The sequence below is a fragment of the Erwinia sp. 2186 genome, from assembly GCF_057812255.1.
This window is the reverse complement of record NZ_CM173824.1, coordinates 2179018-2236297: the sequence shown is the minus strand read 5'-3', so window position 1 is coordinate 2236297 and position 57280 is coordinate 2179018. Positions and strand designations below refer to the sequence as shown.

The following is a 57280-nucleotide window of genomic DNA, read 5'->3' as shown; positions in this document are numbered from 1 at the left end:
GCCGTATGACGGTAAGTCACACCGCCCATCATGGTCATATGGCGTTTATCTAACGCCTTCAGACGCTTGTCTTTGGTGTCATCGGGATCGAAGTTTTGCGGTGAACCGAGGATCGTCAGAGAAAGCTGATCCTGCTGGTCCTTCCACAGGTAATAACCGGCGGTCAGGCTGCGGACATAGAAGCTGTCGCCTTCGTAGTTAACAATAGGGAATGGGTAGTAACGCCCCTCGCCTCCTTTATACGGGCTCTGGCTGTAAATCACCGAGGCACCAAGGGTAAGCGGGTTGGCCGTTGCCGTGAAGGCAGCAAAAGAGCAAGGTAAAAGCACAGCAAGCGCGCTAACTTTGAAATAGTTCACAATTAATTCATTCCATAAATATAACAATCAAGAGGCTAGTTTATCAGTCAACCGGGCTTTGGTTAAAAATTTACACGTTCTGTAGCACGTAGAATCAATTTTAGGGGGTGGGACGCTCATTGAGGGTTTTGGCTTATTTACAAAATTCGGCTAACCCGCATCAGACAAGGTTATCGCTGTCCCGGATTCTGACTTTGTTATTGAAATATCATTGAAAATAACCTGGGGGTCAGGAAATTTCTTAAATGCCAACTACGCTTTATTGAAAGAAGCTAATTTTTACCGGTCAAAGTAACCCTGATTTTTGTGTATCCCGATAAAAAAACGTCAGGTTGGCATAAGGGTTGCTGTACTCATTGATAAGTTCCTTCAGGGGCTAACTTCAATTCGGCTCCTGGTACCTGTGCTAAAAAAGAAAGGACGGGCATCGCTATGAATATATTCGATCACTATCGTCAGCGTTACGAAGCTGCCAAGGACGAAGAGTTCACACTGCAGGAATTTCTTACCGTTTGTCGGCAGGATCGCAGTGCATACGTAAACGCGGCAGAAAGACTGTTAATGGCTATTGGTGAGCCACAAATGGTTGATACTGCTCAGGAGCCACGCCTTTCCCGCCTGTTCTCTAACCGTGTCATTGCACGCTACCCTGCTTTTGAAGAGTTCTACGGTATGGAAGAAGCGATTGAACAGATCGTTTCCTATCTTAAACATGCCGCTCAGGGTTTAGAGGAGAAGAAACAGATCCTCTATCTGCTGGGTCCGGTGGGTGGCGGTAAATCCTCTCTGGCAGAGCGACTGAAATCGCTGATGCAGCGAGTGCCTATTTATGTCCTCAGTGCCGATGGCGAGCGCAGCCCGGTCAATGACCATCCGCTGTGCCTGTTTAATCCGCAGGAGGATGCCAATATTCTTGAGAAAGAGTATGGCGTGCCTCGTCGTTACCTTGGCACCATCATGTCGCCTTGGGCGGCAAAACGCCTGAACGATTTTGGCGGTGATATTTCCCGCTTTAAGGTGGTGAAAGTCTGGCCGTCCATTCTTGAACAGCTGGCGATTGCCAAAACTGAACCTGGTGATGAGAACAACCAGGACATTTCCGCGCTGGTCGGTAAAGTTGATATCCGTAAACTGGAAAACCACGCGCAAAACGATCCTGATGCCTACGGCTACTCTGGTGCACTGTGCCGGGCGAACCAGGGGATCATGGAATTCGTGGAGATGTTTAAAGCCCCGATCAAAGTGCTGCACCCACTGCTGACCGCGACTCAGGAAGGTAACTATAACGGGACTGAGGGGATTTCCGCCCTGCCGTTTAACGGGATTATCCTGGCGCACTCCAACGAATCTGAGTGGGTCACCTTCCGTAATAACAAAAACAACGAAGCGTTCCTTGACCGTGTTTATATCGTCAAGGTGCCTTACTGCCTGCGGGTCTCTGAAGAGATCAAGATCTACACCAAACTGCTGGATCACAGTGAGCTGACCCATGCGCCTTGCGCGCCGGGCACCCTGGAAACCCTAGCTCGCTTCTCGATTCTTTCACGCTTGAAAGAGCCGGAAAACTCCAGCACCTACTCTAAAATGCGGGTGTATGATGGCGAAAGCCTGAAGGATACCGATCCGAAGGCCAAGTCCTATCAGGAGTACCGCGACTACGCCGGTGTGGACGAAGGCATGAACGGTCTGTCGACGCGTTTTGCCTTTAAAATCCTCTCGCGGGTGTTCAACTTCGATCATGCTGAGGTCGCAGCAAACCCGGTACACCTGTTCTATGTTCTGGAACAGCAGATTGAACGTGAGCAGTTCCCACAGGAGCAGTCCGAGAAGCTTCTTGAGCACCTGAAAGGCTATCTGATCCCGAAATACGCTGAGTTTATTGGCAAAGAGATCCAGACGGCTTATCTGGAATCCTATTCTGAATACGGGCAGAACATTTTCGATCGTTATGTCACCTACGCAGATTTCTGGATCCAGGATCAGGAATACCGCGATCCGGATACCGGCCAGCTGTTTGACCGTGAATCACTGAATGCGGAACTGGAAAAAATCGAGAAGCCTGCGGGGATCAGTAATCCTAAAGACTTCCGTAATGAAATCGTCAACTTTGTGCTGCGTGCCCGCGCTCATAACAGCGGCCGCAACCCGAACTGGACCAGTTACGAGAAACTGCGGACGGTGATTGAGAAGAAAATGTTCTCTAACACCGAAGAGCTGTTGCCGGTCATTTCCTTTAACGCTAAAACCTCTACGGATGAGCAGAAAAAGCACGATGATTTCGTTGATCGCATGATGGAAAAAGGGTACACCCGCAAACAGGTTCGCCTGCTGTGCGAATGGTATCTGCGCGTCAGAAAATCATCCTGATAGTTGCCTGAGAAGTTATTTACAAGGGGTCGGTAAAATCCGACCCTGCTTGCAACGATGTTTGGGGGAGTTATGGCCTATTTTATCGATCGGCGTCTCAACGGCAAAAACAAGAGCGCGGTGAATCGCCAGCGTTTCTTGCGCCGCTACAAGTCGCAAATAAAACAGTCGATCTCCGAGGCCATCAATAAGCGTTCGGTAACTGACGTCGAAAGCGGCGAATCCGTTTCTATTCCCATTGATGACATTAATGAACCGAGTTTCCATCAGGGCCGCGGCGGCCAGCGCCATCGCGTCCATCCTGGCAACGACCATTTTGTGCAAAACGATCGCGTCGAGCGCCCTCAGGGTGGCAGCGGCGGTGGTGGCAGTGGTCAGGGCAATGCCAGTCAGGACGGTGAGGGTTCAGATGAGTTTGTCTTCAATATCTCCAAAGATGAATATCTCGACCTGCTATTTGAAGATTTGGCGCTGCCAAACCTGAAGAAAAATCAGCATCGTCAGCTCAACGAGTACAAAGTGCACCGTGCGGGCTATACCGCCAACGGTGTGCCGGCAAATATCAGCGTGGTTAAATCGCTGCAAAACTCGCTGGCTCGTCGTACTGCGATGACCGCCGGTAAGCGCCGCATGCTTGGGGAACTGGAAACTGCCCTCAAGGAGATTGAAAACGCCGAACCCGCGCAGTTGCTGGAAGAAGACCGTTTACGCAAAGAGATTGCTGAGCTTCGCGCGCGGATCAAGCGCGTGCCGTTTATCGACACCTTTGACTTGCGTTACAAAAACTTTGAAAAGCGTCCTGAGCCTTCCAGTCAGGCGGTGATGTTCTGTCTGATGGACGTTTCAGGTTCGATGGATCAGGCCACCAAAGATATGGCCAAGCGCTTCTATATCCTGTTGTATCTGTTCCTGAGCCGCACCTACAAGAATGTCGATGTGGTGTATATACGTCACCATACTCAGGCGAAGGAAGTCGATGAGCAGGAATTCTTCTATTCGCAGGAAACCGGCGGCACTATCGTTTCCAGCGCATTGAAGTTAATGGATGAAGTGGTGAAAGAGCGTTACGACCCGGCGCAATGGAATATTTATGCGGCACAGGCGTCCGATGGCGATAACTGGGCAGATGACTCCCCACTTTGTCATGAGATCCTTGCTAAAAACATCCTGCCGGTGGTGCGTTATTACAGTTACATCGAGATAACCCGACGCGCTCACCAGACCCTGTGGCGGGAGTATGAGCATCTGCAAGCCACGTTCGATAACTTTGCTATTCAGCATATTCGCGAACCGGAAGATATCTACCCGGTATTCCGTGCACTGTTCCACAAACAGGCTGAAGAGAACCACTAATCACGCCGCTTTTTTCCTTAAGCCAGTAAGATTTTTACTGGCTTTACTCCACCATTGCCCCTGTCAACTGTGCTAAAATCCCCTCTTGCTCTACTTTTTTCATTCAATCCTGTAAATAACCCACATTTCATGCGCACTGAACGGCATTTACCCGCCTCGTTTTTGCGTTATTCTCTATCCTTAAGAAAAATGTCCACATTGGTTAAATGAAATGCACCGATGTTTTGACATTCACCGGGTTATTACAACAGACTGTTAAAGAAAGCCTTTACCACCTACAGGAGAGTGCCCCCTTGGAAGCCAGCGCAATTTACAGTTTGTTTATCATCGGTTCCGTGCTGGTTGCTGCGAGTATTTTGCTGAGTTCCTTCTCTTCAAAGCTTGGTATTCCAATTTTGGTGATTTTCCTTGCGCTGGGAATGCTGGCTGGCGTTGATGGCATCGGCGGAATTGTCTTCGATAACTACCCGGCCGCCTATCTGATCAGTAACCTTGCCTTGGCGGTGATCCTGCTTGATGGCGGCATGCGAACGCAGGCCAGCTCATTCAAAGTGGCGCTGGGCCCGGCATTGTCTCTGGCCACGGTCGGCGTATTGATTACCGCAGGTCTGACCGGCATGGCCGCGGCCTGGTTGTTTAATCTAAACATGATTGATGGCTTCCTGGTGGGTGCCATTATTGGCTCGACCGATGCGGCAGCGGTGTTCTCGCTGCTGGGCGGCAAAGGCCTTAACGAACGCGTCAGCGCGACGCTTGAAATCGAATCCGGCAGTAACGACCCGATGGCCGTGTTCCTGACCATTACCCTGATTGAGATGATCCAGCAAGGCCAGACCGGCATTGACTGGATGTTTGTCGTTCATCTTATTCAGCAATTCGGTTTGGGGATTGTACTGGGGCTCGGTGGGGGCTGGGCGTTGCAACAGCTGATCAACCGCATCTCCCTGGCCAGTGGTCTTTATCCGCTGCTGGCGGTCAGTGGGGGCATCCTGGTATTCGCGCTGACCACCGTTCTGGAAGGCAGCGGTATTCTGGCGGTGTATCTGTGTGGCTTCCTGCTGGGTAACCGCCCTATTCGTAACCGTCACGGCATCCTGCAAACCTTTGACGGCATGGCCTGGCTGAGCCAGATTGGCATGTTTTTGGTGCTGGGGCTGCTGGTCAATCCTAAAGACCTGTGGAACATTGCGCTGCCAGCGATGATGCTGTCAGCCTGGCTTATCCTGTTTGCCCGCCCGCTGTCCGTTTACATTGGCCTGTTGCCGTTCCGGGGCTTCAGTACCCGCGAGCGCTTTTTCATCAGCTGGGTGGGACTGCGAGGTGCAGTGCCGATCATCCTGGCGGTGTTCCCAATGATGGCCGGACTGCCGCACGCGTCGCTGTTCTTCAATATCGCATTCTTTGTGGTGCTGGTTTCCCTGATGGTTCAGGGCACCTCTCTGGGCTATGCCGCGCGAAAAGCCCGCGTGGTGATCCCACCTACGGCTTCGCCAATCTCTCGCGTGGGTTTGGATATCCATCCAGAAAATCCCTGGGAGCAGTTTGTCTACCAGTTGGGTGCAGACAAATGGTGCGTAGGTGCCGCATTACGTGACCTGAAGATGCCGAGGGAAACCCGGATTGCGGCGCTGTTCCGCGATAATCTTCTGCTGCATCCCACCGGCAATACCCGCCTGAGAGAAGGCGACGTGTTGTGCATCATCGGTCGCGAGAAAGACCTGCCGGAGTTAGGAAAACTCTTCAGCCAGTCTCCGCCGGTATCGCTCGATCAACGTTTCTTCGGCGACTTTATTCTGCAAGCCGATGCCCGACTGCATGATGTTTCTGAAATTTACGGCATCGATCTGGATGAAGAGACGAATGTACAGCAGACGCTGGGCCATCTGATTGCGGGCATGATCGGTGGCGCACCGGTAGTGGGTGACCAGGTGGAGTGGAAAAACATGATCTGGACCGTGGCAGAGAAAGAAGCTAACGAGATTGTGAAGATTGGTGTGCGGGTAGCCGAAGAGAAAGAATAACCGGGCGATAGTTAAGATAAAGACTAATCCTGGTCCTGAATGCTCGCTCTCCTGACGTTAACGTCTACGCTTAAAGTTCGTGTCTGGACTAAATAGGAGACTATCATGGGACATATCGTCAAGATTGGCCGTTATGAAATCATCGATGCAGAGCTGGATGCGCAGAATGTAGAGACCGTCAGCATTCCCTGTCAGACCAACCCCGACCTGAGCTATCAGTTGGACGGATGGGATGGTGAAACCAGCGTACCGGCGTGGATTGACGGCGAGCCTGTCGATCTGGCCATCGGGCATTATGACAAACAGCAGGATCGCTGGATACTAAAAAAACCGGCCTGATCCTTTCTGCCCTGCTCACCGTGACGAATTTTCGTGGCGGTGAAGCCTTCATTTAAATACCCTCTCTCTGTTATTAAACCGTCATACTGCCTGGCTTTTCCCTCTATTTAACCGCTTCGGTTAACGCGTATTAATCCTAATTTTATTTTGCTCACTTTCCCGCCACTTTTAGGATTTTCCCGTATTAACTAACTCAAACAACTCCTGCATACTCGTCCTACTGCTTCATGGTGAAACAGAGTGATATTCACGCTGCTGTATGTTTCATTACTGTCCCATTTGTTCTTCTCGCTCTGAATGCGGCGAGCTACCAAGAATAATTTATTGATTCTAGTGGAATTAGTATCAATACCTTTACTCCTGAACGCGTGCATTAACCTCGTCAGGTTACTGATTCTTAAAGAAAAGAGAGCAGGCACTATGGCAAGTACTCTTGTACTGAATGACCGTCGCCGTGCGTTTAGCGGCACCCGAAAAAACATTATTGCCAAGATCACGTTAAGTCTTTCAGATTTAATCTCTATTAATCTGGCCCTGTTTTTATCCGCGGCTACTGTGCAAGGTATTTGGGGTGACTTAGATATATTTATCCCGCCTCAGGAAGTGAAAATTCGCTTCATTGCGCAATTCGTTATGTCTGTGGTTTGTACCGCCTGGTTTTGGATGCGGTTACGTCATTACACCTACCGCAAACCATTCTGGTTTGAATTAAAAGAAATAATTAAAACCCTGGTGATTTTCTCTCTGCTTGATTTGGCGCTGATTGCCTTTTCCAAGTGGGACTTCTCCCGCATGCTGTGGAGCTTCACCTGGGCCTACGCGCTGGTATTGGTGCCGCTGCTGCGCTCAAGCGTTAAGCACGCCATCCTCAAGGCGGGCCAGTGGCAGAAGCAAACCATCATCATCGGTTCCGGCAAAAATGCCCGTGAAGCCTATGCTGCGCTGCAAAGTGAAGAGCTGCTGGGCTATGAAGTCACGGCGTTTGTTGCTCCCAACGGCCATACCGGCGCCGAAAGTATGAATGGCGTTCCGGTCATCACTTCGAAAGATATTGTCTGGGATACGGTTGACCTGGAAAACACCCAGTTTATCGTGGCCATGGAATATGAGCAGCAAGGGATGCGTGATAAGTGGCTGAAACTGCTGTCGAAGAAGAAGTGTCGTTCAGTTTCGGTGGTGCCTACCCTGCGCGGTGTGCCGCTGTACGGTACCGATATGTCCTTTATCTTCAGCCATGAAGTGATGATCCTGCGGGTCAGTAACAACCTGGCAAAACGTTCTTCCCGTTTCCTCAAGCGTACCTTTGACGTGGTGGTTGCCTCTATGCTGCTGCTGTTCCTGGCTCCCGCATTCGGTCTGATTTGCTGGATGGTGGGCCGCGATGGCGGTAACAAGATTTACGGTCATGAACGCGTCGGTCAGGATGGTCACAAATTTAAATGCCTGAAGTTCCGTTCAATGGTCACCAACTCGAAGGAAGTACTGGAAGAACTGCTGGCCACCAGCGAAGAAGCACGTATTGAGTGGGATAAAGACTTCAAGCTGAAAAACGATCCGCGCGTGACGAAGATCGGGGCGTTCCTGCGTAAAACCAGTCTTGATGAGCTGCCTCAGCTGTGGAACGTGCTGCGGGGCGAAATGAGTCTGGTGGGTCCGCGTCCGGTCATTGAAGCTGAACTTGAGCGCTATGCCGGTGACGTTGATTACTACCTGATGGCCAAACCGGGCATGACCGGGTTGTGGCAGGTCAGTGGCCGTAATGATATCGACTACGACACCCGCGTGTACTTTGACTCCTGGTACGTTAAGAACTGGGCATTGTGGACCGATATCGCCATCCTGTTCAAAACAGCCGGTGTGGTGCTACGTCGCGATGGTGCTTATTAAAACAGTCAGATAAGTGAGAGTCATGCCCGCCCGTGTTGGCATGACTCTCGCCTTTCCATAAAATTCTTCCAACTCCCCTTTTCTTTTCCAGCCGTTATCTCTACCCTGTGCGGCTTGCTTTTAAACGGATGCCGTCACGCACGATGCAAAAATTCACCCTTCTTCTTCTCAGCCTGGTGCTTCTGGCGCCGCTGGGCATTGACCTCTACCTGCCGACACTGCCCGATATCGCTCTCGGTTTGAATACGCCGGTGACCACGATTCAGACCACCATTCCGCTGTTTCTGCTGGTCATGGGCTTAGGTCAGATTGTGGCGGGACCGCTGGTCGATAACTTCGGCAGAAAGCCGATTGCCATTGCCGGTCTGTTGCTGTATCTGCTGGGCAGTATTCTGGCGGCGACGGCGACCGGTTGGCCGCAATTCCTCACCGCGCGTATCGTTCAGGGCTGTGCCGTATGCTGTACGGCTGTGGTGGCCTTCAGCGGCGTCCGTGACCGTCTGGAAGGTGATGAAGCAGCCAGAGCTTACGGCTTCCTTAACGGGGCGTTAAATATCGTTCCGGCGCTGGCACCGATGCTCGGCGGCTTCCTGGCGGATGCCTATGGCTGGCGGGCGCCTTTCTGGTTCCTGACCGGTTATGCGCTGGTGATTGGCCTGATGATTTGGCGCTTCCTGCCGGAAACGCGTCCTGCGGGCACGCTGGCGGTGAAAGGGATCCCTTTGCGCCAGTACGCACAGATACTGCGTGAACCCCGCTTCCTGGCGTTTACCTTTGCCAATGCCGGTGCGATGGGCATGGTGCTGACCTATGTTTCGCTGGCACCGCAGGTACTGATGACCGAAGGCAAGCTGACCGCCCTGCAATTCTCGATTGCCTTTGGCGCGAACGGTTTCTGGATCATGTTAGTCAGCGTGCTGGTAAATAAAATGATCCGTAAGCTGGGCCGCCCTATCTGCCTGGCCATCGGCAGTCTGGCGATGGCGGCAGGTGCACTGACTATGCTGGGCGGTATGCTGATTTTCCCGGCCGGGATGCAGACCAGCTGGGCACTGTATATGTTCCCGGTGGCGATCTCGGTAGCCGGACTGGCGTTTACCGTCGGCCCCGCCACCAGCTATGCGCTTGAGCCTTATCAACAGCAGGCGGGCGTGGCGTCGGCGCTGGCAGGATTTATTCAGATGGCAGGCGGTTCATCGGCGGGCTTGCTGGCGATGGCACTGCCGCTGAACGAAAAGTTTGCGCTCAGTGCCATGATGATCATTGGTGCGGTGCTGACCTCACTGGCGTGGGTCAGCAGTAAGAAAGTACGCGGTACCCTGACCGCGCTAAAAACTAGCTGATTTTGACCGGCACGCGGGTGGCCAGAGCGCACATCAGCTCGTAACCTACCGTGCCGGCGGCTTCAGCCACTTCATCAATCTTGATGTTACTGCCCCAAAGTTCAACCTGACTCCCAATCCCAGCCTGCAGGCAAGGGGTTAAATCCACGGTAATCATGTCCATTGAGATCGCACCAACGGTATGCGTTCTCACGCCATCGACCCACACCGGCGTTCCGGTTGGCGCATGACGCGGATAGCCATCCGCATAACCGCAGGCCACCACGCCAATACGCTGTTCGCCCTGAGCACGATAGCGTGAACCGTAACCGACTCCGTCACCGGCCTTTAAGTTCTGAATAGCGATGATTTCGCTGTTCAGCGACATCACCGGTTGCAGCCCACTGCTGGCGATGTCCTGCCATTTTCCGCTGGGTGACGCGCCATACAGAATTATACCCGGCCGAACCCAGTCATGATGCGTGTGAGGATGCCATAGCGTCGCGGCCGAGTTCGCCAGTGAACGCGGGCAATCCAGCCCTTCGGCTGCCTGCTCAATACGTCTGAGCGGTTGTTCAATGCCTTCGCTGGTCTCGGCTTCCGCGAAGTGCGCCATCAGCGTCATTTCGCCCACATTTTCCAGACCGCGTAGTTTGTTCCAGGCCTGCTGCACCTGCTCCGGTGCGAAGCCGAGCCGGTTCATGCCGCTATTCACCTTCAGATAGATATCGAGCGGTGCAGAGAGCTTCGCTTTTGCCAGCGCCTGGATCTGCCAGTTGCTGTGCACGCTGGTGGTCAGGCGATACTGGTCGAGGATCGCCAGCTCATCAGCATGGAAAAACCCTTCCAGCAGCAGGATCGGCTTCTTCCAGCCGCGCTCGCGCAGCAGGATCGCTTCTTCAAGGTTCAACAACGCGAAGCCATCCGTAGCGGCAAAACTCTGCCAGACGCGGTCAATACCGTGGCCATAGGCATTCGCTTTCACCACGGACCACACACGGGAATGAGGTGCAGCCTGGCGGGCAACCGCCAGGTTATGCCGCAACGCGCTGGTGTCGACAGTTGCGACAATCGGACGAGACATAACTTCTCCTGGTTCTCAATACGGGAAGATCAGCGGGCCGCGTGGAGCGTGTGGCCCGGTGTCGGGTAAAATCCCGGCAGATAACGCATCACCGACAGATCGTCTGCAGCAATGGCAGGGGTGCGTCCGGAGATGATATCAGAAAGCAGCTGCCCGGAACCGCAGGCCATGGTCCAACCGAGCGTTCCGTGACCAGTGTTGAGGAAAAGATTCTTCAGCGGCGTGCGGCCAACGATTGGCGTGCCGTCCGGCGTCATCGGACGCAGCCCGGTCCAGAACGTCGCCTGCTCAATATGCCCCCCTTCCGGGTAGAGGTCGCCGACCACCATTTCCAGCGTTTCCCGCCGGGCTGGCAACAGCTTAGTGTTGTAGCCAACAATTTCCGCCATCCCGCCGACGCGAATACGATCGTCAAAACGCGTGATGGCCACTTTATAGGTTTCGTCGAGCACGGTAGACACCGGTGACGCCTGTTCATTTTTGATCGGAATGGTCAGCGAATAGCCTTTCAGCGGGTAGACGGGCACCTTGACGATATCGTTTAACAGTGCGGTTGAGTAAGAGCCGAAGGCCACCACATAGGCATCTGCCGTCACCGTTTCAGCACCACATTTGACGCCCGTAATCTGATTGCCTTCCTGCAGCAACGCATCAACCGGGGTATTAAAGCGGAAAGTCACGCCAGCGCTGGCGGCCATTTCCGCCAGACGCTGAGTAAACAGCTGGCAGTCGCCCGTTTCGTCATTCGGCAGGCGCAAACCCCCGGTTAGCTTATGCTGAGTGGTGGCAAGTGCGGGCTCCGCATCCGCCAGCTGCGCCGCTTCCAGCAGTTCATAAGGTACACCGGCCTCTTTCAGCACGGCGATGTCTTTGGTGGCGCTTTCAAACTGCTGACTGGTGCGGAAAAGTTGCAGCGTGCCGCCCTGCCGTCCTTCATAAGCAATACCGGTTTGCTGGCGCAAGGCTTTCAGGCAGTCCCGGCTATATTCGGCAATCCGCACCATGCGGCTTTTGTTTTCCTGATAGTGGTGCATATCGCAGTTACGCAGCATCTGCCACATCCACTCCAGCTGAAAACGACTGCCATCCGGACGGATCGCCAGCGGTGCATGGCGCTGGAACATCCATTTAATGGCTTTTAACGGCACGCCTGGCGCGGCCCAGGGAGCAGCATAACCCGGAGAAATCTGCCCGGCGTTGCCCGCACTGGTTTCCATCGCCACGCCCGGTTGACGGTCAATCACCGTCACTTCATGCCCGGCCTGTGCCAGATACCAGGCGCTTGCCACGCCGACCACACCACTACCCAGAATGACAACTCGCATAACCGCACCACCGCCGTTGAGAAAAGAGGAATTAACTGGATTACTGCGAGTGCTACGGTTTAAAACACTGCAACCACATCAGCAACATCGCACTGACATATTTCACATGTTTTTTACTCTAAAGGGTAATAAAAAGAAGATGAGCGGTTATATTCGGAATTTAATACTGCCAAACAGCGGTTGAAAGCAGCATATCAGTCCAAATCAGGCATTTTTCACTTTTCTCAGCAGAAAGTGATCCGTTCAGATCTTTCGCTTATATACAGCACATAATTCTGTTTTGTGAGCCATTTCTCGCATTTCACCTGACGTTAAAATTATTTTCCCTTGGCGACTCTATTTTCTGTCGAAAATTTCCATTGTATTCATCAGAGCAATCAGAGAGAGTGAACTATCATTGAGGTATTGGCTTTAATTCCAGGCTTGCCTTTGCGGTCGCAGTGCAGCGGCAGGTCGACATGAAAACGGATGTTTTGCCGCTACGTGTTGTAACGTCGAAAACCGGTTTTTAAAAAGGGGTGCGCTATGACGACTATCTTTGACGGTCCCATAAAGGACAGCAAACGACTCAGTGATGGACCAGACTGGACCTTCGATCTGCTTGATGATTACCTGAAAGAGATCGATCGCGTCGCTAAGCTCTACCGGCTTGAAACCTACCCTCATCAGATCGAAGTGATCACATCTGAGCAAATGATGGATGCCTACTCCAGCGTGGGGATGCCTATCAACTATGCGCACTGGTCCTTCGGCAAGAAATTCATTGAAACCGAACAGCGCTACAAACATGGTCAGCAAGGCCTGGCGTATGAAATCGTCATTAACTCCAATCCTTGTATCGCCTATCTGATGGAAGAGAACACCATCACAATGCAGGCGCTGGTGATGGCTCATGCCTGTTATGGGCATAATTCTTTTTTCAGAAACAACTACCTGTTCCGCAGCTGGACCGATGCCAGTTCGATTGTCGATTACCTGATCTTCGCCCGTAACTACATTGCCAAGTGCGAAGAGCGCTACGGTCTTGAGGAAGTCGAAAAACTGCTCGACTCCTGCCACGCGCTGATGAATTACGGTGTCGACCGTTATAAGCGCCCACAAAAAATCTCCCTGCAGGAAGAGACCGCTCGCCAGCAGAGCCGTGAAGAATATCTGCAAAGCCAGGTGAACATGCTGTGGCGTACCTTGCCGCGCCGCGAGAAGGAATCCTCGCAGGCGGAAGCCGCACGCTACCCTTCTGAGCCACAGGAAAACCTGCTCTATTTTATGGAAAAAAATGCGCCGTTGCTGGAATCATGGCAGCGTGAGATTTTGCGTATTGTGCGTAAAGTCAGCCAGTATTTTTATCCGCAGAAACAGACTCAGGTCATGAATGAGGGCTGGGCAACATTCTGGCATTACACCATCCTCAATCACTTGTATGACGAGGGTAAAGTTTCCGAACGCTTTATGCTGGAGTTCCTGCACAGCCACACCAATGTGGTGTTCCAGCCGCCTTACAACAGCCAGTGGTATAACGGCATCAACCCTTATGCGCTGGGCTTTGCCATGTTCCAGGATATCAAACGTATCTGTCAGGAACCGACTGAAGAAGATCGTTACTGGTTCCCGGATATTGCCGGCAGCGACTGGCTGGAAACGATGCACTTTGCCATGCGCGAGTTTAAGGACGAGAGCTTTATCAGCCAGTTCCTGTCGCCGAAAGTGATGCGCGATTTCCGCCTGTTTACGGTAATGGACGATGACCGCAATAATTTCCTCGAGATTGCTGCCATCCATGATGAAGCCGGCTATCGGGCTATTCGCCAGCAGCTTTCAGCGCAGTACAACCTCAGTAACCTTGAACCGAATATTCAGGTCTATGATGTTGACCTGCGTGGCGATCGCTCACTGACGCTGCGCTATGTGCCTAACAGTCGTGCGCCGTTAGACAAGAGCCGCAGAGAAGTGTTGAAGCATGTACACCGTCTGTGGGGCTTTGACATCCATCTTGAGCAGCTTAACGACGATGGCAGCACCGAGTTACTCGATCGCTGTCCGCCGCGCACCTCTACCCTGTAGATTTTGCGTATAAAAAAAGCCGGTTCAACTGAACCGGCTTTTTCTTGCGCTGCTGTTAACGACGCTGCGGGGGCAAATCCGTTGGCATAGTATTCTGCATACCGTGCCAGATCTCGCCGCTCCGGCGACCGTAGTCACGGACGGAATCGACAATTTTATCAAACTGTTCGTTCTGACAAATGGTCAGTAACTGCTGATAAAAATCACGTGCCAGCTGGCGCGCTTCCGGGTTGGAGAAGTAATGCCGTCCTACCCGCGTATACAGCCCTTTCAGGCCATTCAGGATCAAACCATAAATAGGGTTGCCTGAGGCAAACGCCAGACCGCGGAAAATGCTGTAATCGAGGTCGGTATAGGCTTCGGCTTTGTCTTCTACATTCTGCGCGGTCAACAGCACTTCTTTGGCTTTATCCGGATAGGTGCGGATCGCACGGCGGATAAAGATTGAGGAGATGTTGGTGCGAACCGACAGCAGATTATCGATCAGCTGTGGAACGCTATCGTGATCGAGGCGCGCCAGCGTTTCCAGAATGCTCAGGCCGGAGGTCTCCCAGAAGTTATTCACTTTGGTCGGTTTGCCGTGCTGAATGGTTAGCCAGCCATCGCGTGCCAGACGTTGGAGCACTTCACGCAAGGTAGTACGGGTGACACCAATCAATTCAGAAAGCTCACGCTCTGCGGGCAAAATCGAACCCGGCGGGAAGCGACTGTTCCAGATGCTTTCTATAATGTACTCTTCAGCGAAACCCGCAGGGCTCTGCGCCTTAATGACCATAGCGTTTTGTTTCCGTTGCGTTCATGACTGCAAATATTGGGCTCATCATACCAGATGCCCTGGCGATGACATAGACCGCCACTGGCCTAAAACGGCACCCATCCCGCAAATATCCGAAAAAAGAGCCGACGCTTTCACGGGCCATTTTTCGTCCTGAATCGCCCTACTCGCTGCAAGCGCTCAAAAGCAGGTTTATTGCCACTCTGTTTAACTTAAGTCATTTTATGCAATAAAATTTCTTCCCCTGTGGCTGGCACGGTGAGTCATTTAGTTTACACTGCCGTTTGAACGCCCTTCACATGGAATGAATATGTTGCGATATCTGAATAGCTGTTCCCGCGGCCGTGGTGCCTGGTTACTGCTGGCCTTCACCGCTTTTGCCCTGGAAATGGCCGCACTCTACTTTCAGCATGTCATGATGCTGAAACCCTGCGTAATGTGTATTTATGAGCGTTGTGCCCTGTTTGGCGTGATGGGTGCTGGCCTGGTCGGCGCGATTGCGCCAAAAACCCCGCTGCGCTGGGTCGCCATTCTGGTGTGGCTCTACAGCGCCTGGGAAGGCGTCCGCCTTTCATGGGAGCACACCATGATCCAGCTGCACCCGAACCCGTTTGTCACCTGTGATTTTGCCGCCCGTTTCCCAGGCTGGCTGCCACTGGATAAATGGCTGCCATCCGTATTTGTAGCAACCGGTGACTGCACCGAGAAGCTGTGGACGTTCCTGACGCTGGGCATGCCACAGTGGTTAGTTGTGGTCTTTGCCGCGTACCTGATTGTGGGTGTGCTGGTATTGATAGCGCAACCCTTCAAGCCGAAGCGCCGGGATTTGTTCTCGCGCTAAGCGTTAAGCAACCCCACCAAGATCAAGCCCGCCTCTCGCGGGCTTTTTTGTGGCTGAAAATCACATGGTCAGGCAAAATATTTGTCGGATGGTGATTGCGCTACTAAGCTGAAAATACGCAAGAAAAGTCCAAGGAGTGTTATGAAACGAATCGTATTTGTGCTGGCACTGGCTCTCTCTTCTGCTGTCCTTGCAGGCTGTGCCCCAAGGGACAACCTGCATGCTCCGCCACCTGCACCACCGGGTGGTCATCAACTTCCCGGCGCGCCTGGCGGCAGCGACCCATCGGGTCAGCCTCAGGCTTAACGCGGACTTTTCAGGTGGGATCAAAAAAGCCGCCCTGTTTATTCAGCGGCGGCTTTTTTATGCTCAGCGGTGAGGCCGGTTAATAATATGGTCTTCCCAGTCCCGCACTTCACTTTCCCGCACGGCAATATGACGTACCGAAATACGCTCGGCATGCATCGCCGATTTAGAGCCGGTGCGTAAAGGATGCCAGACCGGTAAATTTTTACCTTCCGCCAGCACCCGATAGGCACAGCTCGGCGGCAGCCAGGAGAAAGTCGGCAAATTATCGCGCGTTAACTTGATGCAGTCTTCTTCATATTCGAAGCGACGCTCATAGTTACGGCACTGGCAGGTTTTAATGTTGAGTTGGTTACACGCGACGTTGGTAAAGTAGATTTCGTCGGTGTCAGCATCCTGCAGCTTGTTAAGACAGCACTGGCCACAACCGTCACACAAGGATTCCCATTCCTCATCACTCATTTGTTCCAGCGTTTTCCGCTGCCAGAAAGGGGTATCAGTCATGTTCGGTGTCCCGTTTAAGTAAAAGCCCGCACCTTATAAACAGTTCGGGCTTCAGATGCAAGTCTTACAGCACGCGGGTGGCGACGCCACGACCGCCCAGAGACACTTCCAGCGTGTCACCGGAGGCCATCGGGCCAACGCCTTCAGGCGTGCCGGTCAGAATAACGTCACCGGCGCGCAGGGTAAAGAATTTGCTCATATAGGCAATCAGCGGCAGGATTTTGTGGATCATGTCTTCAGTATTGCCGTGCTGACGCACTTCACCGTTGACCACCAGCTTCAGCTCGATATTCTGCGGATCCGCCCCGAACTCGCTGACCGGAATAAAGCCTGAAATCGGGCAAGAGTTGTCGAAACCCTTGGCTTTCTCCCACGGCTGTCCGGCCTTTTTGCAGCCAGCCTGCACATCACGCAGGGTTAAATCCAGCGCGATACCGTAACCGGCAATCGCTTTAGCCACATGCGCTTCGGTCGCATGCTTCAGCGTTGAGCCAATCAGAACGGCCAGCTCCACTTCGTGGTGTACCGCGCCGAGATCTTTCGGGATCGACAGCGGCTGGCGGATATCGCAAATCGCGGTTTCTGGTTTGATAAACAGCACAGGTTCAGAGGGCGTGGCGCTGCCCATCTCTTTAATGTGTTTGGCATAGTTGCTGCCCACGCACACCACTTTGCTTACCGGATAGTCCAACAAAGCGCCCTGCCAGTTATGATGCTGATACATACTGTTCCCCTGCCTGAGTTGAGAGTGAATGGCCCGGTTTGAGCCATTTGTCCATTCCTGTCTTCACGCTATTGCGAAATAGCGTCAGCCATCATGCCGATGCTGATGGCGAAATAATAAGACCGATTCCAGTGCATGATGGTGCGAAAATTGTCATAAACCATGAATGCACGGCCTGGCGTATCGTCCGGCAGAATAATCCAGGCACGCTGATGGGTATCTGGCAGCGCGCTATCGCTGGTCATTCGCACGCCGAGTTTCTCCCACTCGCCGACGGTTTTGGCCTGTGCATCTTTGATGCCGGCCTGATCGGTCACGAAATCAACCGGCAGCACAATTTCCCTACCCCAGCTTTCGCCTGCTTTCCAGCCCTCTTTCGACAGATAATTGGCGGTGGAAGCAAAGACATCGTCGACGTTGTTCCAGATATCAATTTTGCCATCATCATCGCCATCAGCTCCGTACTGCATAAAGGAACTTGGCATAAACTGGTTCTGTCCCATCGCGCCTGCCCAGGAGCCTTTCATCTCCTCTGGCGCAATGTGCTGCTGCTGAATAATTTTCAGCGCGGCAATCAGCTCTTTGGTGAAGAACGCTTCGCGTCTTCCTTCAAACGCCAGCGTCGAGAGCGATGAAATCACATCCTCTCTGCCCTGAATTTTACCAAAGCTACTCTCCATCGCCCAAAGCGCAACGATATATTGCGGCTGGACGCCGGTCTGCTGGCTGACCGGCATCAGCTGCCCTTGATATAGCTGCAGATTGTCACGGCCCTGTTGGATCTTCTTATCAGTCATCACCCGTGACAGGTAATCGCTTAACGTAACCTTTTTCTCTAACTGGTTACGATCGGAGGTAATCACGTGATCAACAAAATGCACATTGGCAAAAGCAGCATCCACGGTGGCGCGATCGATTCCTTGCTGAAGCGCCTGCGCTTTCAGTTGCTCGACGTAGCCGGGGAATTCAGCCGGGTCGCGGCCGGTAGCGGCCAGCGTGGTTTTGCTGGGCTGTTGCAGAAAGCCGCTCTGGGAGGGTGCGCTGGCGGGCGGTTTAGCGGGAACGGGGGTTTCTGGCGCAGGGGCTGCGCTGTTTTTACTGGCGCATCCGGCCAATAACAGGGAGAAAATAATGCTACTGAGGGATGTAAGCTTCATGCGGGCATCCTTTTTTTGCCGTCGCCGCCACAATTAAATCCAGTGGATTGCCGTTGCGGCGGCGATATATTTTGCAGATAGTTCCTAATTAATCTTTTTTACTCTTTTTCCAGATGCATCTTAAGCAGACTTTCGATCGGAGGAGGCACCTGTAAATAAAATCCCTGCTCTTCAAGCGCGGCCTTCACTTTGGTGAGATCCGCGTTAGCCAGCTTTTTGGTGCCGTCCAGCGGCAGCATCATCGCCAGCTGCGGTTTACCAAAACCTTGCATCAGTTCCGCAGGAACGCGGGAGAAATCGTCTTTTTTTTCGACATAAAGATAAGTCTGGTCACGCTTGGGGCTTCTGTAGATCACACAAAACATATTTTTTACTCGAATTAACCTGGATGGTGACTTGCCTGGATATAGTAGTAACTATAACATGCTTGCAGAACTTCGGAATATTGTCCCAACGCGATTATATGTTCGTTTAACGACATAAATTAGCCGGGACCAGAATTAACAGGACTGAGCCGGGACAGATGTCACAAACGCCAATCGAGTTAAAGGGCAGCAGTTTTACTCTGTCTGTTGTGCACCTTCACCACGCTGACCCAGACGTGGTTCGTCAGGCGCTTCAGGATAAAGTCAATCAGGCTCCGGCCTTTCTGAAAAATGCTCCGGTGGTGTTGAACGTAGCTTCACTGACCAGTGAGGTTAACTGGAGACTGATGCAACAAGCCGTCACCTCTACCGGTCTGCATATCGTTGGTGTCAGCGGCTGCAAAGATGAACCGTTAAAACGCATCATTACTCGCGCCGGTCTGCCGCTGTTATCGGAAGGTAAAGAGCAGAAACAAGCCGTCGAGGTGATTGAACCGGTTAAACCCGCTGAACTCCCGCCTGTTAAAACCCGGGTAATCAATACGCCAGTCCGCTCTGGCCAGCAGATTTATGCCAAGAATTGCGATCTGATCGTGACCAATAGCGTCAGCGCCGGTGCAGAACTGGTCGCCGATGGCAATATCCATATTTATGGCATGATGCGTGGCCGTGCACTGGCTGGTGCCAGCGGTGACCGTGATTGCCAGATTTTTTGTACCAGTTTGTCAGCTGAGTTGGTCTCTATCGCCGGTGAATACTGGATGATGGATCATATTCCGGCTGAATTTTTTGGAAAAGCGTCACGCCTCTGTTTAAGAGACGGCGCCCTGACTATACAGACACTGAACTGAGCCAGGCTCACGAGCCCTTTCTTTTCTTAAGGAAATCATTTTATGGCACGCATTATTGTAGTTACATCGGGTAAAGGGGGCGTTGGCAAGACCACGTCCAGCGCGGCCATCGCTACCGGTTTAGCCCAGAAGGGCAAAAAAACCGTGGTTATCGACTTTGACATCGGCCTGCGTAATCTCGATTTGATTATGGGTTGTGAGCGTCGCGTGGTGTATGACTTTGTGAACGTGATTCAGGGTGATGCCACGCTGAACCAGGCGCTGATCAAAGATAAGCGTACTGAGAACCTGTTCATTCTGCCTGCGTCACAGACACGTGATAAAGATGCATTAACGCGTGATGGCGTTGAAAAAATCCTGAATGACCTCGGTAAGATGGATTTCGACTTTATTGTCTGTGACTCACCGGCAGGGATCGAAACCGGCGCACTGATGGCGCTGTATTTCGCCGATGAAGCTATCATTACCACTAACCCGGAAGTCTCTTCAGTTCGCGATTCAGACCGCATTTTGGGCATTCTTTCGTCCAAATCCCGCCGTGCGGAAAATGGCCAGGATCCGATTAAAGAACACCTGCTGCTGACGCGTTATAACCCGGGTCGTGTGAACCGTGGCGACATGCTGAGCATGGAAGACGTGCTGGAAATTTTACGTATTCCACTGGCAGGTGTGATCCCGGAAGATCAGTCGGTGCTGCGCGCCTCTAACCAGGGTGAGCCGGTGATTCTGGATGCCGAATCCGACGCAGGCAAAGCCTATGCTGATACCGTTGACCGTATTCTCGGTGAAGAACGTCCCTTCCGCTTCATTGAAGAAGAGAAGAAGGGTTTCCTGAAACGCCTGTTTGGGGGATAAACCATGGCCTTACTCGATTTCTTTTTATCCCGTAAAAAGCCGACAGCCAATATAGCCAAGGAACGGCTGCAGATCATTGTGGCAGAGCGCAGGAGGGGCGACAGTGAGCCCCACTATCTGCCACAGCTGAAAAGGGATATTTTGGAAGTTATCTGCAAATACGTGAAGATCGATCCGGAAATGCTGAGCGTTAAGCTGGATCAAAAGGACGATGATATTTCGATTCTGGAGCTCAACGTGACGCTCCCGGAGGCAGAAGAAGCACCGAAATGATCCTCTCCTGCTCCTGATTTTCCCCTGCTCTCAGGCAGGGGAAAACCTCGGTCAGTATGCCTTCAGGATTTCAGCGATCCCGTCGTGAAGCAGTTCGCCCCGCCATCCATCAATCAGCTCGGGTTTTCTGTCCCGTGGTTTTAATTTCCAGTGCCAGCTCAGCAGTTGGTTAATCTGACGACGTGACGCCAACAACTCCTGACTAATACCCTCTTTTTCTGCCACTTCCGCCATCAACGCTTTCAGCTCTTTGAAGACTTTCTTGTAGTCAGAATTATCAATCAGGTTAGCGACCGGTTCCGGCAACTCGCTCTCTTCCAGCGCATTCGCCTGAGCAACCATCGCCACCAGCGCTTTACCGTGGAAACGAATTTCCTGACCGGCAAGCCCAAGGTGATCCAGCTCGCCGAGGGAACCAGGCATATAGCGCGCCACTTTCCACAGGTTCTCTTCGCGCACCACGAAATTCACCGCCATGTCCTTTTCACGTGCCAGCTCCAGCCGCCATGCCGCCATCAGACGCAGTGCAGCAAGCTGACGCGGACGCAGTTGCCAGGCATTGGTAATGTCACGGTAAGCCTCTTGTGGGGCCACCACCATTTGACGGCGTTGACACAGCAGGCTGCATTCGTTCAGTGCGGCATTAATCCTGCCCGACTCTTCGGCTTCCGCCAGCAGCTTATGGGCAATCGGCAGCAGGTAGAACACATCAGCGGCCGCATACTGACACTGCTTCTCGGTCAGCGGACGCGCCAGCCAGTCAGTGCGTGATTCGCTTTTATCCAGCGCGATACCGGTAAAGGATTCAACAATGGTGGCAAATCCGCAGGAAAGTGGACGGCCGGTAAAGGCAGCCAGAATCTGCGTATCAATCATCGGCACCGGCAGCACGCCATATTCATGCAGGAAGACTTCCAGATCTTCACTGCCAGCGTGCAGGAACTTGATCACCTTCTCATCGAGCAGCAGATCGCGGAATGGCGCCCATTCGGTGATCGGCAGCGGATCGATCAGCGCGATATTCTCGCCGTCATACATCTGGATCAGGCCAAGGCCAGGATAATAGGTGCGGGTTCTGACGAATTCGGTATCCAGCGCCAGCGCCGGAAACTGACGGGCGGTCAGGCAAAGTTCAGCCAGCGCCTCGTTGGTGGTTATCATGGTGTAGTTCAAAATGATCCTCTCGCTGTGGCCTTTCCGGCCTCAGTCTAATCACAATAAAAACGCCGGCATGACCGGCGTTTTAGCATTCTCGGAAAGCGCAGCGATAATCAGCTGGCTTTAGCCGCTTTTATCGCTTCATCACGCAGTTCACGGCGCAGAATTTTGCCGACGTTAGTTTTCGGTAACTCATCCCGAAACTCAACGATTTTAGGCACTTTATAGCCCGTCAGGTTCTTTTTGCAGTGTGCGATCAGCTCTTCTTTAGTCAGTGAAGGATCTTTCTTCACGACGCAGATTTTCACCGTCTCTCCTGCCACATCGTTAGGAACACCAATGGCGGCAGCCTCACGCACTTTCGGATGCAGCATCAGAACATCTTCGATTTCGTTAGGATAGACGTTGAAACCAGAAACCAGGATCATGTCTTTTTTGCGATCGACAATGCGAATAAAACCTTCCTGGTCAACGGTAACAATATCACCGCTGCGAAGCCATCCATTTTTTAACACTTCATCAGTTGCATCAGGCCGTTGCCAGTAACCGAGCATCACCTGCGGTCCTTTGATGCACAGTTCGCCAGGCTCGCCTTCAGCGACCTCATTGCCTTCATCATCCACCAGCATGATGTCAGTGGAAGGCACCGGCAAACCAATGCTGCCACTGTGATAGCGAATGTCGTAGGGATTGACGGAAACCAGCGGTGAGCACTCGGTCAGGCCGTAACCTTCCAGCAGATAGTGCCCGGTCAGCTTTTCCCAGCGTTCGGCGACCGCTTTCTGCACCGACATGCCGCCACCGGCTGATAAGCTGAGGCTGGAGAAGTCGAGCTTCTGGAAATCCTCATCGTTCAGCAAGGCGTTAAACAGCGTATTCACGCCGGTAATCGCGGTGAAGCGCACTTTGGACAGCTCTTTCACCAAGCCAGGAATATCACGCGGATTGGTGATCAGCAGGTTTGCGCCGCCCAAATCGATAAACAGCATGCAGTTCACCGTCAGCGCGAAGATATGGTACAGCGGTAAAGCGGTGACCACCGTTTCTTTGCCCTCTTTCAGCAGCGAGCCATAGGTGGCTTTGGTCTGCTCAAGATTCGCCTGCATATTGCGGTGAGTAAGCATCGCGCCTTTGGCAACGCCGGTAGTTCCGCCGGTGTATTGCAGGAACGCCAGATCGTCGTTAATGATGTCCGGGCGCACATACTGCATGCGATAGCCCTCATGCAGCGCGCTGCGGAAGGAGATCGCATCGGGCAGATGGTATTTCGGCACCATCCGCTTGATGTATTTGACAACAAAATTGACCAGCGTGCCTTTCGCCGGCGCAAGTTGATCGCCCAGTCGCGTGAGGATTACGTGCTTCACCTGGGTTTTGGCCACCACTTTTTCCAGCGTGTGGGCAAAGTTCGAGACAATGACGATGGCACTGGCACCGCTGTCATTCAGCTGATGTTCCAGCTCGCGCGGGGTGTAAAGCGGATTGACGTTAACCACAATCATTCCTGCCCGCAGAATGCCAAACAGCGCGATCGGGTATTGCAACAGGTTAGGCATCATCAGGGCCACACGATCGCCCTTTTTCAGGCCCAGCCCCTGTTGCAGATAAGCGGCAAAAGCCCGGCTGCGCTCTTCCAGCTTACGGTAGGTCATCGCCTGCCCCATATTAATGAAGGCGGGCTGGTCTGCGTAACGTTTAACTGCGTGTTCAAACAAATCAATCAGCGATGTATAGCGGTCAGCAGTGATCTCTGCCGGAACATCTGCCGGATAGCGGTTTAACCAAACCTTATTCAAGGAAACACCTCGGAAAGTCGTATTTGTTGTCATCGCAGCCTCAAACAGTCGCATCTTTTAACATTATTTTAACTCAGCGTACCAGTTTGCTCTGTTCTCTGTTTTGAGGTTGCGAAGCCCATCACTAAAATAATCTCATCCTGAGATCGGCAATAAAAAACGACCCGAAGACGTAAGCCGTCGGGTCGTAAGAGAGTCTGCTATCTGTCTATTCCGTCAGGATAGTTTGTACCTGTGCTGGCCCGGTATTGTAGTAACCGAACGGCGGCGGTCCCCAGTATCCACCATGGCGACTACCGCGTGGTGGACCGTACCAAATCCACGGATCGATCGGCTGTGGTGGCGAAACAATTTGCTGGGTCAGATGCCAGCGCTGGTAACCGGTCACATCGACAGTAATAAAGTTATACGACGCCTGGCCGACTTCCCCTTTCTCGGTGCCTTTTATCGGCCCGACCACGGTCACAATCTGATTGTTAAAGTCGATGGGATCGACGAACCCTTTGATATCGGCATAAATACGGCCAATAGACGGCGTCCCTAAGATCGGTCTGGCGGTGTCATCAAGACGCTGAGCGGCAATTTCCAGCCGGGTCATACCATCTTTATTCACCACTTTGACCACTTTCCCGCCGAAGCGAGATTCCTGACCGACATAGATTTGCGGCGCGTTCATCACCCGCACCAAATCCTGCTGTGGGGTGGGAGACGTGCCTTTCACCGAATCTGGCACGCTCATGCAGCCAGAAAGCAGTGCAGAGGCCAGTAACAGACTACCTAACTGCAATAAAACGCGTTTACGCATAAAGTTCTCCAGGATACTGATTACTCTGACTGCTTCCCTGATAAATAGTTGCCCGGATTACTCGCGGCCCGGCAATTTTTTCCATGTCACTTCATTACGCAAATAGGTCGGTTCAGCCTGTTCCACCGCCACCATTCGACCCGCGGCGTAAGCCAGGGCGGCCAGCGGTAACATATCTTCCGCGCAAGGCAGTTCGACGTCCGTAGCGGTAAGCTCCAGCCCGCTGTTTTCGGCCAGCTGCGGCCAGGCTTTCCAACCGGTTCCTACCATCGCCCAACGCCCGGTCAGCGCGGCCATTCTGGCTTGCGCGGCTTCTGGTTTCAGCACGGCTTCGGTTTCTGCACCCTGCCAGTCGCCCTGTGCGTCACGCTGATACTCGGCCCAATACACTTCACCCATGCGGGCATCAATGGCCGCCAACACGCGCGTCGCGCCGTGCAGACGCCAGGCACTTTGTGCCATGGTTTTCAGCGTGGAAACGCCGATCATCGGCAGTTCTGCACCAAACGCCAGGCCCTGCGCGATGCCGATGCCGATACGGACGCCGGTAAAGCTGCCCGGCCCCTGACCAAAGGCCAGCGCGTTTAACTCCGCAAGCCTGGTGTTTTCTTGCTGAAGCAATGCCTGCACCATCGGCAAAATACGCTGGGTGTGCTCACGGGCACACAGCTCAAAATGGGCCGTGACGTTTTCATCATTCAGCAACGCAACTGAACAGGCTTCGGTAGCCGTATCAATCGCTAAAATACGCGGGGACATACACACCTCTGGCGGGATAGATTTTTCGGCGCGCAGCATAGCACAGTGCGCCACAGATTACTGTTGTGCCGACGGTTTAAGAAATTCAACCGCCTGCTGAATATCGCGCGTTCTGGGGGTCGGAGGCAGGCTGTTGAGGAACACTGCGCCATAAGGACGCATCACCAGCCGGTTATCGCAGATCACCAGCACGCCCCGATCGTCCACATCGCGGATCAATCGACCCACACCCTGTTTCAGGGTGATCACCGCGTCAGGAAGCTGCACCTCATCAAAAGGATCGCCGCCGCGCAGCTTGCAGTCTTCCATGCGCGCTTTCAACAGCGGGTCATCCGGCGAGGTAAACGGCAGCTTATCGATGATCACCAGCGACAGCACGTCGCCGCGCACGTCCACGCCTTCCCAGAAGCTGCTGGTCGCCACCAGCAAGGCGTTGCCGGCAGCAACAAACTGCTTCAGCAACTGACCTTTACTGGTTTCCCCCTGCAGTAGCACCGGCAGCGTTAACATCGCACGGAACTGTTCAGCCAGATCGCGCATCATCTGGTGCGACGTGCAGAGGAAGAAGCAGCGGCCATTATTGGCTTCAATTAACGGTAGCAGCATCCGCGCCATCTGCTTTGCCCCACCCGGTTGATTGGGTGACGGCAGATTGCGCGGCACGCAGAGGAGTGCCTGGCTGGCGAAATCAAACGGGCTCTCGAGGATCATCGTTTTCGCACTGCTGACGCCAAGGCGCTCAACAAAATGCGTCATCTTCTCGTTTACCGCCAGCGTGGCGGAGGTAAATATCCAGCTTGCCGGACGTTCGTCCATCACTTCGCGAAAACGATCTGATACTGAGAGCGGCGTCAGCGCCAGAATAAAGTGGCGGGAATTGCATTCGTACCAATAGCTGAAACCCGGTTGCGTGACGTCTTTCAGACGCTTCAGACGTCCCCGGTAAAGGGCCGCGCGGTCAAAGGCGGCGTCCAGCAGCGCAGAACGCCCCAACGACATTTTTGCCACGTCATAACAAAGCTCCAGCGCATCATCCAGCAGCAACAGCGCACGCTGAATGTTGGGATTGTTCATGATATCGCGCAGATTACCGCGGAAGCCGGGGTCGCCCAGCGCCAGGCGGAAATCCTGTGCGCTTTGTGATAATCGGTCGGCGGATTTTTGCAGCTGCTGAACGTCACGCACTTCGGTGCGGTAGGCAATCGTGATGTCTTTCGCCAAATCGATAAGCTGTTTGCTGGAGAGCTGCTGGCCAAAATACTGGCTGGCAATGTCCGGGACCTGGTGGGCTTCATCGAAGATCATCACGTCGGCTTCCGGGATCAGTTCAGCAAAACCACTCTCTTTCACCACCATATCCGCCAGAAAGAGGTGATGGTTAACCACCACCACATCGGCATCCATCGCTTTGCGACGGGCTTTCACCACAAAACAGTCTTTATACACCGGGCAATCGCTGCCCAGACAGTTGTCATTGGTGCTGGTGACCATCGGCCAGATGGTACTGTCTTCCGCGACACCGCCGCAGGTGCTGATATCGCCATCGACCGTTTCACTGGACCAGCCGCGCAGATGGACCAGATCGCTCATCGCCTGCACGGCCAACTCGCCGCCGACCATCGACTGCTGCTCCAGCCGCTCCAGGCAGAGGTAGTTCGATCGCCCCTTTAACAGCGCGACCTGCCCTTTGAATTTCAGCGCTCTTGCGACGGTAGGAAGATCGCGACTGTAGAGCTGATCCTGCAACGCTTTCGATCCGGTGGAGATGATCACTTTTTTACCGGATCGCAGCGCCGGCGCCAGATACGCGTAGGTTTTCCCGGTGCCGGTTCCCGCCTCTACCACCAGTTCATGCTTATTTTCGATAGCTTCACTGACCGCCTGCGCCATCTGTCGCTGCGGTTCACGCGGTTTGAATCCTGGGATTGCCAGCGCCAGCGCGCCATCTGCTGCAAAATCGTCTGCCACACGTCCTCACTACGTTTTAGAAAACACTGTAATTATGTCAGTATCCGCGCCCACGCTCCACCCTTTAGGTGACGGCCAGTCAAATGCTGTGCCTCGCGCCTGGCTGTTGGGCACATAAAAGGAATTAACCTGCTCATTGTATTGACCTTTACGTTCGGCGATTCTATTTTGAATGTCAGTCAGCGCGCTGGTTTTCCTGATAATTTAACCGTGGAGGGGCTATGTCAGACGAAGAAAGAATTAAAAAGCTTGAGGAGACCGTCAACAGGTTGAACGTTGAGACCCTGGTGCTGAGGGAAATTCTTGGGCAGCAAATCGCGCTCAACAATCTTAACTACAAGGGTAAATTTGATGACGTTCTCGAGGCGCTGGCAAAAGAGTATGCCAGCCGAGGGCTGGAGGAAGGCAGCAACCGTGAGATCCACGACACGATCCGCCAGTACATCAAATATCAGGATCCCGCTGTCGATTGATACCGGTTCCGACCAGGCCGCTTCATGCGGCCTGCCAGTTTAACGAGTCCCTACGTTGTTGGAAAAGGCCCTGTTCAAGCAGCCTTATAAAAGCTTATTTAGGGCAACACCTCAGGCACTTAATTGCCCCAGGCCGTCTTTTTATCGCAACATTCAACGCATCATTGCTGGTGTAAAATGTTCCCAGAAAAAGTCTGTCGTTTATAATCCGCGTCATGTCCATGCAACCCGTCTTATGCACAACTCTCCTCGCTCTTGGTCCGTTTAAGGTTTCCAGATAGTAGTAATCGCCCATGATTTTTCCTGATGTTACGGAGTCCGTAAGCCGACAGTAACAGTCAGGGTGTGAATTGTTTTAACCTGCGTCATGAAAGCCATACATTCGGATATGTCTTTAGCGGGATGGGTTACGCTGACGTGGCTTAAGGCCATTTGTCTCAGCATGTTAAGCGGAATGATGATATTTTTAACCAGAATGTTCCAAATATGCCCTGCAGCGATGCGAAGCGTGGCACCAATGATGAGTAAGGTATTAAAATGTCGAAAGAAATCACAAGAGTTGAGCCTGTAGAGCACCGCATGTCCGAAGCGGTGATCCACAATGACACCGTCTATTACACCAGCGTGCCGGAAAATCTGGATGAAGACGCGGAAGCGCAGACCGCCAATGCTCTGGCGGTGATTGACAGTCTTCTGACCCGCGTGGGTTCAGATAAGAGCAAAATTCTTGATGCGACGATTTTCCTGGTGCACAAAGAGGATTTTCAGGCGATGAACCGTGCCTGGGATGCCTGGGTTTCACCCGGTAATGCCCCCGTGCGCTGCACCGTTCAGGCTAACCTGATGAACCCGAAGTATCTGGTCGAAATCAAAATTATTGCGGCTCTGTAAGCCGTTGGCAGGCGGTGTCTAAGGCTTAAACAGCGCCTGTCGTCCTTCCGCTGAAGGAAAAACGCAACGCACATCATGCGCACAGCCGGCGACTATCGCCAGGGTGTGTGGTCGGGCAGGTTTCAATACATCCCGATCGTAGCGGGCGTAATTCTCTCCGCGTTCCAGCCTCGACGCGCCCTGTGCCATCGCCGCACACGACTTATCCAGTATCCGCCAGTAGCGCCCTTTTCCTTTTCCCCGATCGTCACTCCCTTCAAGATAGCGAACCTCTGCGGAACGATAACGGTCTCTCGCCTTGATGGGATTGTCCGGCAGCCAGGCCGGCAGATTGTGCATGCCGTATTTATAATCGCTTACGGCAGGACAGGCGTCCGCATTTAAAGCATCAAAATAGAGCCAGCTTCCTGGATCGGCCACCACATAGCGCAGCGTCACGCCTGCGGGAGGATGGGAAAAGGCGATGTAGTGCTGCACAAACTGGCCACCGGCTGAAAAACCCGCCACGGTGATTTCGCTCAGAGCCGGCCAACGCTGTTTAAGATCGCCGATAGTCTCATCCAATGCGCTAAAGGCCGACAGGTTCCCGGCGTTATCCTTTCCGCCATCTAACCAGGAATGACAATTCCACAGCGCGTCTTCCGGTAAAGCCTCAGGCAGGCCGTCCGAGTGACAATGGCTGGCATCCGTGCTGGATACCTGGAAAAGCGGAGCAACAATGGCGATGTTTTTGGCGTCTGGTGTATTTCTGGCTGCTTGCGCAGCCGCGGTGAGCGTGTTGCCCACGTCACGAGGATGACCGTGCACGACAATCAACGCCCGGGTCACCTGGCCACCGGCAGGCGCGAGCGTGAAGTAATGGAAGTTGCCCGCGTTCTCAGTCAGTGCAAAGGTGTGTTCGCGGGCGCTGGCAGGCCACGCCTGCGGGGCCGCTAATGCTTGCGGGATGACGGGTATCCAGCAAGCCAGCAGCACCATCAGCCGCGAAAGCGTTTTACCGACTGTTCGCAGCAGGCGCATTAATAGTTTTCGTCTTCTTCGTCTTCGTCGCCGTAATCCTGATTGATCTCTTCATCTTCATTGTTGTCTTCATCATCGTCGTCATCGAATGAAGCGGTGATCATTTCGCCGGTGTGGTTTTCACGGATTTCGGCAGCAACCAGTTGGATTGCCTGCCCGCTACTCATGCCTTCAGACATCAGCTGCTGGATGCGTTCAACGGCCTGTTGCTGCTGCTCATAGGACAGCGAAGGTAAACCTGTAATCATATCCACTCCTGGTCGTGCGCGCGGCGTATTCCACGCGCAACAAACAGATGCCAGCAGCAAAAAAATATGCCAGGCTTAACGCCTGTTATTGGTCTGGTTTGCTGAATCATCATGTCACCTGTCTGTTATCCCCTTAAGTATACGCCGGAAGCCCTTGGGAATCTGTTTGGTTTTGTTGCTCATCAACCCTGGGCGATGCTGCTGCATTCAGGTTTTGCCGATCACAGCGATAACCGCTTCGATATTATGGTGGCCGATCCGCTCACCACGCTGATTACGCAAGGGAAAACCACCCGTATCCAGCACGGCGATGGCGTGGAAACCAGTGAAGACGATCCGCTCAGCTTGCTGGATCAGACGCTCAAACAGAGTGGATTGCAGGCCGAAGAACACCCGGATTTTCCTTTTCAGGGCGGTGCGTTAGGGTTATTTGGTTACGATTTAGGCCGCCGTTTTGAGCAACTGCCGCAAGTGGCATTACAGGATTTACAGACGCCGGACATGGCTGTCGGCATTTATGACTGGGCGCTCATCGCCGACCACCATCTGCAGGCACTGACCTTAATTGTGCATGGTGATGGGGAAAACCGCCTCAACTGGCTGAACGCCTTGAGCGCAGGTAAACCCACCACGCCCTTCCGTCTGACCAGCCCGTGGCGTTCCAATCTGACGCGGGAAGAGTACGGTGAGAAATTCCGCCGTGTTCAGCAGTGGTTACACAGCGGTGACTGTTATCAAATCAACCTTGCTCAGCGTTTCCAGGCCAGCTACAGCGGTGATGAGTGGCAGGCGTTCAAACGGTTGAATGAGCAGAACCGTGCGCCTTTCAGCGCTTTCCTGCGCCTGCCTGGCAGCGCCATTCTCAGCCTGTCACCGGAGCGCTTCCTGAAAATGACCGGCGACAGCATTGAAACCCGGCCGATCAAAGGCACGTTGCCGAGGCTCAGCGATCCCGAGGCCGATCGTTTACAGGCGGAGAAGCTGGCAAATTCGCCTAAGGACCGCGCGGAAAACGTGATGATTGTTGACCTGCTGCGCAACGATATTGGTCGCGTTGCCCAGCCTGGCAGCGTTGCCGTGCCGGAACTGTTTGTGGTCGAACCTTTCCCGGCGGTACATCATCTGGTCAGCACCATCACCGCCAGACTGAAACCGGCGTTAAGCGCCTGCGATCTGCTACGCGCCTGTTTCCCCGGCGGCTCAATTACCGGCGCGCCGAAGGTCAGAGCGATGGAAATCATCGATGAGCTGGAACCGCACCGACGGAATGCCTGGTGTGGCAGCATTGGCTATCTCAGCGTGTGCGGCAAGATGGACACCAGTATTACCATTCGCACGCTGACCGCCGAACAGGGAAACCTCTACTGCACGGCTGGCGGCGGGATCGTCGCAGACAGTCAGGAGCAGGCTGAATACCAGGAGACGTTCGATAAGGTAATGCGGATTCTACCCTGTCTGGAGCAAGCGGATGTCTGATGCGCACCTGACGCTCAACGATTTTCTCAGTCGGTTTATGCTGCAACGACCCGATGTGACCTCAAATCAACTGCCCACCCGCCGGGCTGCCGTATTGGTGCCAATCGTCGATCGCCCCCGCCCGACCCTGTTGCTCACCCGACGCTCCGCCACATTGCGTAAGCATGCCGGTCAGGTGGCATTTCCCGGTGGAATGATGGACCCGGAAGATCCTTCTTTAATTGCCACCGCGCTTCGTGAGGCGCAGGAAGAAGTGGCTATTCAACCGGACAGCGTGCGGGTGGTGGGCGTTTTGCCCGCCGTGACCAGCAGCACCGGTTTTCAGGTAACGCCGGTCGTCGGCATACTTTCGCCGTCGCTCGACTGGCATCCTAATGAAGACGAAGTTGAATCCCTGTTTGAGATGCCGTTGCAGGAAGCGTTACGGCTTGGCCGCTATTCACCCCTGGATATCCAGCGCTATGGCACGTCGCATCGCGTCTGGCTCTCCTGGTTTGAAGACTATTTTATCTGGGGGATGACCGCCGGGATCATTCGTCAGTTGAGTCTGCAGGTGGCAAACCACGCCCGAACTGACTAATTTTCCGACACAACGGCTACACAATCCCCCTCAGGCAGTTTTTTTCACCAACCTGGCGCACATTCTTCGCGTCAAATCACTGCACAACGCGCGGGAATCATTTATATTGCACCGCATTAACACCGCAAGATGTGCGTGCAACGGCCAGCCACTATTTTTGCCCTAGCTGTAATTGGGCAAATATCAGCCGCAATACCAACTGGACCCGCTTCTGTCATCACATTTTAGTCTGATAATGATTAGTTAATTTCATGCGATCATTCGTCTCAGGATGATTACTATTAAAGCAGTATTTTACCGAACTTCAGGCTCAGTTAAGGAGCGTAGTGTGATTAGCGTTTTCGACATGTTTAAAATCGGCATTGGTCCTTCCAGTTCCCACACCGTGGGGCCGATGAAAGCCGGTAAACTGTTTGTCGACGATTTAGTTGCTAACGGCATGTTGGATAGCGTGACGCGCGTTGCCGTGGACGTTTATGGCTCTCTCTCCCTGACCGGCAAAGGTCACCATACCGATATCGCCATTATTATGGGGCTCTCCGGCGCCTCGCCGGAAAGCGTCGATATCGATGGCATTCCCGCGTTTATCCGCGATGTCGAACAGCGTCAGCGCCTGTTGCTGGCGAATGGCCGCCATGAAGTCGACTTCCCACGGGAAGGTGGCATGGTATTCCGCAGCGATAATCTGTCGCTGCATGAAAACGGCATGCGGATCACTGCGCTGGCGGGCGACAACGCCATTTTCAGCAAAACCTATTATTCCATCGGCGGCGGTTTTATCGTTGATGAAGAGCACTTCGGCCAGTCAACGCTGGATGAAGTGACCGTGCCCTATGCGTTCAACTCCGCCAAAGAGATGCTGGATCACTGCCATCATACCGGGCTGTCTCTCTCCGGCATGATTATGAAGAACGAGCTGGCGCTGCACAGCCGTGCCGAGATCGAAGCCTATTTCACTGATATCTGGCAGAGCATGCGTGACTGTATCGATCGCGGCCTGAATACCGAGGGCGTGTTACCGGGTCCGCTGCGCGTGCCTCGTCGTGCTTCTGCCCTGCGCCGTCTGCTGGTCTCTTCCGATAAGCTGTCTAAAGACCCGATGAACGTGATCGACTGGGTCAACATGTTTGCGCTGGCGGTAAACGAAGAGAATGCGGCGGGCGGTCGCGTGGTCACCGCACCGACTAACGGTGCCTGTGGCATCGTGCCTGCCGTGCTGGCCTACTACGATCATTTTATTGAGCCGGTCAGCCCGGATATCTTTATCCGCTATTTCCTTGCCTGCGGTGCCGTGGGTATCCTTTATAAAATGAACGCCTCTATTTCCGGCGCGGAAGTCGGTTGCCAGGGCGAAGTCGGTGTCGCCTGCTCAATGGCCGCTGCCGGTCTGGCTGAACTGCTGGGTGCCAGCCCGGAGCAGGTTTGCGTGGCGGCCGAAATTGGCATGGAACATAACCTGGGGCTGACCTGTGATCCGGTGGCAGGCCAGGTTCAGGTTCCCTGCATAGAGCGCAATGCCATTGCTTCGGTTAAAGCGATCAACTCTGCGCGTATGGCGATGCGCCGTACCAGTGAAGCCCGCGTGTCATTAGATAAAGTGATTGAAACCATGTATGAAACGGGCAAGGACATGAATGCCAAATACCGTGAAACGTCTCGCGGTGGTCTGGCAATTAAGGTTCAGTGTGACTGATTCCAATCAGCTGCTGCCCCGCTGATTTTCGGTGCCGCCATTCCGGCGGCACTTTTACGCGTTTCGCTAAAAAAATTTCTTTCCCCCGCTATCCGATATTGCCGGAAACCGCTAGAGTGTTCAGGCGAATAAAGCAGGATAAGTGACTGTTTTACTTAATTCTGCTTTTATCACTTCTAAGACTAAACTTAATTTTTCATTTGCCGATAACAACGATTCGGTCTCTGTGTGCGCGTCTTGATCTAAGGGTGGTTACTGATGCAAATGTCCCAGGAAGTTTTCGGACAGTTTCGCCGTAAGCGATTATTAATCGCTGTGGTGGTTGCCGCGTTGGTGCTCATTCTTACGTTGACCTTCCGTTTTATGGAAGAAAAAGGGCGGAATGAGCAGCATTCGCGTACGTTTGCGGACAATGCAATTCAACGTTTCGATCGACTGTTTTCCCCGCTCGATGTGGCGGCCAACAATACGCTTGGCCTGGTCGGCTTGCCTTGCGAACAGATCCGCTTCCCGCTGATTGAAAAGCTGGCATCGTTACAAACCGTGCGTTCCATTGTGCTGGTGGATAACGACGAGATGTATTGCTCCAGCATCTTTGGCAGAAGCAGTCTCTCCTTTAGTCAGTTCTATCCTGAGTTGGCGGTAAATAACCAGCGGATGATCCTCAGCACCGATGAACATTTGCTGAAGGGATCGCCTATCATGCTGCTTTGGACGCCTCACGATAACAACAACCGTTCCGGGATCCTGCAAATCATCAATATCGAGATGATGAGCACCTATTTGCTTGAGCCAACGCTGCCATGGGTTGAACGCGCGGTGATCAATGTTAGCGGCAAAAGTCTCGAATACGGTAACCCGATGATTGAAGAGGCCTTACCGTCCGACGATGAAGTCAGCTATGAGAAGGCGTCTCTGCGCTACCCGTTCTCAATCACCCTTTTCGGTCCGTCGCCGACTCGCCTGGCGCTGTCGACCTTGCCATCCCAGTTACCTCTGGCGCTGCTGTTAAGCCTGTTGATGGGCTATATCGTCTGGCTGGCAACCGCCAACCGTATGAGCCTTTCCTGGCAAATCAGTTACGGCATTACCGCCCGGGAATTTATGGTCTATTGCCAGCCGCTGATCAATTCAAAGACCGGCGATTGTGATGGTATAGAGCTGCTGCTTCGCTGGCACAATCCACGTCAGGGCTGGATCCCGCCGGATGTGTTTATCCCAATGGCAGAAAGGCAGAATCTTATCGCGCCCCTGACCCGCTTTGTGCTGCGTGAAATCGTGCGCCATTTGCCGCAGATGCCGAACTGCCCCACGTTCCATATCGCGATAAACGTTGCCGCCAGCCATTTCCATAACCGCGAGATTATTGACGATCTGCAAAGCCTGTGGTGGCCAGCCAATCCGGTGCCGCAGCTGGTGGTAGAGCTGACCGAACGTGATTCGCTGCCAGAAATGGATCAACGCGTGGTTTCCCATCTGCATAAGATTGGCGTGAAGCTGGCAATTGACGACTTCGGCACCGGACACAGCTCGCTGTCATACCTGAAAACATTGAGCCCGGATGTGCTGAAGATCGATAAAGTCTTTACCGCGGCGATTGGCACCGATGCCATCAATGCGACGGTAACGGATATGGTGATCTCTCTGGCCCAGCGCCTGAATATCAGCCTGGTGGCTGAAGGCGTGGAAACGGCTGAGCAGGCGGAATATCTGCGGGAGAAAGGCGTGGATGTCTTGCAGGGGTATTTCTATGCGCGTCCGATGCCGTTAGGCGACTTCCCGGAATGGCTGAGCCAACACAAGTTGTCTCTTACAGCCTGAGTGTCAAAGGGGGGGATCCTTCCCCCCTGTTCTCAACGATTACTCGTCTTCATCTTCTTCATGACGTTCCCGCGCCCGAGTCACACGCACCAGATCGATACGGTAATCCGTCGCTTCGATAATCTGGAAGCTGACGGGCGGTAACTCAATCACTTCACCGGCAACCGGCAACTGCCCTTTCTGCGCGATCAGCAGACCGGCCAGCGAGGCATGATCGTCTTCCGGATTGACCAGCACCTGGGTGTTCAGCAGCTGTTGCAGCGAGTGCAAATCCGTTCCGCCCTTCACCAGCCAGCCGTCACCGTCAGCAATAATGTCCGGGGTTTCATCTTCATCCGGGAACTCACCGGCAATGGCTTCCAGCACGTCCAGCGGCGTAATCAACCCCTGCACGACGCCAAATTCACTGGTGACCACCACGAAGCTGCCCTTCGCTCTGCGTAACACGCCCAGCAGATTTATCGGGTCCAGCGTTTCCGGCACGATGATTGGCGGCGTGGCGGCAGCGAAGGTTGCCACGTCAATGCCGTGATCCAATGCCACCAGCAGCTCTTTCGCACGCACCACGCCGATAATTTCATCCAGCTCTCCACGGCAAACCGGGAACAGGCTGTGCGGCGTATCCAGCAGCTGCATGCGCACTTCGTCCAGCGGACGATTGGCATCAACCCAGGAGATTTCACCCCGCGGCGTCATGATGCTGCGCACCGAGCGCGAGGCCAGCGTCAGCACGCCGTTAATCATGTAGCGCTCTTCGTCCTTAAACGCTTCCTGCGGCATGATGGCAGCCACTTCACTGCCTTCCGCACTGACGTTTTCCTGGCCACGACGGCCGCCCATCAGACGAAGGATCGCTTCTGCCGTGCGCTCACGCATCGGCTTTCGCGCCTGATGACGCATAAAGTTAACCCGTGCAATCTGGTTAAACAGCTCAATCAGGATAGAGAAGCCAATCGCTGCGTACAGGTAGCCTTTCGGAATATGGAAACCAAACCCTTCTGCAACCAGGCTCAGACCAATCATCAACAGGAAGCTCAGGCACAGTACTACCACCGTTGGATGCTGGTTGACGAAGTTGGTCAGCGGTTTCGAGGCCAACAGCATCACGCCCATGGCAATCACTACCGCCGTCATCATAATCGCCAGGTTGTTCACCATACCGACAGCGGTAATCACCGCATCAAGCGAGAAGACGGCATCGAGGATCACAATCTGGACCACAACCGCCCAGAAGCTGGCGTAGCCTTTGTTGCCATCCCCTTCATGCTCACGGTTTTCGAGCCGTTCGTGCAATTCCATGGTGGCTTTGAATAACAGGAATATCCCGCCTGCCAACAGGATCAAATCCCTGCCGGCAAAGCTGAAGTCACCTACACTGAACAACGGACGGGTTAACGTCACCATCCAGGAAATCAGTGACAGTAAGCCCAGGCGCATGACCAGCGCCAGCGAGAGTCCGATCAGCCGGGCCTTATCACGCTGCTTCGGCGGCAGTTTTTCCGCCAGAATGGCAATAAAGACCAAGTTATCAATACCCAGGACGATTTCGAGCACGACCAGCGTCAGCAGACCGGCCCAGATCGAGGGGTCTAAAAGAAATTCCATTACAGACTCCGGAAACAGGTACGGGAAAGCGCAGCAGGCGTTCGAACGGACACGATGCGGACATTAACGCAGAGGGGATGAATATTGTCGTCAGAGGACAAGGTAAAACTGGCCGGTTGAACCGGTGAGGTGATTAAGCGACGTCGGTGACAGTCCATAGGGAGGGCTGAGGCCCGTTACTCCTGTGTTAAATAAGGATCACTACTGTAAACAGGCACCTGCACTTCGTCAAAATATTTTATTACATTTACATTCAAAGTCTGCTTTTCGTGCTGCTCTTTTGAGCGATAGCGCTTAAGCGGGCACCCAGCATCTAAATAGCTGAGCACGGTCACATAATTTATTTTTTCGCAGACTAAAATAAATCCCGTCTTAACCATGGGTCAGGTAAAAGCCGCTAACCACTTTAGGGGTTTTGCTCACTCACCAGAATAACAGCACGTTCAATCCACGTTGAGGGTAAAACCTGAAACCGGATACTCGCGCGGCTCATCTGTGTTACCGGGTCGCTGAAAATTGGATAAGGAGGGTAGCAAGTGACTATTGCTATTGTGATCGGCACGCACGGCTGGGCCGCGGAGCAGCTGATAAAAACAGCTGAAATGCTCCTTGGGGAACAGCAAAACGTTGGGTGGATTGATTTCGTACCCGGCGAAAATGCGGAAACCCTGATTGAGAAATATCAGGCGAGACTGACCGATTTAGATACCAGCAAAGGCGTCCTTTTCCTTGTCGATACCTGGGGAGGCAGTCCGTTTAATGCCGCCAGTCGTATCGTCGTGGACAAGGAGAATTATGAAGTCATTGCCGGGGTCAATATCCCGATGCTGGTCGAAGCCTTTATGGCTCGAGATGACGATCCAAGCTTTGATGGGCTGGTCGCCGTCGCTGTTGAGACCGGCCGCGAAGGCGTCCGAGCATTAAAAGCGAAAGAGCCTGAGCCCGTTGTGGCAGCGGTCGCTGCTGCACCGGTAAAAGCCGCACCGGTAGCCCAGAAACCGATGGGGCCAAAGGACTATATGAACATTGGCCTGGCGAGGATCGATGACCGTCTGATCCACGGACAGGTGGCAACCCGCTGGACCAAAGAAACCAACGTAACCCGCATTATCGTGGTCAGTGACGAAGTGGCTGCCGACCATGTGCGTAAAACACTGCTGACTCAGGTTGCTCCGCCTGGCGTGACTGCCCACGTGGTAGATATCGCAAAAATGATCCGCGTGTGGAATAACCCGAAATATGGCGGCGACCGCGTAATGTTGCTGTTTACCAACCCTACCGATGTAGAACGCCTGGTTGAAGCAGGGGTTAAAATCCCGAGCGTCAATATTGGTGGTATGGCATTCCGTCAGGGTAAAACGCAGGTTAACAATGCCGTTTCCGTTGACGATAAGGATATTGCGGCATTCAAGAAGCTGAATGAACGTGGCATTGAACTGGAAGTGCGTAAAGTATCCAGTGACCAGCGCCTGAAGATGATGGACCTGATAGCCAAAGTGGCTCAGTAAGTTTCACTTATTATTGCCTGATCTGTCAGGTTTAACTCAGTTCACGAATGTCAGAGGAGAAGTACAATGGAGATTACCACTCTTCAAATTGTGCTGATATTTATTATTGCCTGTATTGCAGGTATGGGATCTATTCTCGATGAATTTCAGTTCCACCGTCCACTTGTGGCTTGTACCTTAATTGGTGCCGTTCTGGGCGATATGAAAACCGGTATTATTATCGGTGGTACGCTGGAAATGATCGCCCTGGGTTGGATGAACATCGGTGCCGCCGTGGCCCCGGATGCCGCCCTCGCCTCTATTATTTCTACCATCCTGGTTATTGCCGGCGGACAAAGCGTAGGTGCCGGTATTGCTCTGGCAATTCCACTGGCCGCTGCGGGTCAGGTACTGACGATTATCGTTCGTACCATTACCGTTGCCTTCCAGCATGCTGCCGATAAAGCCGCCGAAAAAGGGAACCTGACCGCGATTTCCTGGATCCATGTCTCGGCACTGGTTCTGCAGGCGATGCGTATCGCTATCCCGGCCATCATCGTGGCAGTGTCAGTGGGTACCAGCGTCGTTCAGGGTCTGCTTGAATCGATCCCGGATGTGGTGACCAACGGACTGAATATCGCCGGTGGTATGATCGTTGTCGTCGGTTATGCGATGGTGATCAACATGATGCGTGCGGGCTATCTGATGCCTTTCTTCTATCTCGGTTTCGTTACCGCGGCCTTCACCAACTTTAACCTGGTTGCGCTGGGTGTGATTGGTGTGGTGATGGCGGTGCTGTATATCCAGCTGGCACCGAAATATAACCGCGTGGCGGGTGGTCAGGCTTCCGGGCCAGTGACCAACGACCTTGATAACGAATTAGATTAGGGAAAGGGTGAGTAAAATGGTTGATACCACTACAACTACAACGACCTCAGCTCCGCTGAAAAAACTGACGCCAGGCGATGTGCGTGGTGTATTCCTGCGCTCTAACCTGTTCCAGGGTTCGTGGAACTTCGAACGTATGCAGGCGCTGGGTTTCTGTTACTCCATGGTTCCGGTGATCCGTCGCCTTTACCCTGAGAATAACGACGACCGCAAACAGGCAATCAAACGTCACCTGGAATTCTTCAACACCCACCCTTACGTTGCTGCACCGGTTCTGGGTGTGACCATGGCGATGGAAGAGCAGCGTGCAAACGGTGCCCCTATCGATGACGCCGCAATTAACGGCATCAAAGTGGGTCTGATGGGTCCTCTGGCTGGCGTAGGCGACCCGATTTTCTGGGGTACGGTGCGTCCGGTATTCGCGGCACTGGGTGCCGGTATTGCCATGAGCGGCAGCCTGCTGGGTCCGCTGCTGTTCTTCGTGCTGTTTAACGTGGTGCGTTTGCTGGTGCGTTATTACGGCGTGGCCTATGGCTACCGTAAAGGTGTCGATATCGTTAGCGATATGGGCGGCGGCTTCCTGCAGAAACTGACCGAGGGGGCATCGATCCTGGGCCTGTTTGTGATGGGGGCGCTGGTCAACAAGTGGACGCACGTAAACGTACCGCTTGTTGTCTCGCGCATTACCGATCAGACCGGTAAAACCACCGTGACGACCGTGCAGTCGATTCTCGATCAGCTGATGCCGGGCTTAATCCCGCTGTTACTGACCTTCGGCTGTATGTGGCTGCTGCGTCGTAAAGTGAACGCGCTGTGGATTATCATCGGCTTCTTCGTGATTGGGATCTTCGGCTACTGGATTGGGCTGTTAGGTCTGTAAGGTTTGCAGCCGGGGGAAACCCCGGCTTTTCAGAGACCAGCCGGCATCGCTTAGCCTGAACGATGCCGGCTGTTCTTTTAGGGGAAGATAAGATGTCACTCACTGATTACGTCATCGTGTTGTTTATCGCACTGTTTCTGGCTTATGCGATTTACGATGAGTTTATAATGGACCGGCGGAAAGGGCCGACACAATTAAAGGTGCTGCTGAAGCGCCGCAACAAGCTGGACAGCCTGATTTTTGTTGGCCTGGTGGCGATTCTGATTTATCAGAACGTCAACAATCAGGGCCCGAGGATCACCACCACACTGCTGATGGCGTTGGCCTTCCTGTCTGTTTATCTGTTCTGGATCCGCCTGCCTAAGCTGCTGTTCAAACCCGAAGGGTTTTACTACGCCAATATCTTTATCGACTATCGGCGGATCAAAGCGATGAATCTGTCTGAAGACGGAATTCTGGTGATCGAACTTGAAAACCGTCGGTTGCTAATCCACGTCAGAAAACTGGATGACCTGGAAAGCATTTATCACTATATGGTGCAACAGCAGTAGCCACAGGGCTGCTGCTTACGCTACGCCCTCACCCTCGGTATCGTCGTCAGTGGCTGGAGCCTCGACGACGGCTTCCTCAGCGGACGCCAGCGGCGCGATAACTTCCGCTTCGACGCTCTTGCGCTGCCACAGTCGCAGAGTAAAGTCGGTTTCACAGTCAAACTGCGTGGTGGTCGCCAGCACGCCCCACACTTCCGGACGGGCACGCCAGGCAAACGGCGTCATCTGCAACAGAGCGCCGGACTCCTCGCTGGTCAGCTGCATTGGATAATTCAGCGAGTGCTGTTCGACCAGCTCAAAACCGGCCATCTCTTCTGGCGTCTCGTCATGCAGCTTCACGTCCTGATAAATTAACGCCTTAAACTGGATCAGATGACGCGGGCCAGGAGTGACGGTCAGTACATAGCCACTCTCTTTCACTACGCGCGCCAGCTCTTCAGCTTTACACGGGGCGTATATCCGCAGCACGGCATCAAATTGCTGTTTGGCAAAAGGCAGACGGTGGCTTGAGGCGACGCAAAAGTCTACATTGTGATAACGCCGGGCACCAAAGCGTACCGCCACTTTAGAGACGTCGAGGCCGAACACCGTACTCTCTCCCCTCGCCTGTAGCCTGCTGGCGACAGCGTGGGTGTAGTAGCCCTCACCACAGCCAATATCTAACACTGACGACGCGTGCACAGGCAGGATCCGTTCGAAGATTTCGCACACCCTTTCCTGCAACGGCTGATAATGCCCGGCATCCAGAAACTCGCGGCGGGCCAGCATCATATCAGCACTGTCACCGGGCTGCTTGGAACGCTTGTGTTGCACCGGCAACAGGTTGATGTAGCCCTCCTTCGCCCGATCAAACTGGTGCTGATTTTCGCAGCGCAAACCCGTTGCCAGTGGCAGCAGGGGCAGATGACAAAGGGGGCAAAGGTAAGACATAACAACTCTCCATAAACGGTCCGGGCGGCAGTTTACCGGAAAGTGACGTTCAGCGGCAGACCTTATTGGCCGCAGAATGGAAAAAGCTCTGCCATTGCTGGCAGAGCTTTTGCATTCAGATTCGTGCCTGGATTACGCGCCACGCGGGCTGTAGCAGGCTCAGATCGAAAATTAGATAGCGGTGACGTTCACTGCAGCAGGGCCTTTCTGGCCGTCCTGGATTTCGAACTCAACGTTCTGGCCTTCAGCCAGAGTTTTGAAGCCATTACCCTGGATTGCAGAGAAGTGTACGAACACGTCTTTGCTGCCGTCTGCAGGGGTGATGAAACCAAAACCTTTAGACTCGTTGAACCACTTAACCTGACCTTTAATCTTTGCCATTTTGCAAATTCCTTAGAGTGTTTATTCGCCCGTGGGCTTTACGTACAGAAAAACCAGAAAAAGTTACTGCATGAGGCACGATATAAAAGCTCGGCAAGGAAGTGGTATTCAACGTCAACGTCTTTACTCAAAACTTCTTTACTGAAGATGCCATACATAAACAGAACTGTACCTCGTTTTACCCAAAAGCGTTATCACATATTCGTTTATTAATGGCAAGTCATTTTTAAACGCTGATAGAGATGTCGCACACTATTGAAACGGCTTAGGCACATATTGCACATTACGTATGGAGAGCTGAAACGTTTAACGCGAAACCTGTTAACCCCGGGTCTCATTCATGCTCAAAACATAGGGGTGTATCATAGCCTGCCGCTTTGCTTAAGTCTATTACCTATACCGCTATAGCGCAGAGTATAAGCTGAATTCATTGCATAAATGTGGCATAGCTTACTCAAAATTCTTCATTATCCTGATACGGTCAGGGGATAAACGTTTGCATGATTAACGGATGCAAAAAGAAGCTATTGGTACAATTTGAATTTTAATTGCACCAAAATCAGGAAACTGTATTCCCGCCTGCCCCATTTAAACGCATCTTGTGGCATCAATTAATTGCCGGTCGTACCATCAGTCTATTTGCTTTATTAGACTCTGCTCTCATTTTAGCCAAATGTTAAATTAACCGTTTTAGGATTAATCCTGGGCAATATTATTCAGGGACTTTTTCGCACCTATTCGCCATGCCTGGAAGCGGCTTTCATCCAATCCTGCTGCGCGCATCGCCTCTGACAGCACAATCGGCGGCTCATCCAGGGATTCGTCAGCCAGTTCAAATACACCCCAGTGAATGGGGATGCTCAGCGGTGCGCCAAGTGATTGGTGCAGGGAAACGGCATGTTCAGGATCCATATGTTGACCGCGCATGAACCATTTTGGTGCATACGCGCCGACCGGTAAGGCGGCCAGATTGAACGGCCCCAGCCTGCGCGGGATTTCCAAAAGGTTTTCGCTGTAGCCGCTGTCACCGGTAAACCAGAAATTCAGTTCACCGGCCTGGATCACCCAACCGCACCACAGTGAGCGATTGCGATCCCACGGCGTACGCATGCTCCAGTGACGCGCAGGCACAGCATGAACAGAGATTCCCGCGACCTCTTTATTGCCCCACCAGTCGAGGGGCGTGACGTTCATCGCACCCAACGCCTTAAACCAGCGTTCAAGCCCTAATGGCACCACAAATTCAACCTGCGGAAAACGCTTCAGGATTTTTTTGATGGTAGGCCTGTCGAGATGATCGTAATGGCTGTGAGAAATCAGCACGCAGTCCAGTGCAGGCAAATCGTCAATCTCGAGTGCCGTGGGGGTTTTACGTTCAGGGCCGAAGAAACTGACCGGCGAGGCTCTGCGCGATAATACCGGATCAATCAGCGTGTAGCGGCTGTTAACGCGCAACAACAGGCAGGCATGACCCAGCCACCAGATGGCATCGTCAATCCCCGTCAGGTCAGCACGCTGCCACCAGCGTTGGGTGAAATGGTCGTACCCTTTAGCCGGCGGGAAAGGTAATCCCGCCGCCTTGCGCTCTTTACGCCAGCGCTTCAGATCGCCATTCTGTCGCAGCTCAGGCTCGGGATTGCGGAATCCGTCAGGCGTATGGTGCGATTTATCGGCATCGTACCAGGGATTTTTCCAGGCCATAGTCACGCTTCCTTGAGTGAATACTTAACGTTCAGGGATCAGTCGGGTGAAATCTTTGTTATCCGGTTCGGTGCTGGCGGCTTTCTCTTTTCCGGCGACCGAATCGGTCAAACGGCGTAATAACACATTCTGACGCTTCTGCTCTTCCAGCAGGGCCTCAAGTAACTGGACCTGCTGGCTGGCCTTGACGCTGGCGCGATTGACAAAAAACCATGCAATCAGCCCGACGATCACCAGCGCTACGCTAAACCCCATCGATGCCAAGCCCATCGCGCCATTTGTTATTTCGTTCATACATGCCTCAAAAATGCGGGTGTTACTGCAATACTGACTGATGCAGACCTGCGAAGATTCTACCAGGTCAGACGCGAATTGATAGCCAGCTCACACAAATTTAAGAACCTTCGCGCAGCCGTTGTCCCAGGCTTTGTGTATCCTCAGCGCTAAGTACGTACAGGCTCGCACCTTACTGCTATGATAAACGCTGGCAGCGAGGTGGAAACGCCAGGATTGCTGTCTGACAAACAATAAAGGGGAATACATGAGATTTTTAATTCGCATTGTTGCGCTGCTGGTCATTATCTGGCTTGCCCTGTTAGTCACCGGTTACGGTGTTCTGGCAGGAAGCACTAAAAATGTGGCTGGGTTGGGATTACAGTGTCAGTACATGACCGCACGTGGCATGGTGACCGCACAGTATCTGCACACTGACAGCGGTGTTGTCGGCGTGACCGATTGCCCGTTGCTGAAGAAAAGCACCGAAGTCGTCGATAACTGAGTGAATAAGGGCCAGAGAACTCTGGCCCTTTTGTCAGAACGGGTAGTCGTGATAGCCCATCTGCTCTGAAAGCCGTTTTGCAGAACGATGCAGCATCGCCACATAGCTACTTTTCTCTTCCTCAGAGAAACGGATGGTCGGGAAGGAGATACTCAGCCCGGCAATCACCACGCCAAAACGGTCAAAGACCGGTACCGCGATACACCGCAGCCCCTCTTCCTGCTCTTCATTATCTTCCCCATACCCCTGCGACCGGACTTTCTCCAGCACCGGCAGAAGCGCTTCGGTGCTGCCGACCGTTCTCGGCGTGCTGCGGTTATAGGTCACGTTGGCCATGATGTCTTTCACTTCGGAGACGTCACGCCAGGCAAGTAGCACCTTGCCAATAGCCGTGCTGTATAACGGATTACGGCGGCCAATGCGCGAATACATTCGCAGATTATACAGGGAGTCAATTTTGTGAATATAGACAATGCTGTCTTCTTCCAGCGCGCCAAGATGGATGGTTTCTTTGGTCTGGCGAGAAATGTCGCGCATCTGGATGTCTGCGCTCCGGATCAAATCGACATTTTGCAGCGCCTTGGCGCCCAGTTCGAACAGCTTTAAGGTCAGCGAATATTTTTCTGACTCACCTTCCTGATCAACATAACCGAGGGATTTCATCGTTTGCAGAAAACGGTAAACGGTACTTTTCGACATCATTACCCGCTGTGAAAGCTCGGTAATGCCATGCTCACGCTCCTCGCCCAGAGCCTGCAGGATACCGAAAACCTTCAACACCGATGAGACTGAATCCGGCTGTTTATCCACATCGCCATTCGCCATGACAGGACCTTATTTTTGTTTTATAAAAAATGGAACGGTATTTCTAGTATACGTTTTGCGGCCTGGCAGGTGCAATGCTCAGTGGGTAAATTGCCCTGACATATCTGCTGATAGTTTTCGCCGCGTAACAACCTGGAATAGTCAGTGAAAAATCATTAGCATAATGATATTCACTCTTCTGACTAATTTGGTCCATGCCGCAAACAACTCAACCCGACGGATTACCCATCCCGCAGCGCTACGGCGCAATAATGGCGATTGCCTTAGGCATCACCGTTGCTGTGCTTGACGGTGCCATTGCCAACGTGGCACTGCCGACCATCGCCCGCGAGCTGCACGCCAGCCCGGCAGAATCCATCTGGATTGTTAACGCCTATCAGCTGGCCATTATCATCTCGCTGCTGTCACTGTCGTTCCTCGGCGATATTCTGGGCTACCGCCGTATCTATCAGGCCGGTCTGGTGCTGTTCACCTGCACCTCGCTGTTTTGCGCCCTTTCCAGCTCGCTGGAAATGCTGACCTTTGCCCGCGTATTACAGGGCTTTGGTGGCGCCGCGTTGATGAGCGTCAACACCGCATTGATTCGGATAATCTATCCGCAGCGCTTTCTCGGGCGCGGAATGGGCATTAACTCGCTGATCGTGGCCGTATCCACCGCTGCCGGACCCACCGTGGCGGCCGCGGTGCTGTCGGTCGCCTCATGGAAATGGTTGTTCCTGATTAACGTACCGGTCGGCCTGGCGGCGCTTTATCTCGCCTTCCGCTTCTTGCCCGATAACACGCAGAAATCGAAAGAGCAGCGCTTTGATATTCCCAGCGCAATTATGAATGCCCTGACCTTTGGCCTGTTAATTTCGGCTTTAAGCGGCTTCGCGCAGGGACAAAGTGGCAAGCTGGTGCTGGCCGAGCTGGTGGCGCTGGTCATCGTCGGCTTCGTCTTTATTCGCCGTCAGTTGAAAATGCCTTTCCCACTGTTGCCGGTGGATTTGCTGCGCATTCCCATCTTCTCGTTGTCGTTGGGCACCTCGGTCTGTTCTTTCTGCGCCCAGATGCTGGCGATGGTCTCACTGCCCTTCTTTATGCAAACCGTGTTACACCGTGGCGAAGTGGCCACCGGACTGTTACTGACTCCCTGGCCACTGGCTACTATGGTGATGGCGCCCATTGCCGGCCGACTGATTGAGCGCTATCACGCCGGTCTGCTGGGAGCGATTGGTCTGGCGATGTTCGCCAGCGGTCTGTTCTCGCTGGCGCTGCTGCCTGATTCTCCGTCAGATCTGAATATCATCTGGCGCATGGCGCTTTGCGGTGCGGGTTTTGGCCTGTTCCAGTCACCGAACAACCACACCATTATCACTTCCGCCCCGCGCAACCGCAGCGGTGGTGCCAGCGGCATGCTGGGCACCGCGCGCTTGCTCGGCCAGACCAGTGGTGCCGCGCTGGTCGCACTGATGTTCAACCTGTTTGGTGGCCACGGTACCCATGCCTCTTTATTACTGGCAGGCAGCTTCGCAACGCTGGCTACCGTAGTAAGTGCGATGCGAATGACGCAGCCCGGCACAAGTAGCTGAGTGCTTTTCAGGCATAAAAAAACCGGGCAATGCCCGGTTTTTTCATTACAGCTGTCGGTTACTTCAGATACTGACCGCTGCGCAGCGCTTCAATGCGCTTATCCAGCGGTGGGTGAGACATAAACAGCTCACTCAGTGACTTCGACTTACCGTTGATGCAGAAGGCCATCATGGTGCTGGCTTCCTGCGGCTCATAGCTGGTTTTCAGACGTTGCAAGGCTGCAATCATCTTCTCACGACCAACCAGTCGCGCAGAGCCGGCATCGGCATGGTACTCACGGTGACGCGAGAACCACATGGTGATGATGCTGGCCACGATCCCGAAGACCAGCTCCAGCACCATCGACACGGCGAAGTAGACCATTGGGTTGCCGTTATTGCCTTCACCTTCATCACGGTTGCCGGACAGGAAGCCTGCGGCAACCTGCGCCAGAATGCGCGAGATAAAGATCACGAAGGTGTTCACGACACCCTGAATCAGCGTCATGGTGACCATATCACCGTTAGCGATGTGGCTGATCTCGTGAGCCAGCACCGCTTCGGCTTCGTCACGGCTCATGTTCTGCAACAGGCCGGTAGAGACCGCCACCAGTGACGCATCACGACGGGCACCGGTCGCAAAGGCGTTGATATCCGGCGCATGATAGATAGCCACCTGCGGCATGGCGATACCCGCCTGCTGTGCCTGCTGAGCAATGGTCTGCATCAACCAGCGCTCGGTCTCATTGCGCGGTTGCTCAATAACCTCACCACCGACGGATCGCAACGCCATCCACTTCGACATCAGCAGTGAGACAAACGCACCGCCGAAGCCAAACAGACCCGCCATGATCATCAGGCCCTGTACACTGCTTGACTGGATCCCTGTCAGGCTGAGGATCAGCCCAAAGACCAACATAACGCCCAGGTTGGTCAGCAGGAAAAGCGCAATACGCATCATAGAATTTCATCTTCCTCAGTTAACAAATTCGCTTATAGCGGATAACTATCCTATGGGCAAAGCAAAACATTTCAAGCACCCTTAATCTTTAAGTGTCTAAAAAGACATAACTTTACACTTTGAAGCATCTTGGGATGCATCAACAGGAAGAGTTAAGTGAAATGGCTTTGCCAGCAGGCGTAAATCAGCGACAGGCGAGAGGTGCGGGATAAAAAAAGGGCACAGACTAAGCTGTGCCCTTCGGGTTTATTTTGCTGCCGCTGGCGGCGTTTGTGCTTTTTCAAGCTGCGCCAGGTCGTTAGCAATGTTGACCGTTTCGTCGAGGTACGGATCCGGTTCTTTATAGTCTTTCGGCAGATCGTCCAGCTTAGCCAGTGGCTTTTTGCCTTCCTGCTGCAGACGGGCGTTAATCCTCTCCAGACGCAGTGCATCATCCTCGTGGTTCTCTTTCTCACGCTCGGCGAGGTTCAGAGAGATGATATTGCGCTTGTCCTTCATTGCATTGAAGCGCGCAATATCTTTGATGATGTACTGGAACTCACGATCCTTGGCGATGCGATCCTGATGGTCCTGAATCAACTTCGGCTCAAGTGAGGTTAAGTCACCTGACTTGGTGTAGCTGGCCGCATTGATGCTGTCCCATGGCAGGGCGTTATCTTCGAACTTCTCGCCGGTCTCAACCGCTTCCACGCCGGTTGGCATCAGCAGGTCAGGCGTCACGCCTTTACGCTGAGTACTGCCGCCGTTGATACGGTAGAACTTCTGGATGGTGTACTGGACAGAGCCCAGCGCCGGCCATTCTGGACGCAGCATCTGATCGTAGATCCGGTTCAGTGAACGGTACTGCTGCACGGTGCCTTTACCGAAGGTCGGCTCACCGACAATCAGCGCACGTCCGTAGTCCTGCATCGCAGCCGCAAAGATTTCTGAAGCCGAGGCACTGAAGCGGTCAACCAACACCACCAGCGGACCTTTGTAATAAACGATGCCATCGTTATCACTGTCTTCACGAACCTTGCCGTTGTTGTCACGAACCTGAACAACCGGGCCGCTTGGAATGAACAGACCAGACAGGGAAACCGCTTCGGTCAGTGCGCCACCGCCGTTGGTACGCAGGTCAATGACCACGCTATCCACGTTCAGCTTCTGCAATTTCTGCAACTGCACTTTCACATCGTCAGTCAGGCCAACATAGAAACCAGGGATATCCAGCACGCCCACTTTCTTATTGCCGACATTCTGTACGGTCATTTTGACCGCGCGGTCTTCCAGACGGATTTTCTCACGCGTCAGGGAGACGATGCGGGTTTTGGTGCCCTTCCCGGCCGGTAGCACTTCCAGGCGCACTTTGCTGCCCTTCGGTCCTTTGATCTGCGCGACCACGTCATCAAGACGCCAGCCAATCACATCCACCATCGGTTTGCCCGGCTGGGCGACACCCACGATACGATCGCCAACGGTGATCGATTTGCTCTTGGCTGCCGGACCACCGGCGACCATCGAGTTAATCACCGTATAATCGTCATCCATTTGCAACACCGCACCAATACCTTCCAGAGAGAGGCTCATTTCGGTATTAAACTGCTCGGTGTTACGTGGAGAGAGATAGTTGGTGTGCGGATCGATTTCGTGCGCGAACGCGGTCATCGCCAGCTGGAAGACGTCTTCGCTGTTGCTCTGCGCCAGACGGCGAATAGCAAACTGATAGCGCTTGGTCAGGACTTCGCGGATCTCTTTTTCATCTTTGCCGGTCAGCTTCAGGCTCAGCTCGTCATATTTGACTTTTGCGTCCCACAGCTGATTCAGCTCCGCCGTGGTTTTTGGCCACGGCGACTTGCTCCGGTCGATATCGATGGTATCGGTACCGGTGAAATTCATGGGCTTATTCAGCACGGACAATGCGTACTGATAGCGCTCAAAGCGGCGTTTCTGCGCCAGATTATACAGGTCGTAGAATACATCCAGCTTACCGCTCTTCAGCTCATCGCTTAAGGTGGTTTTTTTGCTGGCGTATTGTTCGATATCCGAGGTCAGCAGCAGATTATGGCTGTAGTCCAGCAGATTCAGATAGCGTTCGAAAATCTTAACGGAAAAATCCTGATTAAGATCGAACTGGCGATAATGCGAGCGGGTAAAACGTGAGGTAACACGTTCACTGACTGTCGCATGCTGAGGTTCCTGATGCAGCTGAGGAATTTGATCGGCACGCGTAATGTTATCGGCGGCGAAAACGTTCCCTGCCAGCAGCAGTCCTGCGATCACAGTAGTTCTGAAAAAATTGTTCATGCCCTGATTGGCCTCCGTATCAGAACTGCAAGTGTTCTGCGCGTACTATCATTGCCAGGCCGGAAGCCAACTGTACCCGGACACCATCTTTGGTAATTTCAAGAATGGTTGCGTCCATCGCACTTTTGCCCGCGGTGACTTTGATATTCTGGCCGACTTGCAGTGCTGCGGTATCGGTAACGGGTTTAGTGGGAGCTGGAGCTGCTGCTGGCTGACGCTCTGCGGAAGGTGCGCGCTCGGTGCTACGCTGAGGTTTGCTGCGAACCTGGCGTGGCTGCTCACCTTCGGCAGAAGGTTTACGCGCGGGTTTACGAGGACGGCGCGGTGCCCCCTCTTCTCCAGCTTCGCGTTTCTTCGCCTGCTGCTGCTCACGCTGTGCCTGAACACGCGCTTTTGCTTCTTCGAGTTGCTTACGGGCATGTTCAACATGCTGCTCGTCGAGGACGCCACAGTCGTTACCATCCAGATCAACGCGAACTGCACCGGCTTTGATGCCGTACAGGTAGCGCCAGCTGGACGTATAAAGACGGAGTGCGGAGCGGAGCTGAGTTTTACTCAGGCTCATTTCGCCCTGAACACGATCGACTAAATCCTGAAAGATGCCGACCTTAAGTGGTCGTGCTTCGCCTTCGGCGCTAAAGCATTTCGGGAAACGCTCGGCCAAAAAGGCAATGACTTCTTTACTACTATTCAACTTGGGTTGATTTTCCATGAAATTTCCTGATTACAACGGGTTTGCCAACCAGCGCAGGCATGAACAGGCGTCATTATAATGACCCCATCGGCAATTGCTACGTGATCCAGCGCTTTAGCTGCGTTTCATGTGAATAAATTTTTCCACATCAGACCCGGCAAGCACCTCACACAGCCCGTCAGTGAGGGTTTTTAACCCCGCTTCGTCTTCGCTGTCGAAGCGTTTATATTCGATACTATCGATGTCCAGCACGCCAATTGTCTGGCCGTTCACCACCAATGGCAGCACGATCTCAGCATTACTGGCCGCGTCACACGCAATGTGACCCGGGAAAGCATGGACATCATCCACGCGCTGAACCTGACTTTCGGCCACGGCCGTACCGCACACGCCGCGACCTACCGGAATACGCACACAGGCGATTTTTCCCTGGAAAGGTCCCAGAACCAGGGTATCGACTTCGGTCAACAGATAGAAACCTGCCCAGTTAACACCGTCAAGGCGCTCATATAACAGCGCGCTGCAGTTGCTCATTGCTGCCAGGAAACTTGTTTCTCCAGCGATAAGCGCGCGCAAATCACGGTTCAGGTCCGAATAAAACTCAGCTTTTGTCATTTTTTAACCATTGTGAAAACGTGTCATGAGGCCCATGATGACCCCTTGCTAAAATAAGCATTAAATGCCCAGACGGACAAGGTGAATCATTCCGTTAGTTAATATACCCTTAGTCAGTCCGAAGCCTTAAGCATGACCTTGACGTGTCATTATCGTTTTATGGCGAAAAAACTTAACCCTGCCCTGCACCTGCGCTGCCTGGGCCTGAGACGATCAGGATTATGAAAATACACGCCATTAGCCATGCTCTGCCTCAGGCACGTTATCAGCGTTGCCCCCAATGCGATACCCTTTTTTCCTTACCAGATGTGAAATCCAACCAGTCTGCGCACTGCCCTCGCTGCAATGCTCGCATTATGAATGGCCGTGACTGGTCGATGACCCGGCTGTGTGCGATGGCCGTCACCATGCTGCTGTTGATGCCCTTCGCCTACACTGAATCGCTGATGAGCATCCGCCTGCTGGGCACCAACATTTATGCCAGTCTGCTGGAAGGCATCACTCAGATGGCGCAGCAAGGCAATGTCATTACCGCCTCGATGGTGGCCTTTTGCACCATTGGTGCCCCCGCGACGCTGGTTGGGTCTATTGCCTATCTCTATTTTGGCCATAAATTGGGCATGAACCTTCGTCCGGTATTATTGATGCTCGATCGCCTGAAAGAGTGGGTGATGCTGGATATCTATCTGGTGGGGATTGCCGTTGCGTCAATTAAAGTGCAGGACTATGCGGCGATTACGCCTGGCACCGGGCTGATTGCGTTTATTTCGCTGACGCTGTTGAGCCTGGTGACCTTGATTCATTTAAACGTTGAGCAGCTCTGGCACCGCTTTTATCCGCAGCCTCACCCTAACGTTGCCCGGGAAAAGTTACAGGTTTGTCTGAGCTGCCACCACACCGGTGTTGCCGATGCCCGGGGCCGTTGCCCACGCTGCCACACGCCGCTCTATTTCCGTCGTCACTTCAGCTTGCAGAAATCCTGGGCCGCTTTGATTGCCTCTATTGTGCTGCTGATCCCGGCCAATCTGCTGCCAATTTCCATCATTTATCTCACCGGCTCCCGCCAGGAAGACACCATCCTTTCGGGGATTATGTCGCTGGGTTCCGGCAATATTCCGGTGGCCATCGTGGTATTTGTGGCCAGTATTCTGGTGCCGTTTACCAAAATTATTGTGCTACTGACGCTACTTCTCAGTATTCACTTCAAGTGTGAACAGGGACTGAAAACCCGCGTCCGCCTGCTGCGGGTGGTTACCTGGGTAGGCCGCTGGTCTATGCTGGATCTGTTTGTTATTTCGTTAACCATGTCGTTGGTCAATCGCGACCAGCTTCTCTCTTTCAACATGGGACCGGCAGCTTTCTATTTTGGCTCGTCAGTCATACTCACTATTCTTGCCGTTGAGTGGCTGGATAGCCGTTTATTATGGGATGCACATGCAACAGGAAACGCCGACTACACCGACTAACGCGCGCATTACCAGCCGGCGGAAAATTTCGCCCTTCTGGTTATTGCCGCTGATTGCGCTGCTGATTGCGGGCTGGCTTATCTGGTCAAATTACCAGGAGCGCGGGACCACCGTCACTATTGATTTCGCCACGGCGGACGGCATTGTGCCGGGCAGAACGCCGGTCCGTTATCAGGGTGTTGAAGTCGGTCTGGTGCAGGGCATCAGCATGACGGACGATCTGCGCACCATCAAAATTAAGGCCAGCATCAAAAGCGACATGAAAGATGCGTTACGTGACCAGACCCAGTTCTGGCTGGTGACGCCGAAAGCCTCGCTGGCGGGGGTTTCAGGCCTTGATGCGCTGGTTGGTGGTAACTACATCGGCATGATGCCGGGTAAAGGTCAGCCAAAAGAAAACTTTGTCGCGCTGGATACTCAGCCGAAATACCGCGTCAATACCGGCGAGATGCTGATCCATCTGCATACGCCGGATCTTGGCTCGTTGAATACCGGCTCGCTGGTGTATTACCGTAAAATTCCTGTTGGCCGTGTTTACGACTACAGCATCAATCCCGGTAATAAAGGCGTGACGGTGGATGTGCTGATTGACCGTCGCTTCACCAATTTGCTGAAAAAAGACAGCCGCTTCTGGAACGTATCAGGCGTTAAGGCCGATGTCGGGCTGAACGGCGTGAAGGTACAGCTGGAAAGCGTGGCGGCGTTGGTGAACGGCGCTATCGCCTTCGATTCGCCGGCCCAGTCGGAACAGGCGAAGTCGGAAGACAATTTCGATCTCTATCCTGATTTAGCGCACAGCCATCGCGGCGTGATCATCAGCCTGGACCTGCCGAGCGGCAAGAATCTTAAGGCCAACAGCACCCCGCTGATGTATCAGGGCCTTGAAGTGGGCACCCTGACCGCGATGACCTTACAGCCAGGCGGTAAGGTAACCGGGGAATTGACCATCGATCCTTCTGTCACCGGCCTGATGCGCACCGGCACCCGCATTGAAATGCGCAGCCCGAAAATCAGCCTGAATGACACCAGCTTAAGCAGCTTACTAACCGGCAATACCCTGGAGCTGGTGCCAGGAGAAGGCGCGCCGCAGGATCATTATCAGGTACTGGAAAGCAACGAAGCACTGCTGCAACAGCCTAACTCGCTGGAGTTGAAGCTGACCGCACCGGAGAGCTACGGCATCGATGCAGGCCAGCCGATCATGCTGCATGGCATGCAGATTGGTCAGGTGGTTAACCGCTCGCTGAACGAGCAAGGCGTGAACTTCGTTATCGCCATCGCGGGCAACTACCGCGAGCTGGTCCACGGTGACAGTAAATTCATTATCAACAGCCGTCTGGATGTGAAGCTGGGTATTGATGGCATGGAAGTGCTGGGTGCCAGCGCCAGTGAGTGGGTTGACGGCGGCATTCGTCTCGATCCCGGCAGCAAGGGTGCGGTGAAGCAGAATTACCCGCTCTATGCCAATGCTGAGAAAGCGGCAGAAGGCATCACCTCAAACCAGCTGCCAACCACCCTGACGCTGACCGCGAAAAGCCTGCCGGATGTACAGGCCGGTTCGATTGTGTTGTATCGCAAGTTCCAGGTCGGCGAGATTGTTGAGGTGATCCCGAAAGCCAATGAGTTTGACGTACGGGTGCATATCAAACAGGAATACCGCAAGCTGCTGACCGAAAACAGCGTGTTCTGGTCAGAAGGCGGTGCCCGCGTGCAGCTGAACGGCAGCGGCTTAACGGTTCAGGCCTCCCCGCTTAACCGCGTGTTAAAAGGTGCGATCAGCTTTGATAACCTGACCGGCGCCGGCGCCGGGCTGACCAGCAAAGATAAGCGCGTGCTGTATAACTCTGAAACCGCCGCACGTGCGGTAGGTAGCCAGATCACCCTGCACACTTACGATGCCACCAAACTTTCTGCCGGCATGCCGATCCGCTATCTGGGCATTACCATCGGTCAGATCGAAGACCTGGCGTTGAATCAGGAAAAAAATGAGGTTGTCGCCAAAGGCGTGCTGTATCCGCAGTATGTGGATGACTTTGCCCGCATTGGCAGCCGCTTCTCGGTCGTTTCGCCGGAAATATCGGCGGCGGGTGTCAATCATCTGGAAACCCTGTTGCAGCCTTACATCAACGTCGATCCGGGCAAAGGCCGCGCTCAACGCAGTTTCGAACTGCAGGAATCGACCATTACTGACGCGCGCTATTTGGATGGCCTGAACGTGGTTATGGATGCGCCTGAAGGCGGTTCCGTTTCCGTCGGTACGCCGGTGCTGTTCCGTGGCATTGAGGTCGGTACGGTCACCGGCACGTCGTTGGGTGCCATGGCTGACCGCGTCCAGATCACCCTGCGCATCAGCAAGAAGTACCAGCATCTGGTGCGTAACAATTCGGTGTTCTGGCTGGCTTCCGGCTATAACCTGAAATTCGGTCTGATTGGTGGCGTAGTGAAAACCGGCACCTTCCAGCAGTTTATTCAGGGGGGGATTGCCTTCGCCACGCCGCCGACGATCCCGTTAGCGCCGCAGGCCACTTCCGGCAAGCACTATCTGCTGGAAGACGAAGAGCCAAAAGACTGGCGTAAATGGGGAACCGCGCTCCCTGCGAAATAACCTGAACGGGCAGCCTTGAGCTGCCCGTTTTTTTTCAGCTATCAGGATGTGATAAACTCGCCCCACTTATTTCCAGCGGAATTTTTCAGTGTCCTCTTCCTCACGCGTGTACTTCCCCGACTCTTTCTTAAATCAGATGCGCGAATTGCTGCCAGATGTCGCAGAATTCGAGCGTTTTATCGCTATCAGCCAGCAGCCGTTACGCCGCAGCCTGCGGGTGAACACGCTCAAAATCAGCGTCGCGGATTTTCTGGCATTGGTTGCCCCATATCAGTGGCAACTGACGCCTATCCCATGGTGTGAAGAAGGGTTCTGGATTTCCCGTGACGATGCCGACACGCTGCCGCTGGGCAGCACCGCTGAGCATCTCTCTGGCCTGTTCTATATTCAGGAAGCCAGCTCAATGCTGCCGGTTAGCGCTTTATTTGCCGGCTGTCCGACGCCTGAAACGGTGATGGATGTCGCCGCCGCGCCAGGCTCTAAAACCACGCAGATCGCAGCAAAGATGGGCAACCAGGGTGCCATTCTTGCCAACGAATATTCTGCCAGCCGGGTGAAGGTGCTGCATGCCAATCTCAGCCGCTGTGGCGTCAGCAACACGGCGATGACCCATTTCGATGGTCGGGTGTTTGGTGCCGCATTGCCGGAAATTTTTGACGCCATTCTGCTGGACGCGCCGTGCTCGGGCGAAGGGGTCATCCGCAAGGATGCCGATGCGCTGCGCAACTGGTCCGTTGAAAGCACCGCAGAGATTGCGGCCACGCAGCATGACCTGATCGACAGTGCCTTTAATGCCCTGAAGCCCGGCGGCACGCTGATTTATTCCACCTGTACGCTTAATCGAGCTGAAAATCAGCAGGTGATCGCCTGGCTGCAGCAGCAATATCCGGGTGCGGTAGAGATTGAACCGCTGAACGAGCTGTTCCCCGGCGCAGAGCAGGCCGTGACGCCAGAAGGATTCCTGCACGTCTTCCCTCAGATCTTTGACAGCGAAGGCTTCTTCGTTGCCCGCCTGCGTAAGCTGGAAAGCGTGCCGGCATTACCGACACCCAATTACAAACTGGGTAAATTCCCGTTCTTCCCGGTAAAACGCAAAGAGCAGCAGGAAATTATCGCCGCCGCAGCCAAATCTGGCCTCAGCTGGGACAGCAAAACGCATACCTTATGGGAGCGTGACAAAGAGATCTGGCTGTTCCCGTTAGCCATCGAGCCGCTGCTGGTCAGAGTGCGCTTCTCACGCATTGGTCTGAAGCTGGCTGAGACGTTCACTAAAGGCTATCGCTGGCAGCACGAAGCGGTGATTGCGCTGGCTGAGCCTGACGCTAAAAACCGTTTTGAGCTGACGTTAGCGGAAGCTGAAGAGTGGTATCGCGGGCGGGATATTTATCCGGAACGGGATCTGCCTGCGGATGAGTTGATCCTCACCTGTCAGCAGCAGCAGATTGGTCTGGCGAAGAAAGTCGGCAGCCGGATTAAGAACAACTATCCGCGCGAACTGGTGCGTGATGGCAAGCTGTTCGCCTGATTACTGGATCTGCACCAGCGTTAACCGGTTGCCATAAACGGCGCCGGTATCAATGTAGTGCTGATTGTAGGCATCGAGCTGTCTCTGGACCGGCG

Annotated in this window: 53 protein-coding genes and 2 pseudogenes (2 of these 55 running past the window's edge); 27 read left to right on the top strand and 28 right to left on the bottom strand. The window is 53.5% G+C overall.

The features are described 5' to 3' along the window. Positions 1-359, bottom strand: the beginning of a protein-coding gene (locus ACXKZG_RS10375) for a MipA/OmpV family protein (RefSeq protein WP_013202442.1). Its footprint begins 391 nt before the window's first position; only the first 359 of its 750 coding nucleotides appear in the window; the start codon lies at positions 357-359; its stop codon lies beyond the left edge, outside the window. Positions 360-791: 432 nt separating this feature from the next. Here ACXKZG_RS10375 and yeaG point away from each other — a divergent pair, with 432 nt between their 5' ends. The 3 genes and pseudogenes from yeaG to ACXKZG_RS10360 form a co-directional block, all read left to right on the top strand. Then, a complete protein-coding gene (yeaG, locus tag ACXKZG_RS10370; RefSeq protein WP_013202443.1) occupies positions 792-2726 on the top strand; it encodes a protein kinase YeaG in 1935 nt (644 codons plus the stop codon). A gap of 72 nt (positions 2727-2798) precedes the next feature. Then, positions 2799-4079 carry a YeaH/YhbH family protein gene (locus ACXKZG_RS10365; RefSeq protein ID WP_013202444.1) on the top strand — a complete coding sequence of 427 codons (1281 nt, stop codon included), beginning with the start codon at positions 2799-2801 and terminating at the stop codon, positions 4077-4079. Between the two features lie 206 nt (positions 4080-4285). Next, positions 4286-6034: pseudogene (locus ACXKZG_RS10360) on the top strand (potassium/proton antiporter); the annotation flags it as partial. A gap of 6 nt (positions 6035-6040) precedes the next feature. Here ACXKZG_RS10360 and ACXKZG_RS10355 read toward each other — a convergent pair. Then, positions 6041-6109, bottom strand: a pseudogene (locus ACXKZG_RS10355) (hypothetical protein); the annotation flags it as partial. Positions 6110-6205: 96 nt separating this feature from the next. On the opposite strand from ACXKZG_RS10355, the gene ACXKZG_RS10350 reads away from it, so the two are divergent. From ACXKZG_RS10350 to ACXKZG_RS10340, 3 genes are all read left to right on the top strand, one after another. After that, positions 6206-6439: a DUF1480 family protein gene (locus ACXKZG_RS10350; RefSeq protein WP_013202446.1), complete on the top strand. Its 234-nt coding sequence runs from the start codon at positions 6206-6208 to the stop codon at positions 6437-6439. 420 nt (positions 6440-6859) lie between these two features. Further along, positions 6860-8326: an undecaprenyl-phosphate galactose phosphotransferase WbaP gene (gene wbaP / locus ACXKZG_RS10345; RefSeq protein WP_053142792.1), complete on the top strand. Its 1467-nt coding sequence runs from the start codon at positions 6860-6862 to the stop codon at positions 8324-8326. Between the two features lie 143 nt (positions 8327-8469). Beyond that, positions 8470-9669: a multidrug effflux MFS transporter gene (locus ACXKZG_RS10340; RefSeq protein WP_346567473.1), complete on the top strand. Its 1200-nt coding sequence runs from the start codon at positions 8470-8472 to the stop codon at positions 9667-9669. On the opposite strand, the gene dadX is transcribed toward ACXKZG_RS10340, so the two are convergent. After that, positions 9662-10732 carry a catabolic alanine racemase DadX gene (gene dadX, locus ACXKZG_RS10335; RefSeq protein ID WP_488876161.1) on the bottom strand — a complete coding sequence of 357 codons (1071 nt, stop codon included), beginning with the start codon at positions 10730-10732 and terminating at the stop codon, positions 9662-9664. The genes ACXKZG_RS10340 and dadX overlap by 8 nt on opposite strands. A 29-nt stretch (positions 10733-10761) precedes the next feature. Continuing rightward, positions 10762-12057: a D-amino acid dehydrogenase gene (locus ACXKZG_RS10330; RefSeq protein WP_013202450.1), complete on the bottom strand. Its 1296-nt coding sequence runs from the start codon at positions 12055-12057 to the stop codon at positions 10762-10764. 525 nt (positions 12058-12582) lie between these two features. Here ACXKZG_RS10330 and ACXKZG_RS10325 point away from each other — a divergent pair. Then, entirely contained in the window at positions 12583-14118 is a 1536-nt protein-coding gene (locus tag ACXKZG_RS10325) for a SpoVR family protein (RefSeq protein WP_013202451.1), read from the top strand. A 55-nt stretch (positions 14119-14173) separates the two neighbouring features. Here ACXKZG_RS10325 and fadR read toward each other — a convergent pair whose 3' ends face one another. Next, positions 14174-14893: a fatty acid metabolism transcriptional regulator FadR gene (fadR, locus tag ACXKZG_RS10320; protein WP_013202452.1), complete on the bottom strand. Its 720-nt coding sequence runs from the start codon at positions 14891-14893 to the stop codon at positions 14174-14176. A gap of 310 nt (positions 14894-15203) precedes the next feature. Between fadR and dsbB the strand changes: the two genes are divergently transcribed. Both dsbB and ACXKZG_RS10310 read left to right on the top strand, forming a co-directional pair. After that, positions 15204-15734, top strand: coding sequence for a disulfide bond formation protein DsbB (gene dsbB, locus ACXKZG_RS10315; RefSeq protein ID WP_013202453.1), 531 nt, complete (start codon positions 15204-15206; stop codon positions 15732-15734). Positions 15735-15875: 141 nt separating this feature from the next. After that, the gene (locus ACXKZG_RS10310; RefSeq protein WP_167738416.1) at positions 15876-16040 is read left to right on the top strand and encodes a hypothetical protein; all 165 of its coding nucleotides are present in this window, start codon (positions 15876-15878) and stop codon (positions 16038-16040) included. A 63-nt stretch (positions 16041-16103) separates the two neighbouring features. On the opposite strand, the gene ycgN is transcribed toward ACXKZG_RS10310, so the two are convergent. From ycgN to ACXKZG_RS10290, 4 genes are all read right to left on the bottom strand, one after another. Further along, positions 16104-16544, bottom strand: a complete 441-nt coding sequence (ycgN, locus tag ACXKZG_RS10305) for a cysteine cluster protein YcgN (RefSeq protein ID WP_013202455.1) — start codon at positions 16542-16544, stop codon at positions 16104-16106. Between the two features lie 64 nt (positions 16545-16608). Further along, positions 16609-17268, bottom strand: a complete 660-nt coding sequence (locus ACXKZG_RS10300) for a fumarylacetoacetate hydrolase family protein (RefSeq protein WP_013202456.1) — start codon at positions 17266-17268, stop codon at positions 16609-16611. Positions 17269-17336: 68 nt separating this feature from the next. Then, complete coding sequence (locus ACXKZG_RS10295) at positions 17337-18425, bottom strand: lytic murein transglycosylase (RefSeq protein WP_488876160.1); 1089 nt, start codon at positions 18423-18425, stop codon at positions 17337-17339. Positions 18426-18523: 98 nt separating this feature from the next. Further along, positions 18524-18790, bottom strand: a complete 267-nt coding sequence (locus ACXKZG_RS10290) for a YcgL domain-containing protein (protein ID WP_151037242.1) — start codon at positions 18788-18790, stop codon at positions 18524-18526. 158 nt (positions 18791-18948) lie between these two features. Here ACXKZG_RS10290 and minC point away from each other — a divergent pair, with 158 nt between their 5' ends. The 3 genes from minC to minE are packed head-to-tail and all read left to right on the top strand — an operon-like array spanning position 18949 to position 20769. Further along, on the top strand, positions 18949-19641 hold the full coding sequence (gene minC / locus ACXKZG_RS10285) for a septum site-determining protein MinC (protein ID WP_013202459.1): 693 nt from the start codon (positions 18949-18951) through the stop codon (positions 19639-19641). Between the two features lie 42 nt (positions 19642-19683). Further along, the gene (minD, locus tag ACXKZG_RS10280) at positions 19684-20496 is read left to right on the top strand and encodes a septum site-determining protein MinD (protein ID WP_013202460.1); all 813 of its coding nucleotides are present in this window, start codon (positions 19684-19686) and stop codon (positions 20494-20496) included. Between the two features lie 3 nt (positions 20497-20499). Further along, a complete protein-coding gene (gene minE / locus ACXKZG_RS10275; RefSeq protein ID WP_013202461.1) occupies positions 20500-20769 on the top strand; it encodes a cell division topological specificity factor MinE in 270 nt (89 codons plus the stop codon). 51 nt (positions 20770-20820) lie between these two features. On the opposite strand, the gene rnd is transcribed toward minE, so the two are convergent. The 5 genes from rnd to yoaA all read right to left on the bottom strand — a co-directional run bounded on the left by rnd (position 20821) and on the right by yoaA (position 27255). Then, entirely contained in the window at positions 20821-21930 is a 1110-nt protein-coding gene (gene rnd, locus ACXKZG_RS10270) for a ribonuclease D (protein WP_151037240.1), read from the bottom strand. Between the two features lie 110 nt (positions 21931-22040). Then, on the bottom strand, positions 22041-23723 hold the full coding sequence (fadD, locus tag ACXKZG_RS10265) for a long-chain-fatty-acid--CoA ligase FadD (RefSeq protein ID WP_346567485.1): 1683 nt from the start codon (positions 23721-23723) through the stop codon (positions 22041-22043). Between the two features lie 208 nt (positions 23724-23931). Then, a complete protein-coding gene (locus ACXKZG_RS10260; protein ID WP_013202464.1) occupies positions 23932-24528 on the bottom strand; it encodes a Slp family lipoprotein in 597 nt (198 codons plus the stop codon). A gap of 57 nt (positions 24529-24585) precedes the next feature. Then, the gene (gene tsaB, locus ACXKZG_RS10255) at positions 24586-25287 is read right to left on the bottom strand and encodes a tRNA (adenosine(37)-N6)-threonylcarbamoyltransferase complex dimerization subunit type 1 TsaB (RefSeq protein WP_209215452.1); all 702 of its coding nucleotides are present in this window, start codon (positions 25285-25287) and stop codon (positions 24586-24588) included. A 57-nt stretch (positions 25288-25344) separates the two neighbouring features. Continuing rightward, positions 25345-27255, bottom strand: a complete 1911-nt coding sequence (yoaA, locus tag ACXKZG_RS10250) for a DNA repair helicase YoaA (protein WP_013202466.1) — start codon at positions 27253-27255, stop codon at positions 25345-25347. A 221-nt stretch (positions 27256-27476) separates the two neighbouring features. Here yoaA and ACXKZG_RS10245 point away from each other — a divergent pair, with 221 nt between their 5' ends. Further along, positions 27477-27728 carry a hypothetical protein gene (locus ACXKZG_RS10245; protein ID WP_471720053.1) on the top strand — a complete coding sequence of 84 codons (252 nt, stop codon included), beginning with the start codon at positions 27477-27479 and terminating at the stop codon, positions 27726-27728. Between the two features lie 537 nt (positions 27729-28265). Further along, entirely contained in the window at positions 28266-28619 is a 354-nt protein-coding gene (locus tag ACXKZG_RS10240; RefSeq protein WP_013202468.1) for a RidA family protein, read from the top strand. Positions 28620-28637: 18 nt separating this feature from the next. Here ACXKZG_RS10240 and ACXKZG_RS10235 read toward each other — a convergent pair whose 3' ends face one another. Together ACXKZG_RS10235 and ACXKZG_RS10230 are read right to left on the bottom strand one after the other, a co-directional pair. After that, entirely contained in the window at positions 28638-29639 is a 1002-nt protein-coding gene (locus tag ACXKZG_RS10235; RefSeq protein ID WP_488876159.1) for a hypothetical protein, read from the bottom strand. Beyond that, a complete protein-coding gene (locus tag ACXKZG_RS10230) occupies positions 29639-29887 on the bottom strand; it encodes a YoaH family protein (protein WP_013202470.1) in 249 nt (82 codons plus the stop codon). The genes ACXKZG_RS10235 and ACXKZG_RS10230 overlap by 1 nt, the downstream gene beginning before the upstream one ends. Positions 29888-29998: 111 nt before the next feature. Between ACXKZG_RS10230 and pabB the strand changes: the two genes are divergently transcribed. The 4 genes from pabB (at position 29999) to ACXKZG_RS10210 (ending at position 35457) form a co-directional block, all read left to right on the top strand. Further along, complete coding sequence (gene pabB / locus ACXKZG_RS10225) at positions 29999-31363, top strand: aminodeoxychorismate synthase component 1 (protein ID WP_013202471.1); 1365 nt, start codon at positions 29999-30001, stop codon at positions 31361-31363. Next, entirely contained in the window at positions 31356-31943 is a 588-nt protein-coding gene (locus tag ACXKZG_RS10220) for a CoA pyrophosphatase (RefSeq protein ID WP_488876158.1), read from the top strand. Before pabB ends, ACXKZG_RS10220 begins: the two co-directional genes overlap by 8 nt. A gap of 328 nt (positions 31944-32271) precedes the next feature. Then, positions 32272-33636: an L-serine ammonia-lyase gene (locus ACXKZG_RS10215; RefSeq protein WP_488876157.1), complete on the top strand. Its 1365-nt coding sequence runs from the start codon at positions 32272-32274 to the stop codon at positions 33634-33636. Between the two features lie 258 nt (positions 33637-33894). After that, positions 33895-35457, top strand: a complete 1563-nt coding sequence (locus ACXKZG_RS10210) for an EAL domain-containing protein (RefSeq protein WP_134824287.1) — start codon at positions 33895-33897, stop codon at positions 35455-35457. Positions 35458-35496: 39 nt separating this feature from the next. Here the strand turns inward: ACXKZG_RS10210 and ACXKZG_RS10205 are convergent, their stop codons facing one another. Further along, a complete protein-coding gene (locus ACXKZG_RS10205; RefSeq protein WP_013202475.1) occupies positions 35497-37062 on the bottom strand; it encodes a TerC family protein in 1566 nt (521 codons plus the stop codon). 536 nt (positions 37063-37598) lie between these two features. On the opposite strand from ACXKZG_RS10205, the gene manX reads away from it, so the two are divergent. The 4 genes from manX to ACXKZG_RS10185 all read left to right on the top strand — a co-directional run bounded on the left by manX (position 37599) and on the right by ACXKZG_RS10185 (position 40868). Beyond that, positions 37599-38570, top strand: a complete 972-nt coding sequence (gene manX / locus ACXKZG_RS10200; RefSeq protein WP_488876156.1) for a PTS mannose transporter subunit IIAB — start codon at positions 37599-37601, stop codon at positions 38568-38570. Between the two features lie 66 nt (positions 38571-38636). Further along, complete coding sequence (locus tag ACXKZG_RS10195; RefSeq protein ID WP_013202477.1) at positions 38637-39437, top strand: PTS mannose/fructose/sorbose transporter subunit IIC; 801 nt, start codon at positions 38637-38639, stop codon at positions 39435-39437. 16 nt (positions 39438-39453) lie between these two features. Further along, the gene (locus ACXKZG_RS10190) at positions 39454-40317 is read left to right on the top strand and encodes a PTS mannose transporter subunit IID (protein WP_013202478.1); all 864 of its coding nucleotides are present in this window, start codon (positions 39454-39456) and stop codon (positions 40315-40317) included. Positions 40318-40409: 92 nt separating this feature from the next. Then, complete coding sequence (locus ACXKZG_RS10185) at positions 40410-40868, top strand: DUF986 family protein (RefSeq protein WP_134824289.1); 459 nt, start codon at positions 40410-40412, stop codon at positions 40866-40868. 15 nt (positions 40869-40883) lie between these two features. Here ACXKZG_RS10185 and rlmA read toward each other — a convergent pair whose 3' ends face one another. The 5 genes from rlmA to ACXKZG_RS10160 all read right to left on the bottom strand — a co-directional run bounded on the left by rlmA (position 40884) and on the right by ACXKZG_RS10160 (position 44174). Beyond that, entirely contained in the window at positions 40884-41798 is a 915-nt protein-coding gene (rlmA, locus tag ACXKZG_RS10180; protein WP_206400872.1) for a 23S rRNA (guanine(745)-N(1))-methyltransferase, read from the bottom strand. 171 nt (positions 41799-41969) lie between these two features. Continuing rightward, a complete protein-coding gene (gene cspE / locus ACXKZG_RS10175) occupies positions 41970-42179 on the bottom strand; it encodes a transcription antiterminator/RNA stability regulator CspE (protein ID WP_001062678.1) in 210 nt (69 codons plus the stop codon). Between the two features lie 38 nt (positions 42180-42217). Next, a complete protein-coding gene (locus ACXKZG_RS10170) occupies positions 42218-42337 on the bottom strand; it encodes a DUF2627 domain-containing protein (protein ID WP_013202481.1) in 120 nt (39 codons plus the stop codon). Positions 42338-42875: 538 nt separating this feature from the next. Continuing rightward, the gene (locus ACXKZG_RS10165; protein WP_488876155.1) at positions 42876-43880 is read right to left on the bottom strand and encodes an MBL fold metallo-hydrolase; all 1005 of its coding nucleotides are present in this window, start codon (positions 43878-43880) and stop codon (positions 42876-42878) included. 24 nt (positions 43881-43904) lie between these two features. Then, positions 43905-44174 (bottom strand): YebO family protein, encoded by a 270-nt coding sequence (locus tag ACXKZG_RS10160; RefSeq protein ID WP_134824292.1) that lies wholly within the window; start codon positions 44172-44174, stop codon positions 43905-43907. A gap of 247 nt (positions 44175-44421) precedes the next feature. On the opposite strand from ACXKZG_RS10160, the gene ACXKZG_RS10155 reads away from it, so the two are divergent. Continuing rightward, on the top strand, positions 44422-44658 hold the full coding sequence (locus tag ACXKZG_RS10155; RefSeq protein WP_013202484.1) for a YobH family protein: 237 nt from the start codon (positions 44422-44424) through the stop codon (positions 44656-44658). 33 nt (positions 44659-44691) lie between these two features. On the opposite strand, the gene kdgR is transcribed toward ACXKZG_RS10155, so the two are convergent. Beyond that, a complete protein-coding gene (kdgR, locus tag ACXKZG_RS10150) occupies positions 44692-45483 on the bottom strand; it encodes a DNA-binding transcriptional regulator KdgR (protein WP_346594452.1) in 792 nt (263 codons plus the stop codon). Positions 45484-45677: 194 nt separating this feature from the next. Between kdgR and ACXKZG_RS10145 the strand changes: the two genes are divergently transcribed. After that, complete coding sequence (locus ACXKZG_RS10145; RefSeq protein ID WP_105759779.1) at positions 45678-47054, top strand: MFS transporter; 1377 nt, start codon at positions 45678-45680, stop codon at positions 47052-47054. A gap of 58 nt (positions 47055-47112) precedes the next feature. Here ACXKZG_RS10145 and htpX read toward each other — a convergent pair whose 3' ends face one another. The 4 genes from htpX to ACXKZG_RS10125 all read right to left on the bottom strand — a co-directional run bounded on the left by htpX (position 47113) and on the right by ACXKZG_RS10125 (position 51589). Beyond that, positions 47113-47994 (bottom strand): protease HtpX, encoded by an 882-nt coding sequence (gene htpX, locus ACXKZG_RS10140; protein ID WP_013202487.1) that lies wholly within the window; start codon positions 47992-47994, stop codon positions 47113-47115. A gap of 246 nt (positions 47995-48240) precedes the next feature. Further along, the gene (gene prc, locus ACXKZG_RS10135; protein WP_013202488.1) at positions 48241-50280 is read right to left on the bottom strand and encodes a carboxy terminal-processing peptidase; all 2040 of its coding nucleotides are present in this window, start codon (positions 50278-50280) and stop codon (positions 48241-48243) included. Between the two features lie 19 nt (positions 50281-50299). After that, on the bottom strand, positions 50300-50992 hold the full coding sequence (gene proQ, locus ACXKZG_RS10130) for an RNA chaperone ProQ (protein WP_013202489.1): 693 nt from the start codon (positions 50990-50992) through the stop codon (positions 50300-50302). A 96-nt stretch (positions 50993-51088) separates the two neighbouring features. Beyond that, entirely contained in the window at positions 51089-51589 is a 501-nt protein-coding gene (locus tag ACXKZG_RS10125; RefSeq protein ID WP_488876154.1) for a GAF domain-containing protein, read from the bottom strand. Between the two features lie 221 nt (positions 51590-51810). Between ACXKZG_RS10125 and yebS the strand changes: the two genes are divergently transcribed. From yebS to rsmF, 3 genes are all read left to right on the top strand, one after another. Then, positions 51811-53055 (top strand): membrane integrity lipid transport subunit YebS, encoded by a 1245-nt coding sequence (gene yebS / locus ACXKZG_RS10120; RefSeq protein ID WP_013202491.1) that lies wholly within the window; start codon positions 51811-51813, stop codon positions 53053-53055. Continuing rightward, on the top strand, positions 53024-55660 hold the full coding sequence (locus tag ACXKZG_RS10115; RefSeq protein ID WP_134824293.1) for a PqiB family protein: 2637 nt from the start codon (positions 53024-53026) through the stop codon (positions 55658-55660). The genes yebS and ACXKZG_RS10115 overlap by 32 nt, the downstream gene beginning before the upstream one ends. Positions 55661-55796: 136 nt before the next feature. After that, positions 55797-57185 carry a 16S rRNA (cytosine(1407)-C(5))-methyltransferase RsmF gene (rsmF, locus tag ACXKZG_RS10110; protein WP_488876251.1) on the top strand — a complete coding sequence of 463 codons (1389 nt, stop codon included), beginning with the start codon at positions 55797-55799 and terminating at the stop codon, positions 57183-57185. On the opposite strand, the gene ACXKZG_RS10105 is transcribed toward rsmF, so the two are convergent. Then, positions 57186-57280, bottom strand: partial view of a metallophosphoesterase gene (locus tag ACXKZG_RS10105; RefSeq protein ID WP_346594446.1) — the end only. It continues 553 nt past the right edge of the window; the window shows 95 of its 648 coding nt (coding positions 554-648); the start codon falls outside the window, past its right edge; the stop codon is at positions 57186-57188.

Excerpts from the sequence above, each read along its gene's own strand:
- ACXKZG_RS10245 (WP_471720053.1), top strand. The coding sequence starts at position 27,477 with ATGTCAGACGAAGAAAGAATTAAAAAGCTTGAGGAGACCGTCAACAGG.
- yebS (WP_013202491.1), top strand. The coding sequence starts at position 51,811 with ATGAAAATACACGCCATTAGCCATGCTCTGCCTCAGGCACGTTATCAG.
- ACXKZG_RS10290 (WP_151037242.1), bottom strand. The coding sequence starts at position 18,790 with ATGTTTTGTGTGATCTACAGAAGCCCCAAGCGTGACCAGACTTATCTT.
- ACXKZG_RS10230 (WP_013202470.1), bottom strand. The coding sequence starts at position 29,887 with ATGATTACAGGTTTACCTTCGCTGTCCTATGAGCAGCAGCAACAGGCC.
- ACXKZG_RS10235 (WP_488876159.1), bottom strand. The coding sequence starts at position 29,639 with ATGCGCCTGCTGCGAACAGTCGGTAAAACGCTTTCGCGGCTGATGGTG.
- minC (WP_013202459.1), top strand. The coding sequence starts at position 18,949 with ATGTCACAAACGCCAATCGAGTTAAAGGGCAGCAGTTTTACTCTGTCT.
- tsaB (WP_209215452.1), bottom strand. The coding sequence starts at position 25,287 with ATGTCCCCGCGTATTTTAGCGATTGATACGGCTACCGAAGCCTGTTCA.
- ACXKZG_RS10220 (WP_488876158.1), top strand. The coding sequence starts at position 31,356 with ATGTCTGATGCGCACCTGACGCTCAACGATTTTCTCAGTCGGTTTATG.
- ACXKZG_RS10190 (WP_013202478.1), top strand. The coding sequence starts at position 39,454 with ATGGTTGATACCACTACAACTACAACGACCTCAGCTCCGCTGAAAAAA.
- ACXKZG_RS10330 (WP_013202450.1), bottom strand. The coding sequence starts at position 12,057 with ATGCGAGTTGTCATTCTGGGTAGTGGTGTGGTCGGCGTGGCAAGCGCC.
- ACXKZG_RS10145 (WP_105759779.1), top strand. The coding sequence starts at position 45,678 with ATGCCGCAAACAACTCAACCCGACGGATTACCCATCCCGCAGCGCTAC.
- ACXKZG_RS10210 (WP_134824287.1), top strand. The coding sequence starts at position 33,895 with ATGCAAATGTCCCAGGAAGTTTTCGGACAGTTTCGCCGTAAGCGATTA.
- cspE (WP_001062678.1), bottom strand. The coding sequence starts at position 42,179 with ATGGCAAAGATTAAAGGTCAGGTTAAGTGGTTCAACGAGTCTAAAGGT.
- rsmF (WP_488876251.1), top strand. The coding sequence starts at position 55,797 with ATGCGCGAATTGCTGCCAGATGTCGCAGAATTCGAGCGTTTTATCGCT.
- rlmA (WP_206400872.1), bottom strand. The coding sequence starts at position 41,798 with ATGTCTTACCTTTGCCCCCTTTGTCATCTGCCCCTGCTGCCACTGGCA.
- ACXKZG_RS10260 (WP_013202464.1), bottom strand. The coding sequence starts at position 24,528 with ATGCGTAAACGCGTTTTATTGCAGTTAGGTAGTCTGTTACTGGCCTCT.
- fadR (WP_013202452.1), bottom strand. The coding sequence starts at position 14,893 with ATGGTCATTAAGGCGCAGAGCCCTGCGGGTTTCGCTGAAGAGTACATT.
- ACXKZG_RS10165 (WP_488876155.1), bottom strand. The coding sequence starts at position 43,880 with ATGGCCTGGAAAAATCCCTGGTACGATGCCGATAAATCGCACCATACG.
- ACXKZG_RS10350 (WP_013202446.1), top strand. The coding sequence starts at position 6,206 with ATGGGACATATCGTCAAGATTGGCCGTTATGAAATCATCGATGCAGAG.
- dadX (WP_488876161.1), bottom strand. The coding sequence starts at position 10,732 with ATGTCTCGTCCGATTGTCGCAACTGTCGACACCAGCGCGTTGCGGCAT.
- ACXKZG_RS10240 (WP_013202468.1), top strand. The coding sequence starts at position 28,266 with ATGTCGAAAGAAATCACAAGAGTTGAGCCTGTAGAGCACCGCATGTCC.
- ACXKZG_RS10340 (WP_346567473.1), top strand. The coding sequence starts at position 8,470 with ATGCAAAAATTCACCCTTCTTCTTCTCAGCCTGGTGCTTCTGGCGCCG.
- ACXKZG_RS10325 (WP_013202451.1), top strand. The coding sequence starts at position 12,583 with ATGACGACTATCTTTGACGGTCCCATAAAGGACAGCAAACGACTCAGT.
- minD (WP_013202460.1), top strand. The coding sequence starts at position 19,684 with ATGGCACGCATTATTGTAGTTACATCGGGTAAAGGGGGCGTTGGCAAG.
- ACXKZG_RS10160 (WP_134824292.1), bottom strand. The coding sequence starts at position 44,174 with ATGAACGAAATAACAAATGGCGCGATGGGCTTGGCATCGATGGGGTTT.
- wbaP (WP_053142792.1), top strand. The coding sequence starts at position 6,860 with ATGGCAAGTACTCTTGTACTGAATGACCGTCGCCGTGCGTTTAGCGGC.
- ycgN (WP_013202455.1), bottom strand. The coding sequence starts at position 16,544 with ATGACTGATACCCCTTTCTGGCAGCGGAAAACGCTGGAACAAATGAGT.
- ACXKZG_RS10125 (WP_488876154.1), bottom strand. The coding sequence starts at position 51,589 with ATGACAAAAGCTGAGTTTTATTCGGACCTGAACCGTGATTTGCGCGCG.
- ACXKZG_RS10365 (WP_013202444.1), top strand. The coding sequence starts at position 2,799 with ATGGCCTATTTTATCGATCGGCGTCTCAACGGCAAAAACAAGAGCGCG.
- ACXKZG_RS10185 (WP_134824289.1), top strand. The coding sequence starts at position 40,410 with ATGTCACTCACTGATTACGTCATCGTGTTGTTTATCGCACTGTTTCTG.
- kdgR (WP_346594452.1), bottom strand. The coding sequence starts at position 45,483 with ATGGCGAATGGCGATGTGGATAAACAGCCGGATTCAGTCTCATCGGTG.
- ACXKZG_RS10295 (WP_488876160.1), bottom strand. The coding sequence starts at position 18,425 with ATGAAGCTTACATCCCTCAGTAGCATTATTTTCTCCCTGTTATTGGCC.
- ACXKZG_RS10300 (WP_013202456.1), bottom strand. The coding sequence starts at position 17,268 with ATGTATCAGCATCATAACTGGCAGGGCGCTTTGTTGGACTATCCGGTA.
- minE (WP_013202461.1), top strand. The coding sequence starts at position 20,500 with ATGGCCTTACTCGATTTCTTTTTATCCCGTAAAAAGCCGACAGCCAAT.
- rnd (WP_151037240.1), bottom strand. The coding sequence starts at position 21,930 with ATGATAACCACCAACGAGGCGCTGGCTGAACTTTGCCTGACCGCCCGT.
- dsbB (WP_013202453.1), top strand. The coding sequence starts at position 15,204 with ATGTTGCGATATCTGAATAGCTGTTCCCGCGGCCGTGGTGCCTGGTTA.
- ACXKZG_RS10115 (WP_134824293.1), top strand. The coding sequence starts at position 53,024 with ATGCAACAGGAAACGCCGACTACACCGACTAACGCGCGCATTACCAGC.
- ACXKZG_RS10310 (WP_167738416.1), top strand. The coding sequence starts at position 15,876 with ATGAAACGAATCGTATTTGTGCTGGCACTGGCTCTCTCTTCTGCTGTC.
- proQ (WP_013202489.1), bottom strand. The coding sequence starts at position 50,992 with ATGGAAAATCAACCCAAGTTGAATAGTAGTAAAGAAGTCATTGCCTTT.
- htpX (WP_013202487.1), bottom strand. The coding sequence starts at position 47,994 with ATGATGCGTATTGCGCTTTTCCTGCTGACCAACCTGGGCGTTATGTTG.
- ACXKZG_RS10155 (WP_013202484.1), top strand. The coding sequence starts at position 44,422 with ATGAGATTTTTAATTCGCATTGTTGCGCTGCTGGTCATTATCTGGCTT.
- ACXKZG_RS10170 (WP_013202481.1), bottom strand. The coding sequence starts at position 42,337 with ATGTATGGCATCTTCAGTAAAGAAGTTTTGAGTAAAGACGTTGACGTT.
- prc (WP_013202488.1), bottom strand. The coding sequence starts at position 50,280 with ATGAACAATTTTTTCAGAACTACTGTGATCGCAGGACTGCTGCTGGCA.
- pabB (WP_013202471.1), top strand. The coding sequence starts at position 29,999 with ATGTCACCTGTCTGTTATCCCCTTAAGTATACGCCGGAAGCCCTTGGG.
- ACXKZG_RS10205 (WP_013202475.1), bottom strand. The coding sequence starts at position 37,062 with ATGGAATTTCTTTTAGACCCCTCGATCTGGGCCGGTCTGCTGACGCTG.
- ACXKZG_RS10195 (WP_013202477.1), top strand. The coding sequence starts at position 38,637 with ATGGAGATTACCACTCTTCAAATTGTGCTGATATTTATTATTGCCTGT.
- yeaG (WP_013202443.1), top strand. The coding sequence starts at position 792 with ATGAATATATTCGATCACTATCGTCAGCGTTACGAAGCTGCCAAGGAC.